We start from the raw sequence: 53,754 nt of genomic DNA, 5'->3' as shown, positions 1-53,754 counted from the left end.
GGGGCAGTTGCCAGTCGGGGTCGATGGCGGTGAGGTCGGCGGCGCGGGTGGGGTCGAGACGGTCGCGGGCGGCGAGGGAGCGATGTTCGGCGAGCCAGCTACCGAGGGGGGGTGGTAGCGGGTGCTGCGAGGTGGCCGTGCACTTGGTGGTAGTCGGCAGCCTGAGTGAGGCGGGCGCGCCAGGCAGCGTCGTGCTTGTCCCAGATCATGCCCAGGGCATCGAGCTCAGCGATCCAGTCCGGTTCGAGTCGGCCGGTGGTACGGGCGTCGCGCATGGCGGTGATGAAGCGGCCTAGTTCGAAGCCGGCCGGGTCGGTGTGGTCGGTGGGCACATCGAGGTGACCGTAGGTGTCGTGGAACGCCTGGGCGGAGGCGAGACCTTCGCGGCGAGTGCGGTTAAGGGCGCCGCGGGGGGTGAACGCGATGAGGTCCATGGCGCGGGCGATGCGTTCGGGGTGGATGGTGTAGTCAAAGTGCCAGCGGTGCTGGATAAGACGGCTGGTCTCGGTGGTGAGTCGGTTGGTCTTGTTGGGGAGGCGTTCGAGGATGCGGTGGTCGTGGCTGGCGAGGGCGGTGGTGATAGCCCAGACGGGTTCGTAGGGGGTGCCGAGGATGTTCTCGGGGTCGTCGCTGGGCGGGATGTAGACGGGGACGATGAGGCTGGCGGTCTTGCCGGAGACGTCCAGGCGCAGGGCGCGGCCGAGGCCTTGGACGCAGCGGGTGACGCTGCTGGTGGGGTCGGCGAAGACGACGGCGTCGACGCTGGGGATGTCGATGCCTTCGGCGATCACTTTGGCATTGGTGAGGATCGCACGGGGTGAGGCGGCGAAGCGGGCGAAGATCTCTGCGCGTTCGTCGGCGGTGTGGTCGCCGTGGACGAAGGAGACGTCTGGGTCGAGTCCGGGAAAGCAGTCGGGGTCGGCTTTGCGGAGGCGGCCCAGGGTGTGGGGCAGTTCGCGGGTGAAGCGGATGGAGTCTTCGACGAGGTGGAAGAAGACCAGGACCCGGCGCATGGAGTGCTTGGCCATGGCGCCCAGGACGGCGAGGTGCAGTGCGGTGGTGCGCAGCGCTTCCTCGGGTTTCGAGTCCGGGCCCGTGGGTGTGCCGGGGGCGGGTAGGTTGAGGCGGGCACGGAGCTCGGTCTCGGTGACGGCGGGGATCACGATGCGGTAGTCCGCGGCGACGCCGTCGGCGATGGCCTGTGCCAGGGGGTACTCGAACACCTTTTTTCCGTAGACGGCCTCGTTGTCCATGCTGTTTGCCGCCGTATCCACGGCGGACTCGGTCACGGGGCGGGGCCGGCGGCGGGTGGTCGAGGCGGAGTCGGTGAGGTCGGGGGCGGCGAAGCTGCGTGGGGTGGCGGTCATGTAGAGGCGGCGGTCGGCGTGGATCCGTGCCGCGTCGTTGATCACAGCCCACTTCTTGTCCGCCCGGCCGGCGATGCGGTGTGCCTCGTCCATGATGGCGAGATCGAAGGGGGGCACGGTGTAGCGGGTGTGCTGTGTCGCCTCGATCTTGTCGAGCGAGTCGTAGGTGGAGATCACCGTCAGGGCGGGGAGCTGATCGTCCCTCTCCCCCACGACCGACATGAGCGCGGCCAGCGCCTGCGGGCTGCTGGTGGAACCGACTCGGCGTGCGGCGAGTGCGTCGTGTGCGGCGGTATCCATCGACGACACGATCACCATGTGTTCCAGGTGGCCGTCGCGGCGCCATGCGAGGGCGGTCTGCGCGGCCAGGTCCAATGTGGGCACGACGACCAGGACCAGGCGTGCGCCAAGCTGGTCTGCGGCCCGGATCGACACCAGTGTCTTGCCCGTCCCCGTCGCCGCCACGTACAAGGCCCGGGTATGCGGGCGGCGCAGATGCCGGACTGCAGCCGCGAGGCCTTGTTCCTGGTCCGGACGCAGCGTGGGACGCTCGAGGGGGCTCGGGGCGTTCGGCTCGACCGGTGTGACCATGCCCGCCATCATCCCGTATCGACTCGGGGCGGACCTGTGGGTGATCCGGAAGTCCCCCGCCCGGCGGACGGCCTGGGGCCCAAAGTCGTGCGCGGTCTGCCGTCGGCTGGATCATCAGCTCGGCGGTCCGAAGGCCGCAATCATGGCGGTGCAGCACGGATGCCTGGTGCACGACGGCACAGACTCCTCAGGCGCTCACAAAGGCAAGCTCGCTGTACCGGATCCGTGTGTAGCCTGTCGGTCTCTTCGAGAGGGGGCGGGGGCGGATGGTGTCTCGCGGACCGTGGACGGGCGATGCCCGTTGGCACAACGACGAGGTTCACGAGCGTTGGCTGCGGCTGCTGAACAGGCCGACCGGAGCTCTCGATTATCGGGACGAGTGGTACGACGCGCAGTGCGGTGGGTGCCGGTTCTGGATCGCGCTGAGCGGCGAGCTGGGGCGGGACTGGGGAGCCTGCACCCGTGCCACGTCGATGTTCGACGGGCAGATGCGCTTCGAGCACGACGGCTGCCCCTCCTTCATGGTCCGTGCGGACCGCTCGTTTGGCTGACGGCAGCTGAAAGGAAGCAGCTGAGCGGCCACCACCGGGGCAGGCGCTGGCGGGAAGACAGCGGCCTCCAGGCGGGGAGGGAGCCGTGCCGCTCGGGGGTTGGCACGGCTCCCTGGCATAGGACGTTCAGCCGTCCGTTCCTGTCAGTGGATGAGGCTGCCTTTCGTGTCTACGGCCGAGATGCGGCCTGCGCGACTGAGGAGGGGCGAGTCGGTGAGCTGACTCCCCCGTACGGGGGCTTCCCGCTGCGCCGGCGAACCGGACGCTCGCGGGGCACGTCACTGGGGGCATGGAGATCGATGAGCACGTCGCAGAACCGGGGCTGGTGGTCCTGGACATCACTGCCGCAGACGAAGAAACCGCCGCCACTGTGATGGATGCCCTCCAGCAGCAGTGGGCTACATCTGGGATCACCCCGGTGTGGCGCACCCCTGGCGAGGCAGGGGTCAAGGCGCGGGTGTATGCGGACCTACGCCGCCCCGACCCCGCCGGCTAGCGGCGCTGGAGCAGCCGTCTGCGGGGCCGGTACTGCTGTCGCCGCGGCGGGTCCGCGGTCAGCGCCATTTGGGCGGGAGATCGGGTGTGACTTCGCCGGCCGTGGTCTTGAGCGTGAGGGTGGTCTCACCACGGCCGATGGCGCGGTCGATCTTCTTGATCTCTGCCCATGTGAAGCCGAGGCGGCGGTACTTGTTGCGCTGCTTCGGCCGCATGTGCGTGATGTCCTCCTTCGAAGCCGTGGTCATCCCGGGATGCCACGCGCGGGCCGGACCGCTAGTCATTTTCGGCACAGCGGTCCTCCTTCACCCACACCGGCGGCGCGTTGTCCGCGTACTGCTCCCGGTCCCTCGGGCGTAGCGGGGCGTTCGACGGGGGGATGAGTGCCTTGGCTCGCGGCTCGGGTGCGTGCACGATCGTGTGCTGCGGCTGGAGCAGCCACGGCCCGGTTGGTTCGGGGGCCGGCCGTTTCAGGTAGTCGGGGATCTCGCCGGCGGTGATGCGGGCGGCCCGTGCGCGTGCTGCGGCTTTTGCCGCAGCCTTCCGTGTCCGCTTGGCCTCCTGGGATTCCTTCGGCATCCATTCAGAGTAGGACGCCTCGGTGTCGTGCGGGTCGGCGTTCCCCTGTGTGCTGACCCGAAGTGGTCTTGTGCGCTGCGCTGCTGGTGTCCCACCGTTGGCTACGACAGCTGATGGGCGATGGCGCCTGGGCTCGAACAGGGGGAGCGCTTTTGTCGAACGGTCGGGTACGGCTCAGCGGCGGTTCGGCGTGGCAGACGGACTTCCGGCGCCGGACCACCGGCCGGCCGGTGCTGTCTCCCATGGAAATCGCCACGGTCCGCCGCACGCTGAACGGTACCCTCACCGAACTGCAGCGGGCGGTCGATGCCCACTCGGTGGCGAAGGCCGCCGACCTGTACGAGGTCGCCTGGCACCAGGCGTCGCAGGCACCACCCAGCGAGACACGGGAGCAGCGCGCCCGGTTGAAGGTCTTCAAGGAGGTTCTGGCCTCGCGGAGCTGGCGCGAGGAGGAACGGCGCCAGGCCGCGCAGGGCGGATCTGCGCGGGCCGTGACACACCCGTCGCGACATGTGGTTCCGGCGGTGCGGCCGGCTGCTGAGCCGCTGCCTGATCGTCGGGAGGAGGTCTGGTCATCGGACGCCGCCACGAGCGGGCCGACCGTCCGGCCGTCGAAGGCTGCGCCCTGCGTGCCGGGCACGCAGGCGGTGGGCCGGGCCGAGTCGCCGGAGCTGTTGCCGGCCGGGCGGCTGTGGGAAATCGCAACCGATGTACGTCCGGTGCTCGAGCAGACCGCCCGCGCCCGTAGCACCATCAGCTGGCCCGCCATGCGTAAACGCCTGCCTGTGTTTCCTCGTCTGCACCGCGATGACGAGAGCGTCGTCCTCTGGCTCGTCGATGAGGACCGGCAGAAGGGCGAGCCGCTGCTTTCGGTGCTGGTCACGGTCGGAGACCGGCAGATGCACCCTCGTTTCCCGCAGATCGCCGAACAGCTCGGACTCTCCGTAGGCCGTACCCCGGACGAGCAGCGCAGCGCGTGGAGCTACGAGGTGCTGAAGGTGTACCAGCACTGGCGCCACCGGCACTGATGAGGGCCTGGGTGGGCAGTGTGTAGCGCGTGGGGATGGCGTCTCCCGGCCGGTGGGCATCCGGATGCGCGGCTTCCCGGGTTCACTGGACGCTGCCGACGAGCCCGGCCAGCGCGGCGGCGGACTCGGAGGTGAGTCGGTAGAAGCCCTGGAGGCTGACGGAGCGCTCCAGGCGGCCGTCCACTACGTACTTCAGGTTGCGGGTCTTGCCTCGGACGTTGCGCCAGGTGAGGGTCGGCAGCAGGTCGCCGGGTATCGGCGTGTCGAAGCATATGGGGGTCGCGTCCACGTGGACCGCACTGGCGCCACAGCCGCCGGCTCCGAGCATCCACCAATCGTCGTGCCCAGGGAATGGCGGATCCTGCCACGTCGCCTGAGCGAGGCCGCAGCAGTTGCCGCGTTCCATGTCTATGACTCGCATGCGGGACACCACGAATACCTCGCATCGGTTGACGTGCAGCGCGTACACCTCGTCACCGGCACGGACGCCTGACCAGGTGGGCAGGGACTGGTGGACGCCGGAGTAGGCGACCGGCGGCCGCTCGCCCACGCGGCCTGCCGTGCGCAGGGCACGGCACGTGTTGTGGGTCCACAGGACGGTGAAGGCATCAGGCATGTGGTGATCGTATGAACGAGGACTGACAGTGCTTGCCGGTGGCGTGGAGCGGGTTCGAAGGAGCGTGGGGTTCGAAATCCAGCCCGGAGGGCTGATAGCAGGCGGAGCGCGCGTAGGTGACATTGTCGGTGGTTGCTGGCTGAACTTCCTCTATCCGTGGTGTAGAGACGGGTGGTAGGAACGTCGGGGGTCGGGTTCCGTTTGATGTACGACCGGGGGGTCGATGAGCACGTCGGAGCGGTTTTCAGCGTTCCATGCTGAGCCTCTGTTTTCTGAGTTGCCCAAGCCTTCGCAGACGCCAGTGACAGTGGTCGCCCCCATGATGGCCATGCCGCCCACGCTGACGCCCAAGCAGATCCTGGTACACCACTCGGCCGACCAGTGGGAGGAGTTCATCTACGAGTGGGTGAGCGCGCTCAAGGAGGCCGAGTACGTGGACGTGGTACGCATGGGGGGAGCCAATGACCGTGGTGCGGACATCGCCGCATTTCTGACCAAGGGCAAGACCGATGGTCCTTGGCATTGCTTCCAGTGCAAGCACTATGGCAAGGCCATCGGCGCCGCTACCGCGTACCCGGAGATCCTCAAGATCCACTCTGGGGTGGCCGAGCAGAAGTACAAGGTGCTGCCTGAGCGGTACCTCTTCGTTGCCCCGAAGATCGGCGGGTCGTTCGTCCAGCTTCTTACGAAGCCCTCGGCTCTTCGGGCTGGGTTCTTCGAGTGGGTGGCGAAGAATGCGGAGAAGCTCGGCGAGGAGTACGGCGAGGATCCCCTGCGGCGCGCGCTGGACCTGGCAAGCCGGTCGGACTTCTCGCGATTCGAGGCCGGCAACCTCGACAAGATCCTCGAGGTGCATTCCAGGACGCCGCAGCATGTCAGGCGGTTCGGCACGCGCTTGCCCGACCGGCCCGCCATCCCCGCGGCGCCGCCCGCGCACGCACCGAAGGAAACCCGGTACATCCAGCAGCTACTGAACGTCTACCACGAGAAGTGGGGATGCTCGCCGAGCTCCCCGGACGAGGCACACGCCCATCACAGAGCGGGGCCGAACCTTCGGCGGCAGCGGGAGGCGTTCTACTGCGCCGAGCAGCTGCGCATGTTCGCCCGTGACAGTGTGCCGGAGGGGACGTTCGAGTCCCTGCAGAGCGACATGTACAGCGGTGTCTCGGAGGTGGAGGAGGATGACTTCCCCACCGGATACGCGCGGATGAAGGCCGTGCTCGCCGCCGCGCGGGACATGCAGCTCGGCTCCAACGTGCTGATCCACTATGTGAAGCCTGAGGACCGTAAGGGGATTTGCCACCAGCTCGCCAACGAGGACCGTCTCACGTGGGTCCAGGAGGAGCTGTGAATCCTCTGAACAGTCCGCTCGAAGTCGGCATGCGTGCCCTGGTCCTGCTCACGGCCAGATTCCCCGAGCCGCTGGACCTGGCCGAGCTGGTGTACCTGGATCACGTCATGCTGCACAGCGGTGAGCTGAACGGTCCGCCCAGTCTCCATCCCACGCTGCCGGCGGGCCCGGGCGAGCTGGCGATGCGCCGGCATCTGATCGAGCAGGGCCTGCGTGTGCTGATGCGGGCCGGGCTGGCTGACGTGGAGGCCGGTGAGGAAGGACTGCTGTACCGGGCGAGCGAGGAGGGGCCTGGTTTCGTCGACCTCCTCGAAGCTCCTTACGTCGCCGCTCTGAGGGACCGGGCCGCGTGGGTGATCGCCGCCCAGTCGTCCTCCGAACTGGATGTGCGTGCCGCGACGAGGGCCATCACCCACCGGTGGGTCCGAGATTTCGATTCACAACTGCCGCCTTCGGGAAGTGACCATGCCTAGCATCCGGCTCCTGCACCTGACGTTCGCCGGCTCCGGCCGGGAGAGGGCACAGGTCGTCTTCGGCGAGAAACTGACCGTCATCTACGGCGCCTCGGACACCGGCAAGTCGTTCGTCACCGAGGCGATCGACTACATGCTGGGCGCGCGCAAGCTCGACCTCATCCCCGAGGCCGAGGGATACTCGCAGATCCTCCTCGGCCTTGCACTGCCCGACGGCAGTGTCATCACGCTCATGCGCGGCCCTCAGGCAAGCCGGATCCATGTCTTCGATGAAGATGTTCGGGACCTGGTCTACCGGGCGCCGGACCTCGAGCTGAGTGTGAGCGCCAGGGGCTCGAAGAACATCTCCCGTTATCTGCTGGAGAAGCTCGGTCTCGAGGGCACGCTGATCGCGACGAACGACACCGGCGGCACCAAGCTGGTGGGATTCCGTGACTTGCTGCACCTGTGCTTGGTCAGCGAGACGCGGATGGTGTCGAAGGTGCCGCCGGTCCTGCGTTCCACGGGCACCAGCGGGCAGACCGCCCTCAAGTCGGTTCTGAAGCTGCTGCTGATCGGCCAGGGAGAGCCGGTGACCGACGCCAGGCCGAACGCGGCACAGCGGCGGCTGCAGAAGGGCAAGATCGGGCTGTTGGACGAACTGATCCTGGACCTGCAGCGCCAGCTCGATCCGCACGGCGGGAACGAGGGCGAGCTGGCGGCGCAGCTGCACCGGCTGCTCGCCCACCAGGACACCGTCGCGAATTCCCTGCGCGAGATCACCCTGCGGCACACGGCCGCCGCAGGGCGCCGGGCGGACGTTGCCATCACGCTCGGCCAGTACGACCAGCGTCTGGCGGAGATCGACGACCTTCTCGGACGGTTCGGGCTTCTGCGCAGCCAGTACGAGTCCGACCTCGCCCGCCTGGCCATGGTCGGTGAGGCAGGCAACCTCCTGGGGTACTTCCGCACCGGGACGTGCGTATTCTGCGGTGCCGATCCACAGCACCAGACGGCAGAGCACGATCAGGAGACGACCGCCCTGCACGCCGCGGTCGCAGCCGAGAACGACAAGACCCGTCACCTGCTGTCCGACCTGCGCCTGACCATCGACGATCTCCAGGTCCAGCGCGAGGACGTCGCCGGGCAGCGCTCGCACAGCGCGGCCCAGGCCGAACAAGCGGATCTCGAGATCGCCCGCATCACAGAAGAACTGCTCCCCGTCGAGCACCTGGCGTCGGAAGCGATGGCCGCTCGTTCCCGCGTCGAGAAGGAGCTCGGACTCCACCAGCGCATCCAAGAGCTTCAGGAAGTCCGCGACCAGCTGGTCGCCGACGGTGCCGTCCCTGGCGGGCGCCCTACAGGCAGCATCCCCGCCGGCATCGTCGCGGCGTTCGACCGCGCCATCGAGCGGTCCCTTCAGGCCTGGCACGTCCAGCTCCACAGCGTGTCCTACGACCAGTACACCGCGGAACTGTTCGTGGGCGACCGTGGCCGCGCCGGCCACGGCAAGGGCATGCGGGCGGTTCTTCACGCCGCATTCGCCGTCGGTCTGGCCGACTACTGCCTCGGCGAGGCACCCATCCATCCCGGGTTCATCATCCTCGACTCTCCTCTGGTCACCTACCGGCAGCCTGTCGCTGCGCGGCGCACCGACAACGAGAACTTGCCCGACAGCGTCAGCGACTACTTCTACCGCGACCTGTTCCACCGGTTCACCGGCCAGGCGATCGTTGTGGAGAACACCGACCCGCCCGCCGACATCGCCCAGGAAGCACAGGTGTACATGTTCAGCCGCGACCCCGATGACCATCACTTCGGGTTCTTCCCTGTCGGGGCGGCTCGGGGCGGCAACGCGAACGAGAGCTGAGTCTGCTCGCCCCGTCGGGGCGCCTGAGCCTGTGCGGCGGAAGCTCTCTGCGGGCGGTTGGGTCGGTTCCTTGGCGAGGCGGATGAATGTGAACGATGTCTGGCAGTGAGGTGGGGAGAGCAGCGCGCTCAATCTGCGCTGCTTTGGGAGGGGGCGGGTATGTACATATCCGAGGTGTTGATCGAGAGGTTCCGGTCGTGTGAGGAGGTACGGATACCTCTGCGTCCGGAGGTGACGGTTCTCGTGGGCGAGAACAACGCGGGCAAGACCACGGTGGTCGATGCGGTGCGTCTGCTGACCGATCCGCTGGACGGACGCCGGTCGCGGTATTTTGAGGAGTCGGACGTCTTGAAGGCTGCTGCCTCCTTGGGCGGTCCGGCGCTTCAGCTTGAAGTGTCCGAGATCGGCCCGGAGCAGAGTGGCGCCTATCTGGAAGCGATGGTGCACACCGACGGCTCTGACGGTCGGACAGCGCGATGGCAGGTGTCCTACGCCTCCCCTCAGGGAAACGGGCGTCGCGGCAGCACGGCCTGGGCGCAGGGCCCGGGGCATCCAGTGACGGGAGAGCCGCCTGCTCGCGGTGGGGTGCGGCATGTGTATCTGCCGGCTCTGCGGGATGCGGAGCGGGAGCTGGCATCGGCGGGCGGCGACCGGGTGCGGCTGATCCTGCGTGGCCTTCTGGGTGACGAGGAGCAGGTCGAGGCGTTCGTGGAACGCATCGGAGCGGAGCTAAAGAAGGTCGCTGCCGATGAGCACGTCACAGCGGTGAGTAAGCAGATCAACGGTCCCTTGAAAGATCTGACGGCGGGAACGCATCCGCAGCACAGTGAACTGGCGCTCGCTGAGCCGACGTTCGCGTCGATCGCACGGTCGCTGCGTGTGCTTCTTGGCGATCTCGAGTCCACTCCGTTCCCGCTGTCCGCCTCCGGTCTGGGCTACACCAACACGCTGTTCATCGCCACTGTAATGGCGGAACTGGACGCTGCCGCGGAGTCTGATCTGACCGTGCTGCTCGTGGAGGAACCTGAGGCGCACCTGCACCCGCAGCTGCAGACGCTGCTGCTGCGCTATTTGCAACGCCGTGCCCGCGAGTCCCGTCGAAGGGTGCCGAAGGACCCGATGGAACCGGCGGGGCACTTGCAGGTACTGGTGACCACCCACTCCCCTATCCTGTCGGCCGCGGCCAGTGTCGAGGACGTGGTCATCATGGCCCGCTGCCCGGCCGAGGCCTCTGGTGGCTGGCAGACACGGCCCCTTCCCGTGCCGCAACTGGGGCTTACCCGGCGCCAGATACAGCATCTTGACCGTTACCTGGATGCCACCAAGAGCGCGCTGCTCTTCTCCTCCCGGGCCATCCTGGTGGAAGGCATATCCGAACTCCTACTGCTCCCCGCGCTCGCGGAGCGCGTACTCGCCCCAGCCCCTGACGCAGACGCCCCCGCGAAGCGGTCCGCCTTCGAAGCACTCGAGCGGTTCTTCGGAACGACCCGGGTGATCGTGGACGGCGTCGGGTTCGAGGTGTACCTGCGGGTTCTGATGAACCCTGTCGACCAGATGTGCCTTGGACGTCGAGTCGCGCTGATCACCGACACCGACGTCGCCCCCGACGATCCGGAACCCGACAGGATCACGAAGCTACGCGCTCTGCACACCACCTGGTCGTCGCCTGGGCAGCTGCATGTGGCCGCCGCGCCTCGCACCTTGGAGCCTGCCCTGTGGTCTCTCGGCAACGAGCAGGCGCTGCGAGCGGCGTTTCTACGATGCGCACCGCAGTCCAAGGACCGCTGGGAACAGGTTCTGAAGGCAACTGATCCCGCAGTTGCTTTCGGGGAACTGTTCGTCACGAAGGACTCCCGGACTGTCTGCGGTCTCGACGGCGAGGCGATTTCCGGTACGAAGGTGTCCAAGGGGCTCTTCGCCCAGGAGCTGGCGGATGTGCTGGCTGATCGGGCAGTCCCGTTCACGGTGCCGGACTACCTGGCGCAAGCGGTGCAGTTCATCACCGTGCCGGACGGTGCGTCGTGACGCCGGACGAGACCGCGGAGGGTCTGCGGTTCACAGCGAGGACGCAACAGCAGCTCGCCGTGCAGGCGCTGGCGCCCGCCTACGTGCCGGCCTGTCCGGGGGCGGGGAAGACGCATGTGATCACGTTGCGGCATCTGCAGTCACCTTCGAGGCTGCTGCGGCAAGGACGGGCACTGATTTCGTTCACACGGGTCGCGCGTGACCAGATGGCACAGCGCTGCCGCCAGGCAGGGCGCAGCGATCTGCTGCATGCTCCTCACTTCGTCGGCACTCTCGATTCGTTCCTGTGGGAGTTCCTGGTCAAGCCCCTGCGTCCGAAGCAGCCGATTCCCCGGCTGCTGGAGTCCTGGGCGAACGTCAAGGCACCCGTGCAGGGGATGGACAGAGAGATCTCTCTGCACCGCTTTCCGATGGTCCTGGATCCCTCGTCCACGTCTGCTGGGGAAGCTGTTGCCTGGGACAACGTCGACCGAGATGCCAAGCGTCTGCTCGACGCCAGCGAATACAGTCGCAAGCAGTGGCAAGACGCGGCGCTTGCAACCCGCACCTCATGGTGCGAGCGGGGTTACTACACCGGACACGAGGCGCGTGTCCTTGCCCTTTGGGCTCTGCGCAGTCCCAAGTGGGCTTCGCGTCTGCTGCCGCCGCTGCTCTCCCGGTTCTCGGAGGTGATTGTGGATGAGGCACAGGACTGTTCCGCCGCTGACCTGGCGATCCTTGAGCTGCTGCACGTCGCGGGACTTCCGCTGGTTCTGGTCGGAGACCCCGACCAGGCCATCTACGCCTGGCGCGGAGCTCAACCCGCCGCGCTCCAGCGGTTCGCCGCCAAACTGACATCCGCGCCGGTGCCGTTGACTGGAAACTGGCGTAGCTCTCCTGTCATCTGCCGACTGGCCAGCACCCTGCGTGCGGGTAAGCGGCCACCAGACACAGCCGTGGTCCGAGGCGATGACGTCCCCGTCGTCGTCCTGCCGACCCGGTTCGCGGGCTCTGGCAGCAACCATCGACACGCTTCGACCGGTAGCGGCATCGTCGAGGTGTTCCGTAACGTCGCTCAGGGGTACGGCATCACAGCCGAGGCTTGCCTGGTGACGGCCTACAGATACGCCACACTTCCTGGGATCGCACGAGAGAAGTCGAACACCAACCAAATCACCAGCCTTGCCTGGGCGCGCACCGTAGCTCACACGGAGGGCGCCACGAGCGCCGAATTGACCCGGGCCTGCGCCATCGCCGTACGTGTACTGCTCGGGTACTGGTTTCCCGATGGGGCCGACAGCCCGGAGCGACTCTGTGCGAGTCACCGGGTGCCGCTGCAGCAAATCAATCGCACGGCCTTCGCGTTTCTCCACAGCCTTCCCCCGCCCCACAAGGAGTGGGCCGCCGACGTCCGCCAGGCGATGAAGGCATGGCCTGCACCGGCTGATGCTGCCCCTCACCCCAAGAAGGGGCACCTGGCCGGGAAGCCTGTCGTCGGCCGAAAGGTCAAAGCCACCGGCGTGCGGACCAATATCGTCCATCAGCTCAAGGGGGACGAAGCGGACGCCGTGATGCTGATGCTGCCGGACAACGGCAACGTACAGCGCTGGGCCCAAGGCGATCCGGCGGCCGACGAACTGCTTCGCGTCTGGTACGTCGCCGTCACCCGCGCCCGCCGCCTTGCCGCGCTCGCCGTCCCTAAGGAGGAAGCCGAAGACATGGTCCGACTGCTGCGGCAATATGAGGTGCCCGTCAGAGTCGTGTAGTTGGCGGGAGAAGCCGCCTCAGTCATCCGGTGCGGTGGGCCAGCCCCGTGTACGCGGGAAGGGACACAGGACAGGCCCGTGCGGCGTCCCGTCCTGTACGTCACAGACGGTACAGAACCGCAGGCCGTGCCGCCGGTCGAGCGCGCCCAGGCTGATGTCGCATCTTGCTGGGATCGGGGAGTCGGCGGCGTGAGGCGAGGGCGGCGGTATGCGGCCCCGCGCTGAACGGACCGATGGCGCCGGATTGACTCACTGATCAGGCACGGGCTATCCCTCGGCACCGAGTCCGCAGCCTCGCCGTGCAAATGGCCCGGCTGGCGAGGCCGGCCCTACAGCAGAGAGTCGTTGACACGCTGCTGACAGCGCCGCTCGCCGGGGCTCACTCGAAGCAGTGACGAGGCCTTCCTCAGAGAACCGGGACACGGGTTCCCGCGTTCGGAAAGGCATGGAATTCATCGACGAGGTGCACGTGTCCGAGCCGGGCTTGATTGTCTTGGACGTCACCGCACACGAAGGCGCGCGGGTTCTAGCAATCCCGGATGGCGGGAGCCTGGAACCTGCATGCGAATCCCCGGATACTACGCCTTCGCGTGCGGGTTGCTGACTGAGGGGCAGACGTCACCAGGGGAGTCCGGACGGATAGAGCACGGCCCGAAGCCTGTGCTGTTCGGCGCCGGGTGTCGGTGCCGTGGAGGAACGAGGAAGTTCGTCCCTCAGAGGGCTCTCTGTCAGTACGGTGAGTTCTTTGATTCCAGGGTCGATGGAAGCAACTGGGGGGGGAGTCACTGTGACGGATGATCACGAACAGCAGCCGGAGTCTGGCGGGCGGGACGAGAGTGATGCCCTGCCCCCTCCGCCTCGCCCCTCCAAGCCGCCCACGGTGCCACCGCCACCGTCTCGGCCGCCCCACCCACCGCAGCCGCCTGCGGTGCCTCCGCTACCGACCCGGCCGCCCACGGCACGTGCGCCAGTGGGCTCCCCACGCACGGTTGCCCGGTGGTTGCGGCAGACGCGTGCCCGGTCCCTCACGGCCGCGGGCGTGGCACTGGCCGTGCTGGCGACCCTGCTGTTCGTACTGTGGCCTGGCGCGTCTAAGGGGTCGGACGCTTCCGAGGACGCCAAGCCCCGCGTGCCGTCGGCGCAGCAGGGTGCCTCGGCGGCCAAGGCGTTACGCGCCCTGCCCGCGGTGAACCTGTCGATGGTGTACGCCCCGACTCAGCGCCGGCCCATGACCCGGGCGAACCTGACAGTCGACAGCACAGGGAAGGCGTCGGGAACCCTCAGCGAGCCGGTAGTCGGGAAGTCCACACTCGCATGGTCCGGTGACCAGCTCTACCTGAAGGGTGATGCGTCCTTCTGGGCGCAGCAGGATCCGCAGTTCGGCCACGATCTGACCAGTGCCGGTCACTGGATCAAATCGGAGAAGCGCGACGGCTACTACATGCTCGACAGCTTCGCGGTGAACGTCGGCTCGCTGACGCCAGCCTCGCTCGCCACGCTGGTCCGGCAGGTTACCTCCGATCCCGAGGCGGTGCGCGAGGACGGAGCAACCTTCCAAGGCCGCAAGGCGGTTTCGTATAACTCTGGAGGCTGGACGGTCGTCCTCGCCGCCGAGTCGCCCTACCCGGTCCTCGCTATCGGCGGCGACCCCAGCCACGACGACCCCGTCAAACCCGCCGTCTGGCACCCAGCCGGGCGCACCGGACCGGCAATGAAGCCGGCGGGTCACCGCGCGAACACCGTGTCGGCCGACGGCCTTGATCTCAGCAGCTACCTCACGCTGGTGCCGAAGCCGGCCACCACCGAACAGATGAACTCTGTCCGTACCACCACCGCCACAGCCGTAGCGACCGCCGTCCCACCCGCCACGTCCGCCGAGGCGGTTTCTAAGACTATGGGGCCCGCGTTCACCACTACCAGCAACAGTGGGTCCTTGTGCACGACGAACCCGTGCTCGTACTCCTTTACTGTCACCAACAGCGGCGACCAGGCCGGCGAAGCCACGCTCTACCTGACCATGCCGCAAGTGCCCACCGCCCCCCGCCCGCTGGGCATCCTGAAACCCAAGCAGTCCAAGACTGTCAGCGGCACCCGCCCCAACATTGCGTGGGGCACCGGACGGACCGTGCACCACACCGACTACGCCTGGGTGTATTCCACCGCCGAGTACGGCCCCGACCCCAAGATCGGCAGCCGCCTCCACGCCCGCAACCTGCGACCGGGCGACCTCTCGTACAGCACCCCTTTGCAGCCCACCGTGGCAGGGCTGCTCGACGCGATGACCAAGGACCGGCCGACGAGCGACACCGAGGCGGGCGACGAGGCGAGCGACGCAATCTCTGAGGCCAACAGCCAGGGTGCACTGCCGGACCTGGGCGAGATCGTCGGCTCCGGCCGTCTAAACAACCCCGAAGACCTGCGCAGGATCCTCCCCACCACCGACAAGGTCGACAACCGGCGCGTGCTCCAGCAGATCGCACTGCTCCTCCAAGCCGACCCCCACGCGCACGTAACCTGGACCGCCCCGCCCACCGCCGGAGATGCGACACCTCCGGCGGACTACCTCTACACCACCACCGAACAAGGCCAGCAGGTCAAACGTGCCGTCAAGGCCGAAACAGTGCGAAGCCCTGCAGAACTGGGTTCGAAGGCACGCCTCGGCACCGCGCAACTCAACGGCGAACAACCGGACACCGGAACCACCGGCGGCCAGAAGGTGCCATCCGGATACGAACGAGTGCTCCGGCTTGACCTCGAACCGTCCGTAGGCCCGCTCCTGGACCTGGCCGCCACCCAGGACCTAGAACACTCCCTGTCCACGGACTCCCAGTTCCAGCCCCTTCGGGACAGCCTGTGCCAGCCGAACGGCGGCGGCTCCCGCGTCAACCGCCTCGTCATCGTCAACGCCTCCGGCACCCACCAGTGGACTGACCCGAGCCAGCTCGGCGCGAGCTGCGGTTCCGGCGGGGCCTCGGCGTCGCCGGACCCGTCGAGCAGCAGCAGGCCGGACAACAAGCCGACCTGTCTGACGCAGAGTCCGCCGGTCGGCGTCGTCGAGACCAGCGGGGCGGGCTGGATCTACTACGCGCCCACCGGGTCGCACAAGCGGGCTACCGCGGCCACCGCGTGCCTGAAGAAGCCACTGGGCAACGGCACCGCCTCCAATTCCAACAGCCCCGGCATGGACACTGCCCGCAATCGCGCGAAGGCACTGCTCCCGGGTGTGCCGGGAACCCTCGTCAACAGCTGTCACCTGATACCCAAGGAGTTCGGCGGCCGCGGCATACAACGGAACCTCACGCCATGCTGGGCCACACCCGTGAACGTTGGTGAGATGACGGACATCCAAACGGCAGTCCGCAGCTTCCTCAACAAGGGAGGAATCGTGCGGATGACGGTGACGGCCAAGTACAAGGACACTGCGGCCGAGATCCCGTACGCGTTCACCTTCCAGGTCACCGCCTGGGACTCCCGCGGGAATCCGTATCCGCTCGTGATTCCCGGCGGTGGTACGGTCCAGAATGTGAAGAGCGGGAAGAACCTCAGCCCCTGACAGGTGGTGATCCAGTGGCGCGGGACGACATTGCCGAGTTCGCGCGGATCACCGGGGTTGTCCCCGGGACGGCGGGGCCGGCGCTACCATGGGGCGACACCCGGGCCGCGTATGGCCTCGACCTGCCCGCCGACTACCGGGCGTTCGTCGACGCCTATGGGCCCGGAACGGTGGGCAGCCGACTTACGCCGCTGATCCCGCTGCCCCCGTACGGCGTCGGCACCGGGGTCGCCGCCCTTGGACCCGTGCTGGACGTGGCTGCCGAGATCGGTGCCCTGCTGCGCGGTCTTCGGGAGAAGTACCCGGAGGCGTTCCCGTACTTCTTCCATCCCGAAGCCGGCGGTCTGCTCGCGTGGGGCGGCGGCGTCGGAGGGGAACAGTGCTTCTGGCTGACTGAGGACGTGGATCCGGACGCCTGGCCGGTCGTGGTGTGGGACAGAGCGGACTGGCGCCGTTACGACATGGGCATGGTCGCCCTGCTGAACCGCGCCCTCGGCCGGCAGGACGCGTTCCTCGACGAGCTGGTCGGGCCCAGGCACGGAGAGCCGCTATGGAACCCAGAACGCTGAGCCACTCACCGTGTCCCCATGCCTGTACTGTCGGGCATGGGCGCTTGATGGGCCAGCGCCTCCTGGCATGCCCTGCGCGGCCAACAGGAAGCACCCGAAGGCAGCCTCCTCCTGAATCAGGACTACACCAGGACCTGCTGCGAGGACTTCACCGCCCTCGCCGCTGAGCTCGCACCGACGACTGGTACGTCGGGGTCTCCGGTCAGCTGCCTGAGTAGCCGCTCGTGCAGTCGTGTCCAGGAGCGGGCCATACCCGGCACGGCGGACTGCTCATCTTCGGGGTACGGGACAAGACCTGCCACCTCACCGGCATCGACCCCGGCCAGGCCAACCCCCAGCAGTACCACCAGTGGATCCGCAACCACGTCCAGCCCTACCTGCCCGACATCACCTTCACCACCCTGACCTCACCCGACGGCACAACGAGCGTCCTGGTCTGTGACATCCCCGCCAGCCCGAAGGGTAAAGGCCGCCACCGACAGCGCCGGGTGCTCGGCTCTGCTGCCCTGCGTCCCGCGCCCTGAGGGTGGGGAGTCGGGGGGGCGTGAGGGTTCAAGGGAGGGCGGCATGCGAGGCGACGCGCGCGGGCTCGAACGGCAGGATGAGCGGCGACAAGGCGCTGTCGTTGGTGCGGCGCCTGCTGAACTACTCCGGCAAGACCGGCGAGGCAGAGGCGGACGAGATCCTCGACGCCTTGGAACGCGGCCTCGGCTGCCTGCACATGAGCGACTACACCTACTGGCCGCTCCAGGACTCCGACCCCACTCCGGAAGATTTCTTCGACCGGGCACTGGCGTATCGGCCGATAGCGCTTGGACCTGGATGAGGGCCTTGCTTGATCGCGGCAGCCACGGCGGGTACCGGTGGCTCGGCCGGTTCTGGCTCTGCCCGCTTCGCTAGGGTCCATTCCGTGGACGACGACAGGGTGATCATGGCGCGGGCCCGGATGCATCTGGTGCCTGCGGTGCTGGCGTTGGCGAACCCGCCCTGGCAGCGGGGCGTGTGGCTGGATCCGGAGGTGTTCGAGGACCTGGAGTACGTCATCCACACGCTTTTCGACGATTTCTGCGATGCCGAGCATCCGGAGCGCTATCTCGGGATCGGTCTGCGCAGTGAGGAAGAGGTAGCGCTCCTGCGGGAGTTGGACCGCGCGCTGACCGTCGCCGGTGCTCAGGCTCCGGGTGGTTTCGACGCGGAGATGCTGCGCGTCGAGGGGTGGCCGGAAGTAGTGGCCGTCGCGGGGCGGTTGGCGCAGGTCATGGTCGGCAATGACCTGGGGGAGATCCTTGCGCTCCATGAGGCTCGGGGTGCCGCTGAGGCGTAGGGCGGGCGGTTCGGCGTGCCCGGCGGACATGGGTGTGCCCGGCGGCCACCGTGTGGCTCCCGGGCACCGGTGCGCGCGTCGTGCCGAGCGTCAGCCCTTGATCTCGGTCTCGCCGTTCGCCGCGGAAGCGGGCGCGTCCGGGGGCGTGGCCGGGGCCGGGACCGTCGTCGTGCGGTTCTTCAGGTTCTCCAGGAGGGACGCGAGGTCCACGCCCGTCGTCGAGCCGAGCAGTTCCATGCCCTCATCCAGGCCGGTCCGGCGCTGGGTGTATGCGTGCGAAGGTGCTGCGTCCGGTGCGGGGTTCGAGTACGGCGACCCGCAGTGGGGCCCTGGCGGCGGCCCGGATGCGGGCGAGCCAGGTGTGGTCGGGGACGAGGATGTCGAGGTTCTCCGGCCACCGGGTGAGCGCGTGCGGGTCGGGGCAGACGACGGCGGCGAGGGTGTATCCGCCGTCTGTCTCCCGGGTCCGGGCGTGGACCAGGAGGCCGTTGCCGAAGCGGGGGCTCTGCTCCCCGTAGACGATGGTCTTGCCGGAGGCGGAGCGGACCAGCCGGGTGAAGGTGTCCCAGGCCGTTGGGTCGAACCCGGTGTGCTGGAAGAACCCTGTCAGCCGCTGGATCTCGGCCTGTCGTTCCTCAAGATCGGTCTGGCGGTCCAGGGCCCGCTGCTCGGCGGCGAGGCGGCGCCGGTCGGCGGCCGCGGTCTGTTCGCGGCGGCGCTTCGCGGCGGCTTCCTGGTCGGCGGCTTCGGCTTCCGCTTCCATCCGGGAACGCTCCAGTGCCTGCTGCTCGTAGGCGGGCGCGGTCCACCACACCGTCCCGTTCACCGCCGTGTGGACGCGCACCGCGCCCTGGAGGATCCATGCGAGGGCGTTGCCGAGCGGGCAGGTGATGTGCTCCCATGTGGCCTTCGCCTTCAGGGTGCGGGGTGCGGGGTGCGGGGTGCCCAGGTGTAGCGGGCCAAGCCGTGCCGCACCGTCCAGGGCTTGTCTCCCCCGGCCCCGGCGGGGACGGTGACCCTGAGGGTGGGTACGACGCGTCCAGGGGCGGTCCTGCAGGGCGGCCCAGCACACCGCCACCCCGTCGCGCGCGTAGCGGTCGGTGCGCATCCGTGCCTCGGCCGGTGTCATCGGCGACAGCTGCGCCTCCAGGGCCATGAAGGGCCTGCCCTGGTCGTCGAAGACCAGGACGTCGGCCCGCCAGTTGCCCGCTTCGCTGCTGACTTCCAGTTCGGCCCGCCACCCGGCCGCCCGGGCCGCCATGGCCAGCTCCAGCTTCAGGAAGTGATGCTCCGGCGACTCGTTCGCCAGCTCGCAGTCCGGCGGCCGCACCTGGTGGTAGAAGTGGCGCACCCCGTGCCGGGAGGCACGGGCGAAGACTCTTCCGCCGCATTCCGGACACGCTAGCCGCAGTCCCTTGACGCGGTGGACCTCTCCCCAGGTGCGCCAGCACCCCAGATCGTTCAGCGACACGTCCAGCCGGCCCCAGACCGGATGCACAGCGGTGTACCCCATCAGCCACCCTGCCCTGACACCCCTCCGTATGCCCAGTGTCGCCGCGACCGGGGCGGGCACGGGCCCCCTCCCGGGAATGGAAGAAAAAGAACAAGCTGAGGGCCCGTCATGAAACCGGAGTACGGACCTCCAATGAGCACCAGAAGCCGGATTGTGTCGTTCCGCCGCGGGTTTCCTAGGCTGTCTGCCTCTGCTGTCATCAGTTCGCCGGGAAGAGGGTGCGAGCGTGGAGATCGTTATACGGCTTGACGAGCCTAAGTGGGCAGAAGAGGAGCTGCGATCCCTGCACACCTGGCTTCTCTCCGATCCCGAGTTCCGGCGTCACGCCCGGCTGTCACTGGCCAGCTCACGTGCTCCTGAGCCCGGCGCTCAGGGCGACATGATTGATGTACTGTCCCTGGTCCTCGGGACGGGCCTCAACACCGGAGCCCTTGCGCTGTCCATCGCAACATGGCGCAGCACGCGTCCACGTCAGATCACGGTGACGCTGGAACGCTCGGATGGCAGTTCGGTCACCGTGACCGCCACCTCGCCCCAGGAAGTTCAGCGGGCGGTAGAAACCCTAATCGGCAACGACCCTGGTGACGCTTCCGGTGCGACTTCCTGATCCGGCAGCATCGCGGGCGGTTCTCATCGGAGCCAGCCGCTTCGAAACACTGACAGACCTCCTGCCCGTAAAGGCCAGCGTCGAAGAACTGGCGAAACTGCTGTCACAACAACGCGTCTGGGGACTGCCTCCGGAGCACTGCCACATCGTCTCCGATCCACGCACTCCCCGTGAGCTGTCCGCGCCGGTTGCACAGGCAGCCAACGAGGCCACCGATACTCTGCTGGTCTACTACGGGGGCCACGGACTGCTGGAGACCAGAACCGGCCTGCTCCACCTCGCGGTGAGCGACAGCCTGGGCCACTCGGTCCACGACACCGCCGCCCCCTACGACTGGATACGCCGGGCCGTCGAGCAAAGCCCAGCCCGACGGCGCGTCGTCATCATCGACTGCTGTTACAGCGCCCGAGCCTTCGGCGTCCAGTCCGCTGAGGCCGACCTGCAGGTCGAGGGAACCTATCTCCTCGCGGCGACCGCCGAAAATGCTGTCGCTCTCGCCCCTCCCACCGAAGGCTTTACCTCCTTCACGGGCGAACTGATCGCCCTCATCGAGAACGGAGTCCAGGACGGAGGGGAATTTCTGGACCTTGACACGATCTATCATGGCCTCCAGATCACGCTCCGACTGAAAGGACGGCCCGAGCCCCACCGGCTCTGCCGTGACGGACTGGGCGGCGCTCCCTTTCTTCGGAACATTGCTCACACCGATCGCCCATCTCCCTCCTCGCTGACGAACTGGACCTCGGTAGAGGACATTTCAGAGGCATCCGATGATCCAACTGTCACGGCAGAACTCACCAACCGGCTCGAATCCTTGCGTCATGTGACTGATCTGCTCGCAGAGCTCAGCACCGCGCGCAGTCTCGCGGACACGCTGCAGACCGCCGCCGAGGGCATCGTGGCAGGCCTCGGCTACGAACTGGCCTGTGTCAATCTCGTACGGCCCGATGGTGACCTCGTCGTCGCCGCTTTCGCGGGCAACACTGAAGCGGAGGCCCTACTCACCGGCCGCGTCGGCTCCCGCGCCTCCTGGGACCGCCGGCTGACCATGGGCGAGGCCTGGGACCAGCTGCGGTTCATACCCCACACCGAGGGCGGGGTCCTACTCGACGACGACGTACCACAGTGGCACACCGAGGGCCCCGAGACCCGGTTCGAGGACGAGTGGCACCCGCTGGACCGGCTCTACGCCCCGATGTATGCCTCCGGGGGCGGACGGGACCTCCTCGGGGTCATATCCGTCGACCGGCCGCGCAACGGCCGCCGCCCCGGGCCCTGGAGACAGCAGTCCCTTCAGCTGTACGCCTCCCAGGCCGCCATCGCCATCAGCAACGCCCGCCTGCGAGCCAACATGCAGCGCGCACTGGTCCGGCTGGAGCGCGAACAGCAGGCGCTGCGGGCCAGCGAGGATTCCTTCCGCCAGGCCTTCGAGTACGCGCCCAGCGGCATGGCCATCGCCGAAACGGGCGGCGACCAGCACGGCCAGCTGCTCCGCACCAACGACGCTCTCTGCCGACTACTCGGCCGCCCCGCCTCCGCACTGCGCCGCTACTCCTTCGCCGACCTGGTCCACCCCGAAGACATCGGCACCCTGCTGCGCACCTCCGCCGAAGGCGGCCGGGCCAAGCTGCGGCTCGCACGGCGGGACGGGACCTACCTCTGGGTCTCCCTGCGCAACTCGGTGGTCGCCGACACCGCCGACGGGCCGCGCTTCCTCCTCACCCACGTCGAACAACTCGACGATGATGAAGTACCCCGCCTACGGCGCGCACGAGCAACGGCGCAACAGCACAAAGCACTTACTCAAACCAAGCCCTGAGAACATCCAGTGTGAACGGGCATCTCCGGGCCAGCCCGCATACTTCAGCGCTGGCGCCTACGGCAGCAGCTTGGTCACCTCGTGACACCATGAGCACGACGGCCAAGCAGCGTGAGCAGGGACAGGCGTGGCCATCACTGCTGACGCCCATCTGACGCCACCACCGCGTGGAAGAGCTCACGCTCCTGCGCCGCAGCGGCCGCTTCCGCAACATCCCCCACGACGAGGACCTACCGGCGGCCTGCCGCTCCGTCACGTCCCGCCTGTGAGCAGCCCCCGGCGGGAAACGATGACGGCGCCCTCCGCCTGCCGACCGGGCCTACGACCCCGGCATCGGAGCCGAGCACCGCGTCCGCCGGATGGGTGAAGGGGCAGACGGGCGCGAACCGTGCTCATCGGCTGGGCGTCAGGGACGGCATGAAGGAGATCGGCGAGCAGCACATCAGCGAGCCCGGCCTGGTGGTGCTGGACATCACCGCGGCGGACGAGGACACGCTCCGGCTGGTGGTGGCCCAGTTGGAGGAGCGCTGGGCGACCTCGGGCCCAGCCCTGGTACGGCGGGTACCGGGCCGGGCCGGTGTGACGAGCCGGGTGTACGCGGACATCCGCCGCACCGGGGAGCAGGATGGGTGAAAGGCTTCGTGCTACCCCGGCGGCCAGCGCCCGGTGATGTCCTGCCACTGGCTGCGTGTGGCCGTCAGGTTGGCGAGGGCCTTCTGGCGGCGGGGGTCGGTGCGGTTGTGGTCCCTCACGTCCGTGTGACTCTGCTCGGCGGCCGTCAGTCGGGTGGTGTCCTTGCGTGCTCCGGCCAGCTCTTCCTGCTTCCTGGCGAGTTGTTCCGCCAGGCCGGCCCGAAACGCCTTCTCTTGCGCTGCGGCCTCGTTGATCTTCATCTCGAAGTCGCGGACCTCTTCCTCGTCGAAGAGCCGGACGCTGTCCTGCGGGCTCGTTGCGGGATCCGGGCGGTGCGGGAACTTCGCCCGGTCACCGCCGCCGTCGGGCTTAGTCAGGTAAAGGGAGTGCACCCGGTCGCCGCGGTCGAACCGGGCGCGGAGTCCGTGGAGCGGGAGCAGCCGGCCTTCCGGCGAGGCCGCGACCGCGTGCTCGTACAGGACAAGTCCGCCCAGGCGTGCCAGCTCTGTGCCCTGGCCGGGGTTCTGCAGGAGCGCGACCTCCCGCTCCAGCCTGCCGATGCGCTGCTCGTGCTTCTCATGCTCCGTCTTGACCTGTCCGGCTGCCTCCTTCTCCGCCCGGCGATGGGCCTTGTCCACCGCACGCAAGTGTCTGCGCGCCTGGGTGAGCAGGGCGCGTTCTTCGGCGTATGCCATGTGGAAGGTGTGGGCCCATGCGCCGGGGAAGAGGCTGCGCCGCCAGGCCGCCCAGATCCCTGCCCCCACCATCAACAGCAGCAGCACCCTTACGGCTTCCACCATGTCCTGCCCCCCTGTCCTGTTCTCACGTGCTGGTTCTACCGTCAGCGGCCCGTCGGTGTGGCGGATCAGGTCAAAGAGAGGCCCGGTGTACGGGGATACGGCGACCGCGGTGAGGGAGAGAGCTTCCTCTGGGGCGCCTGATGCACGTGGTCAGTAGCGGGTGGCCGAGCCGGTCTGCCCCAGGGCTTGCTCCTTGGCTTCGACAGGTGATGCTTCCCGGTCCGGGCGGAGGAAACGTTGGTGCGGCGTCGGTCCGGAGAGTGGGTGTCGAGGAGGCGGCGGGGCCCGGGGGCGGCGGTAAGCAGGGGGCGGACGAAGGGGTGACTGCTCTGCAGCTATTGCTACGCCACAACGCTCAGGATCCCCAACACTCACTTACGGTTCTCCGGGCGTGGCTCCGCCCGGTCGGTGTGGCGTCAGTTTTTCCTGCGGCTCGGCCATCCGTAGCGGTACCGCACCCACCAGAGCGCTACGGGAGGGAGAGCGGCGTTGGCTGCCAGCGTGATCCAGAGGTCCCGGTCCCAGGCGTACCAGATGGACAGGAAGGGGATGCTGGCCGCCGTCGCAGCTATCCCCAGGAAGAGGGCTGTCTCACAGGCAGCGCGCGCACGGGCCCAACGAGTTCGCTTGATGAACATCAGCCGCAGCGCGAAGCCGACTGTCACCACTGCGAGGACCCCCGCTGCTGTCGTCGTTCCAAGGGCGAGCTGGGCGTCCTCCAGGTGGTTCCACTGCGGTGTCATGTGCCAAGGCTGCCCCCGCCTCTGGTCGCGAACATCCGCAGAGGTACTCAACGTTCCTGAACGGATAGGCGTGGCCCGGCCGGTCGACGTGCGAGGGCGTCCGGCCGGGCTCCGCCCGTCATGATCCGGTATCTGCCCCGGGGTGTGTGGGCGGCGCAGCGGGGTCCGGGTCCGAACGAGTGGGACGCTGCAGGGTGGCGGAGCGGCTTGGGGTGAGGGCGGCCGCGGTGCGCGGGTGCGGGTTCAGGGGGCGGGTTCGTACTCGACGACGGTGTCGGGGCACTGGCCGGCGAGGTCGAGCAGGGCGGTGCGTTCGGCGTTGTCCGCGTTGAGCTGCCAGCGGAGCTTGGTCGCGGTCCAGTCGGCTGCGTAGGTGCAGTGGGCGTTGGTGGCCGGGGGGAGCCAGTCGGCGGGGTCTTTGTCACCTTTGGAGCGGTTGGTCTTGGCGGTGACCGCGATCAGGGAGCGGGGGGCGGTGAGGTCGTTGGCGTATGCCTGGCGGCGCTCGTCGCTCCAGGCGTGGGCGCCGCTGTCCCATGCTTCGGCGAGGGGGACCATGTGGTCGATGTCCAGGCGCTTGGCGTCCGTGACCTCGACGTTGTCGTAGGAGGAGGTCCACGCTCCGCCGGTGAGGGTGCAGCGCTCGCCCTGTTCGGGTTTCGTGGTGGCTTCTTCGATGAGGACTTCGGCGCGGGTGGGGCACCCGTCCTGGTCTTCGTCGGTCCAGTGCTTGAAGCTGTCGCGTTCGTATCCGTCGCGCCTCTCGTCGCCCGTCGGGATCTTCGCGATGGCGGCGGTGAGGCTGAGGGCGCCTTCCGGGGGTCCACCCGCGGCTCCGGACGAGCCGGTGGACGTCGTGGGTGCGGCGCCGGGCTGCTTGGCATCGTCGTCCGGGGTCTGCGGGTTGCAGGCGGCCAGCGACAGGGCGAGCAGGGCGGCAGCCAGCGGAAGAAGGGGGCGGTGGGTCACTCGGGCTCCCGGGGTGAGGCGGTGGGGTTGCCTCATGTTCCCAGGAGTACAGCGCCTGGTGACAGGCGGTCATATGTGCTGGTGGTCCGCCGGGGATCGGATGCCGGCGCGGGGGTGCCCGCGCGGGGGTGGGGTGGGCGTCGGGGAGGGGCAGGTCATGCCGGGGCGGCCGGGGCGGGGTCGGGGGCGCACCAGTCTCCGTCGAAGAGAAGGGCGATGAGGGCTACGTGGTCGGCGGGGAGTCGGCCTTCGCGGTGCTTGGTGCGGGTCTTGGCGAACCAGGGGCCGATCTGGACGGTGTCGCCGTCGACGCGGAGGGTTTCGCGGGCGGTGGGGGCGCGGCCGTGGCGGTGGAGGAAGAGTTCCAGGAGCTGCACGGTCTGGGCGAAGGTGCGGCGGGTGCGGCGGGCGGGTGTCAGGGGGTTGGTGGGGGGGGGGAGGTCGAGTGCGGTGAGCAGGTCGCGCTGGCCGGGGTGCAGGGTGGCCCAGCGGGTGAGCTGGCGGGTGAGCCAGGAGGTGATGTTGACCCCGGCGATCCGGGTGTCGGGCGTGAGGGCGGCGGGGTCGTTGCCCGCTTGGAGGTGGGTGCGCAGGAGGTGGTACTTGCGGTGCCAGTCGGCACCGTAAGGGAGGCGCCAGATCGGGTCGATCTCGTTCAGCGCGTGGGCGCGGGCGGGGGCGAGCTGACCGGCTGCATCGAGGTGTCGTTGTTCGGCGAGCCAGGCTCCGAGCGGGGTGGTGGCGGGGACGGCAAGGTGGCCGTGGGTGCGGTGGTGGTCGGCTGCCGCGGTGAGATGGGAGCGCCAGGCGGCGTCGTGCTTGTCCCAGATCATGTCCAGGGCGTCGAGTTCGGCGACCCAGTCCGCCTCCAGGCGGCCGGCTTTGCGGGCGTCGCGCATGGTGGTGATGAAGGTGCCCAGGGTGTGGCCGGTGGGGTCGGTGTAGTCGGTGGGGACGTCGAGGTGGCCGTGCTGGTCGTGGTAGGCCTGGGCGGCGGCGAGCCCGAGGCGGCGGGAGCGGGATGTGGCCGGGTCTCGGGGGTCGAAGGAGACGAGGTCCATGGCCTGGGCGATGCGTTCGGGGTGGACGGTGAAGTCGAAGTGCCAGCGGCGTTCGATGACGTCGCTGGTCTCCTTGGGCAGGCGGTTGGCCTTGTCGGGTAGGCGTTCCAGGATGCGGTGGTCGTGGCTGGCCAGGGCGGAGGCGATCGCCCACACCGGCTCGTAGGCGGTGCCGAGGATGTCCTCGGGGGTCGCGTCGGGCGGGAGGCAGACGGGGACGATGAGGGAGGCGGTCTTGCCGGAGACGTCCAGGCGCAGGGCGCGGCCCAGGGCCTGGACGCAGCGGATGACGCTGCGGGTGGGGTCGGCAAAGACGACGGCATCCACGCTGGGGATGTCGACGCCCTCGGCGACCAGGCGTGCGTTGGCCAGGATCGCCAAGGGGGCTTGCGCGAAGCGGGTGAAGGTCTCCTCGCGCCGTTGGGGGGTGTCCTCGCCGTGGACGAACAGCGTCTCCAGCCGGGTGGCGGGGACGAGGTGGGGGTCCGTGGCCGCGAGCTGGCGCAGGGTGTGGGGCAGTTCGCGGGCGAAGAGGCGGGCATCGGAGGTCAGGTTGAAGTAGACCAGCACCTTCTTCAGGCCGTGGTCGGCCATGGCGCGCAGCACGGCCAGGTGCAGAGCGGTGGTGCGCAGCGCCTGGTCCGGCCCTTCGCCCTCGCCGTCGGGGTCGGGTGCGGGAAGGTTGATGCGGCGGCGCAGGTCGTCGTCGGTGAGGGTGGGCACCACGATGCGGTAGTCCGGTGCCCGGCCGTCCTCGATCGCCTGGGCCAGCGGATACTCGAAGATCTTTTTCCCGTAGACCTGTTCGTTGTCCATGGAGTTGGCGAACAGGTCGGCCGCCGGGCCCGGGAAGTCGGGGGTGCGGCGGGGGCGGGTGGTGTCGGCGGACTCGGCCAGGTCCGGGGCGGCGAAGATGCGGGGGGTGGCGGTCATGTAGAGGCGGCGCTCTGCCCGGATGCGCTGGTTGTCGTGGACGGCGGCCCACTTCTTGTCCGAGCGACCGGCAACGCGGTGCGCCTCGTCCATGATCGCCAGGTCGAACGGCGGCACCGCATATGCGGTGTTACGGGTCTCCTGGATCTTGTCGAGTGAGTCGTAGGTACAGATCAGCGTCAGGGCCGGGATCTGGCCCTCCCTCTCCCCCACCACCGACATCAGGGCGGCCAGGGTGACGTGGTCGCTGCTGGACATGACGCGAGCGGCGACCAGGGCGTCGCGGCCGGCGGCGTCCATGGAGGAGACGATGACCATGTGCTCGGTGTGGCCGTCGCGCCGCCAGGCCAGTGCGGTCTGGGCGGCCAGGTCGAGGGTGGGCACGACGAACAGGACCAGACGCGCCTGGAGTTCGTCGGTAACGCGGATCGAGACCAGGGTCTTGCCCGTCCCGGTCGCCGCGACGTACAGCCCCCGTGTCCCGGGACGCCGCAAATGCCGCGCCACCCGGGAGACGGCTTCCGCCTGGTCGGGGAACAGCGCCCGCTTCTCCGGCAGGCCGGGGGTGGCGGCAACCACGGTCATACAGCACTCCTGAGGGTGGCGCGGGTAGCGGGTGGGGGCCTGCGGGCGGTGTCACGGCAGGCCTCTGCGAACACGCGGCGATCCATCTGGGCCAGGGCTGTGTGTCGTGCCGCCGTCATGGTGTCTCCAGGCTCAGGGCATCGAGCGCAGTTGGTCCAGTTCGTCGCTGATCGCATCGCGCAGCACGTCATGCTGCGGACCGAGCTTGAACTGCTCGTCACTCCAGCGTTCCTGCGGATAGAGCCACACTGGCCTGCTCATCACGTTGGATGGTTCCCACTCGAACCGCGGCCAGACGTGCGCGTGCAGGAAGGGATCGGTGTTGCCCAGGATCTCCAGGTTGACCCGTCGGAACGCTGGATCCATCCGTCGGCAGACACGCTCGACCGCCTCGCCGAGGTGGTCCATGTCGGACAGGAAGGAGAGTCGTTTCGGCCTCGGCAGGTCAGACAGTCGCTGCACATCCGGGTCGTCGACAAGGAGGACCGAGTAGCCGGGCAGAAACTGGACGTCACCGATCGCCGCAAAGCCCGCCGCCATCGTCGAAGCACGGTCGGGTTCTCGCCCTTCAGCGCAGCGCCGATCCGGTCCGATCGCCAGTCACCCGTCATGGCCAGAACTTACATGCCGACGTTGGTACGCGTAAAGTACGCTATTCGAACGGCAGTTGCACTGCATATGCGCGTTTCGCGGATATAGTGGATGGCGGAGGTTCACCATGTCCGAGTTGTTCGATGCTGTTGACGCGCTCGTCGCGTCCCGGTCGCCGCTGCCCCCGCCCGCCGAGCGCAAGCGCCTGCGACAGGCCCATGGGCTCACCCTCGAAGAGGTAGCCGCCACCCTGGACGTGCGGCGGGCGACCGTCGGCGCGTGGGAGTCGGGCAAGACCGAACCCCGCCCGCCCCAGCGGGAGCCCTACGCCCACCTGCTGAAGCAGCTCGCCCGCCTCTACCCCTCCCCCACGGCCACCGAGGGCGGCACCCCGCCCGCCACCCCGGCTGCCACGGCACCCCACGCCGTCGTCGAGGTAGCGCCTTCCGCGCCTGTGGTGGCGGTGGCCGCCCCCGTACCGGCCTCTCCCGTACCGGCTCCTGCGTCCACACCGCCGTCACCGACTGCCGCCCCGCGCCCGGCACGCGGCTCACGCCGCCCCGGCGCACCCCGGGCCACCGCCGCCAGCTCCCCCGCGCCCGCAGGATCCGGCGTATACGCCCACGGTCCGCTGCTCGTCCTGGACGCCGACGACGAGCGGCAGGTGACCGGCTACGGCACCGGCGGCCTGCTCCTGGACGTGCCCGCGGGGTCCCTGCCTTCCCTGGTGGAATGGGCGCTGGCCGAGGCGCGGGTGGGGGCGGAGAAGCTGCACGCGTCGGGCAAGGACGCCGACCCACTGCTGGTCCTGACCGCAGCAGCGTGCGAGCGCTACGGCCTGCCCGCTGCCCTGTCGGGCGAAGAGCGGTCGGCCGGGCGGCTCCCGGAGGGCCACAAGGTCATCAAGCTGCTGGAGCGGGCGGGGTGGAAGCTGACCCGGCGCGGGCTGGGCCCGTGGGCGCGGATCTACCGCCCTGTCAGCGGTGGGCGGCGCCAGTGTGTCCAGCTGTGCATCCCCTCCTGGAACGCCCTGGACGACCGCGCCTGGGGCCACGCCGCCAAGCTGGAGCCGGCGGAGCTGGCCCGGGTGCTGGGGGTGTACGCGCACCGGGTGATGACACCGGTCGGGTCCACGGCGGTGAGCGGGCTGGAGCTGATGACCGCGCTCAACCCGCCCACCCGCGCCAGCGAGCCGGACCAGGACGGCAAACGGCACTCCGAGCACCGGCCCGGCTCCCTGGGCAAGGAGCCGGTCGATCCCGCGCCGTGCGAGGCGATCGACGGGCACCCCGTCCTGGCCCACCTGCCCCGCTTCCACATCCGCGGGCCCCAGGAGCGGCTGTTCGAGGAGGCCTACGACTGGGCTAGGGACCTCACCGACGCGGAGTGCATGCAGCCCCATCTGGTGGGCATCGACGTGAACCTGGCGTTCGGCGCGGCCGCCAACGGCGCGGTCGTCGGCCTGGACTCACCGCCCGAGCACGTCACCAGCCCGGTCTTCGACCCAGCGGTGCCCGGCTCGTGGCTGGTGGACCTCTCTCACGTCGACCTCAGCCGGGTGAAGGTCGCCAAGCAGTGGCGCGACCTTGAAGGGGGCCTGCTGCCCAGCCCGTTCACCCCGACCGGGGAGCGGCCCGAGGGGCCGGCCTGGTACGCGACGCCGACCGTGGCGTACGCGGTCGAGCTCGGCTACGACGTCACCCCTGTTGAGGCGTGGGTGCGGCCTCGGAGCGGGCGGTTCCTGGACGGCTGGTACAAGCGGCTGCGCGACGCCTACGTCGCCACGATGGCCGACCTCGGTGTGGCGGAGAAGCTGCCCCCGGGCGGCTTCTTGGAGGCGATGGACGGATACAAGGGGCGGGATCCTGAGCTGGGGATCGTGGTGGACGCGGTGAAGATGACTGTCAAGGGCGGTATCGGCAAGCTGCAGGAGAAGGCCCGCGGCGGCGGGTGGGTGCCGGGGCAGGCGTGGCCCGCGCTGGCCCGGCCGACGTGGCGACCCGACATCCGGGCCGCCGTCATCTCCCGGGCCCGGATCAACATGCACCGCAAGATGGTCGCCCTCGCCGCCGCCACCGGCCGCTACCCCGTCGCGGTCCTCTCCGACTGCGCCGTCTACACCGCCGACGGCCCCAGCCCCCTGGACGTCCTGCCCTACGACCAGGACGGCAAGACCGTGCCCGGCAGCTTCCGCCTCGGGGTCTCCCCCGGCATGGTCAAGCACGAAGGCACCCAAGACGTCCTGTGGGGCGTCGGGGTGCTGGAGGACCTCGGTGCGGAAGGCAAGATCGCCAACCTCGCCCGGTACATCAAGACCGGCGAGGTCACCGCCCGGGACACCGGGGAATAGGGAGCGTGGCGGTAGATGGTCACCGTTGAGGAAGAACTCGGCCGGGCCGTGCAGCAGGCGTTCACACGCCCGGTGCCCAAGTCCGCCGGGGCCCAGATGCGTTACCTGGTGCGCCAGCACCAGGGCAGCACCCAGCAGGTCGCCGAGCTGCTCGGCATCAGCCGGCGCACGGTGGAACGGTATGTGAAGAGCCGGATCAAGCATCCCCGACCGCAGCTGGCCACCCGGCTGGAGAACGAGGTTCGCACGCGGTGGCAGCCGCAGGTCAGAGCCCGGGCCCGGCAGAAAGCAGCCAGCACCGACGGCATCATGATCGACGTCCAGGCCCGCTTCGGCTACACCGCCGCCGCCGGGTCCACCGACCAGTCCCGCATCCGCCACCTCACCCTCGCCCTCCCACCCCACCACGCCGCCCGCCTCCTCAACGCCCAGGCCGCAGGAGTCGACGAGGACCAGCTGCTCCAGCTCACCGCCGAAGCCCTCGGCGAGGTGTACTTCCGCGACAAGGGACGCCGCGCGCACGGCCTGGAAGTCGAACTCACCGACGTCCTCGACCTCCAGTTCCGGCTGTAGGCGAGGTGGGTGCCCCGGCGGGGTGCGGGTGCGTCCACGCGCCTGATTGACGGCAGCACGGCCAGGCGCTTCCATGGCGTCTGGGCCCGTGAACACCCGGCCGCGCGACGGACGACGCCCCCGCTGCATCCATCACCAGAGGACCGGCCAGAAGTCTCACCGCACGACCTGCCGCACCGTCACTTCCTTTCACAGCGCGTACCGCCCGGGGGCCGGTTCCGCGCGGAAGAAGACTCGTGCACCCTGCGGCCGCTCTCCATCTCACCGCCGACCGGCGGCGAAGTACCGGTGAATACCACCAGGCTCTGTACCCGTTGCTGACCGGTCGGGTCAGGGGCTGTCGATCCCGGCTGCGCGTGATGCGGGGCAGGCCCGGCTGGAAGCCGAGGTCCTGCGGCGGGTCTGCGCGATGGGCGGCCTGAGCAGTCATCCGCTGGGCATCGTCCGCATGCGGCCGCAGGAGGAAGTGCTCACCCTGCAGTTGGTCGACGAGCCGGTGGTCCTGGGGCACTGGGTCGAGTTCCTGTATCCCCGGGTCAATGACGTCAAGGACGCTGGCCAGGACCCGCGTGCCCGGGCTGCGCAGTGCCCGTGTGCCCGGCGGGGTCCGGCTGTACCGGCCGGGCCTGGGGGCGGCGATCCTCCTGCGCGGATTCAGCCCGGGCAGGAGGGAGCGGATCGCCGCAAAGCACGAGGGCCTATACGGGTCTCTGCTGCGGCAACCGGGCAGGACACCCGTCGAGAAGGCGGCCTACGACGCCCCGGCGATCGAGCCGTTCGGCGCCCTGCCCGCGACCTCATCCGGCTCCTGACACAGGAGCCCTGCGGACTGGGGTGGGAGGTCACCGACAAGATGTGCACCTTCGTGTTCGGTTCGGTCGCGGTGAAGTCCCGGCCGATCAGGTCCGGGGCCTTCGCCGCGGCCCGGTCTGGGACCGTGGTGCGGTGCCTGCGGCGCAGCCGCACTCCTGCCAGATTGATGTTCCGCATCACGCGCGCGATCCGCTTGTGGTTGACGCGCTCGCCTTCCTCCCTGAGCTCGGCGGTGATCCTGGGGACGCCGTAGGTGCCGTCCGATTCGAGGTGCACGGCCCGTATCCGGGCGGCGAGGTTGGCGTCGGCCGCCGCCTGCCGGGCTGCCCGGTCCACGGCTGTCCGGCGCCAGTAGCAGAAGCTGGAGCTCGCGTTCCTCCTCCAGCTCGCGGACCTTCTTGCGCAGGGCGGCGCTCTCCGCCTCCAGCGGCGTGGGCAGCTCGCTCGCTACCCCCGCCCGGCGTCCCCGGGGCCGGCTCACGCTAGCCGCCCGGACCCAGGTCCGCAGCGTCTCCGGGTTGACCCCCAGATCAACAGCCACCGACCTGATCGTCGCTCCCGGCCGCGACTCGTGCAACGCGACCGCGTCCGCCTTGAACTCCGGCGGATAGTGCTTCATCACCACGAGACATCCGTTCTCCTGGACTCAAGATCCAAGTGTCTCGGGTGTCCACGATCCAGGGTCAAGACCCGATCCCCTCGGTCACCGAGTACACCACCCACCTCAGCAGCGGCTACTCAAACTGACAGAGGCATCAACTGTGGCCGGCGCATCCCCACCGTGCGACGCAGCCTGGTTGGCGGTCTATGGCCGCAGGAGGGCTTCTGCCCAGCCGTCACCTGGCGGGGGGACGAAGAAGTAGCCACCACCAGTGGTGAGGACGTACTTCGCCAGGCTCTCGCCCTCCAGGCGTCGTTGGACCGCTTCGAAGCCCTGGACGAGATCTCGCTGGAAGCAGGAGAAGATCAGTCCGCTGTCACCATCGCCCCTGTCGTAGCTGTAGCTACGGCGCACCATGGGCGGCGGGTTACGCCGGTCAGGGGCGGCGAGCCGTACGTGGGAGTCCAGGGGAGTGGCTTTGCCGTGGGGGTCAGCTGCGAAGTTCGGCTGCTCTTCCCCTGGCGTGCCATCGAGCCATCGCCCCTCCCGTCGGCGCCCGATGATACGTTCCTGTTCGTCGACCGAGTCCCTGTCCCAGAGGTCCGTCGCGAAACGCACGACGCGTATCACCTGGTAGCTCCCGCCTTCGGCCCAGACCGGCTCGCCCTGCCCCTGGACAACGACAGCACGGTCGTCGATTTCCCGCTCGTTATCCGGATTACCGAACCCCTCCGTGAAATGAAATGGGTTACGCGCCAGCCACTTACCACCCTGGGTTCGGTTCTCTTTTCTGAAACCGCCGATCCTCCAGCGCTGCCTCCACGACGGCATCAAAGAAAGAAGCCTCCTTGCGGCGTGTTCCAGATCAGCCGCACTGTCACTTTCCAAATACACCAGTGCGTCACCGTGAGTCTGCGCCTCGTCCAAGAGGTCGCCGGAGAAACTGGGCATGGGCTTCAGGTGACGCGGACGCAAAGCATGGACCTCAGAAAAGAAGGAGCTTCCTAGACCCACAGTGACGCTTACACGCCGCGCCGCTCTCGCCTGAACAATACCCTTCATTAGCTGCCCAGGGGCGGCCTGAAAACGAGATGCCGCCGACGGAATTACGTCAATCGCTATACATCGAACATACTTCGCAGGCTTCTGCACCCAAACCCGCCCAGGGATATCAGAAGCAGTGTGACCCTTGCAGCAGGTATTGAATCTAGGAGAATCCGCCCCAACGGATAATGCTGCAGCAACACTTCCCGTTACGGCCAGCAATGAGCGTCGACTCGCCAACTCGCCTGAACCCTTTCCGTCGATGCACAGGCGGAGTTCGACCTGACATCATGATGTAATTTCTATTGCCGCTACACCTATGACACAAAAGAGGAGATCGCGTTAAATCAAGGGTGGAGAAAGCGGGATAACATCACCCCCTCGTGACAACGCCCCCGGGACGACGACGGCTCCCAGGAAGGTTTTATAGGCCCAGTCATCTTCGCCCCCCGCAGAGGCTCCGGCCCCACTGACCACGGCTCGCAACATCCAGCCGGGGCCATCGCTCCCGAGAACCCTGATGTCTCTGGTCCCGATTACCCCGGGCTCCGTAACCACCGAGACAGTAGCCCTGATCTCGACCCCTGCCCTATCAACCCACGTTTCTGCGGAGTTGCCCTGGGCGCGCATCTTGGAAATCATGTCAGCACGTACAGCATTCCATACGGTTACCGGATTCGCCTTGAAGGCTTGAAGTTGAAGGGCAGTGTCACCTTGAACCAGCGTTGCTGCAATCATTTCGCCGTCTACCTCGATCGGGAGGCATGACATCCCTGGCGCGGACGGCACCATGATCCCTCCCATGTCGACAAGATCGATACCTGCTATATCGATTTCGCTGATGTCCCACGGGCCAAGTTCAACTCCCCGTCGGAGAATATCTCCACCACGCAAAGATTCCTCACACACATCGACCGCCGAGGAAAGAATAAATTCTTCTTCTTCTTCGGAAATGGACTCTTCGACGAAGAGGGCAATGAGAATGTGCATCACATTGGGCAGTGAGAGCTTTTTCGCGATCTGCTCATCAGATACGACAACACCTTCCGCCCCCAGAAGCATCTTGGTGATTTCCAGTAGATCACCCCTAGGGATAGACGAAACATCCCTGGGAGCCACCCGCTCCACTGTCGACAGACCACTTTCCCAGCGGAGCCTGAGGATGATTTGGACTGTCGCAATTATGACTCTTTTAGGAGTGACTCGGTCCCATGAGGCTGCTTCGGAACCCGCCACGATGGATGGGTCTACGACCCCGTCCTCAGCGAATTTTCTCAGCAGCTCACGGACCTGCTGCACCACGCCGTTCTCGCCACCAGAGTTTGACACGCTGTGCTCCTCTCGCTGTCACGATCGCTACGGCGACGACTGCTTCCGCAGGGCCATGAGCCCCCGGGGCCTGTGGGCCGTCCACGACCTTCTGAACAGTTGAGGGGGCCCTGGAGACAGTCGTCTTGCGCTCTTCAGCCTGCTCGATGGCTTCTTCAGTCGCTTTCTGCGACTTGCCGGCATCATCAACCGATGAGCCCCCAGGTTTCGGTGGCTTGAGGTTTCTGCCCAGTGCAGGGTCGAAAATGCCGTCCAGATCGGATGGGCCGAACGATCCGCAGGGACCCTTCCCCCCTGTGTTGTGGACGAGCGCCGTAGCCTCGCCTGATGAGACATGGTAAGTGTGTAGGTCGTCAACGGTGAGGTTGTAGACCGTTGTCGTCTCGTCGTAGGAGCGGACAGCAGAGATCTGTACCCAGGTACCAGCGCTGGTCTGGAGCCATTGGCCTGTTCTGAGCTGACCTGCGTCGACCCATTCCTGGCTGTCTGCGACCCAGAACGGGTGCCCTTCGGTCGCGCTGACGAAGCTGTCGGTCGAGCCGCCCTGGTTAGCGATCGAGATGTCGACCAGTTGTTTGTGTCCGCTGCTCTCGATGAGAGCCGTGACCTTGCGTGGGCCCCTTTCACCGGTTTCGGGGTCAGTAGCGAGCACTTGGTCGCCGACCTCGATGTCTTTGATCGCCTTGCGGCTGCCGTCCGCCATGACGACCGCGGTCTCGCCAGTAAAGCTGTTGGGGGTTAGGCAGCGGCCGCCGCCTCTCATGCTGGGCATGGCGAGTTTGGCCGCGGCTGCTGTCCCCAGCATGCCCGTTAGGCATCCTGTCGCGGCTGACGTCCCAACTTGCCCCCAATTGACCTTGCGTCCGGAGAGACGTTGGCCGAGCCAGTCCAGGCCTCCGTCGACCAGTCCACCGGCTATGCAGGCGGCAGCCATGGGAGTGTTACCGGTGGGGTCGGTGTACGTGGTCGGCGAGGAGAGTGCGTACTGGTAGAGGTTGATGCCGCCTGCTTGGCCGATGGGGTCCTGAGAGATGAAGCGTCCGGTCTGCGGGTCGTAGTAGCGGGCCCGGTAGTAGAGCAGGCCAGTGCCGTCATCCTCCCGTCCGGTGAACGTGTAGGGGTTGGAGGAGGCGGCGCCTGAGGCGGTGGGCTGCCCGTTGGGGTCGTAGGTGTACTTGGTGGCGATGGTGCCGTCCGGGTCGGCCAGGCCGAGGACGGTGCCCAGCGCGTCGGTGAGGTAGACCTGCGTCTTGGTGCCTTCGGTGCGGGTCAGGAACTCATCCAGGCCCGACATGGCCACCGTTGCCTCGGGAGATCCCGAACTGTTCTGCTCGACGGCCGGGTTGGACCCATCGGTCAGGAACTTTGTCTGGGCTCCGGTGACGGTCTTGGAGTTCCGGGTGCCGAGGGGCTCGTAGCCGAAGGTGCTGCTCTGGCCACTTCGGTTGAGGCCTGTGAGCTGTCCGCGGGCGTTCCAGGTGTAGGTGCGCAGGCCGTCGTTCTTGAGCTGGCCGTCGGCATCGTAGGTGAAGGATCGTCCGCTGTAGGTGGTGATGCGGTTGTCCTTGCCGAAGACCGTCCCGGTTTCGGCGGCCGGCAGCGCGACGTTCGCCAGGGAGCCGGTCAGGCCTGTTTGCAGGCCGCGCTCGTCGCGGGTGTAGGAGAGCTGGCCGATGTTCCTGGTGCCCTGGGTGTAGGCGATCGACCGTACGACACCGGTTTTGTCGGTGCTGGTGGTGCGGGTGAAGCCGCCTGGGATGTCTGCGCTCTTCTCCCTGCCTGTCTCGTCGAGGTGGAAGGTGACTTTGCGGCCTTGGGAGGTGAGCGAGGTCAGGATGCTGGAGCGGTCGTAGCCGTAGGTGGTGGTGGCTCCGCCTGCGGTCATCGTCTCGCGGCGGTCCGCGGCATCATAGGTGTAGTTGACCGTTCCGGTCGGGCCTGTGACCGTCTCGGTGCGCTCGTAGGCGTCGTAGGCGAAGCTCTGTGCGCCGGCCTGGGTGTCGGTGACCTTCTTGAGCAGGTCGAGAGTGTCGTACTCGTAGGTGGCGGTGGACTCCGCCACCCCCAGGGTGTTCACGCCGTACTTGACGTTCTTCGTGCGGCCGAGGAGGTCGTGCTCGCTGGTGGCGACCAGGCCGGAGCGGCTGGTCGCCTTGCTCAGGAAGCCGGCTGCGTCGTACTCGAAGCTGGCTTGCGCACCGAGCGGGTCCGTTGCGGACTTCGGTCGGTCAGCGTTGTCGTAGGCCCAGGTGGTGGCGTTGTTACGGGCGTCGGTCAGTGTGGTCAGGTTGCCGTTGTCGTCGTATCCGAAGCTGGTGGCGTGTCCCAGGGGGCCGATGACTTTGGACGGCTGGTTCAGCTTGTCATAGGTGATCTTGGTGAGTGACCTGGAAGGGTCGGTGATCGCGGAAACCCGGCCGGCGGCGTCCGTGAACTGGCGTGAGGTTCTCCCCACTGCGTCCTTGATCGTGGCTAGGTTGCCGTTGTCGTAGGTGTACTCCGTGATCGCGCCGGCGTTGTCCGTAACAGATTTGATCTGGCCGTCGGGCATGTACGTGAAGGTGGTTGTGCGGCCTTCGGGGTCGGTGGCTGTCTGCAGGTTGCCGTCGGAGTCGTAGGTGAACCTGGTGGTGTTGCCCAGTCGGTCGCTGGTGGCCGTCGGCTGGTCGAAAGGTCCGTCGAAGGACGTGGTGCCTGAGGTCCGGACCTGTGCGGTGCCGACGAGTTCCGTTGCCCGGGTGACGTATCCGTTGGTGTCGTAGGTCAGTTCGGTGCGCCGGCCGTAGGGGTCGGTGATGGCGTCGATGCGGTGGCGGGGGCCGCGCTCGTACGTCACGGGGCGGGCCAGGCCGGATCCGTAGGCCTGGGTGTCTTTGACGCCGTAGCCGTCTGCGTTGAACTCGACCCGCCGGACGGACCCGCCGGGTTGCGTGACCGTCGCGGAGGTGACCTTGCCTGCCCCGGTCTGGGTGTACTCGAAGGAGTACTTCTGCCCCTCGGTGAGGACCTGCTCCTTGATCTTCCCGTCCGGGTGGAACGTGTTGGTCATGTAGGTGATGTCACGGGCGTCTTTCGCTGTCTTGATGCGGTTCGACGTGCCGTCGTAGGTGAAGGAGCTGACCTTGCCGACAGGGTCGGTGACTGTGCTCAGCCGCCCTGCGGTGTCGTAGGTGTAGGAGGTGGTGCGGCCGGTGTTGTCCCGGGCTTCGCGCACCCGGTGGGCCGCGTCGTAGGCGAGCGATATCCAGTTGCCGTCGGAACTGGTGATGCGGGTGATCTCACCCCGTCCGGCGAGGCGGGTCAGCTTCAGGGTGTTTCCGTGGCGGTCCCGGATCTCTTTGAGGGCCGAGTACTCCGGGAAGAACCATGTGGTGCCGTCCCGGAACTTGAGTTTCCACCCGCCATCCCAGACGACTCGGGATCCTTGGAAATCTCCGGAGGATCCGGTGGCGGCGAACACTCCGTCGGTGACCCCGTTGCCCGGGCTGGTGCGGACGTAGTGGATCTTTTTCCCGCCGGGCAGGTAAAGGTCCACTTCCTGGTAGGGGACCTTGGAGTTGAAGAAGGCGTTGTAGGTAAGGTCGCGTCCGATACCGAAGGCCCGTGATTGGGTGTCGCCCTGCCAGTAGGTGCGTGTGACGTCGGCTGCCAGGTTGCCGCCGGTGACCGCGAGGTCGGTGCGTGAGTCGGTGAGCAGCCCGGTGTTGAGGTCGACGGGGTCGCCGGACAGCCATGCGATGGCGTCGTCGAGCATCGGCAGGTCCCACGGCACCAGGTCGTTGAAGTTGAACATGGCCCCGTGGAAGGCCCAGATCTTGGTCTTGGCGTCGGGGACGACCTGCTTGCCGTCACGGGAGACCTGCCCGTGACCGTAGACGTACCAGCCCTTTCCGGCGGGGTCGTAGTCCATGAATTCCACACGGGTGCCCGGCGCGGCACGTGTGTAGTTCGGGTAGATGACCTGGGCGCCTTCGGGGAACACATAGGAGCCGCCGGGCTGCACGGTGAAGTAGATAGGTACCACGCTGTGTTGCGGCAGGGGGAACGGGGGGCGGTCGATCGGGATCGCCGTGATACCCAGCTCGGTGACGGCGTTGCCCTGCTCGTCGCGGACCACCGATCCCTTGGGGATGCGGATCTCGAGTCCGGGGATCTGCGGGGTCTTGAGGACCACGTCCGATGTGGCGGGGGCGGAGAAGCGAACGGTGTGCTTCGTGTCCAGCGGTGTCATCCAGACGGGGAAGCCGATGTCCACCGTTGTGTCCGCCTTGGGGCGGACGTGGATGTCGAAGCGGCCGTACTGCCTTTGCCGCGTGTTGGCACTCGAGCCGTCGACGACGAGTGTCGTTTCGTGAACGTCGATACCGGCCAGCAGGAAGCGGCCCTTGGAGTCCGTGCGGCTGCTCTTCTTCCCCACCTTGACGGTGACCTTGGAGAGAGGTTTCCCGTCCAGTTTGAGTACGCGTCCGGTGAGTGCTGCGACTCCGGGCGGTGCCTTCAACGCGGGGACGGTACGGGGAGTGGGGGCTTTACTGGTGACCCAGTCGTGGCCGGCGAGGTTCGTCTTGCCCGGCTGCCAGGCGTCGGGGCCGGTCGGTAGGACTCTGGCAGTTGGCTGTGTCGTCTTCTGTCGGGGTGTGTCCTCCTGTGCACTCGCCCGTGATGTGTTCTTGGCCGCCGGTGCCGCCGCGGTCAAGGCAAGAGACCATGTGCCGGTAGCGAGCGCCGAGGGGTCGACAACGATGGCGTACGTGCCGTCAGCCGGAAGGGCGGGCAGCGCGAACGATGAAGATGTGGCAGAGGTGTAGCGCTTGTTGACGAGCCACTTTCCCTCGGGGGTGAAGACGCTCATGTCCCATGCCGCTGGAGACGAAGCGATCGTCAGAGTAGGTTTCTGCCCCTTTGTTCCGGAAAACGCGTAGCGGGCGTTCTGCCCGGCGACCGCGATGGCCGCCGGAGCTGCGGGGCCGTTCAGTGACAGGCTGCCGGCCTCGACGTCAGGTACCAGGGCGGCCGTGACGGCCCCTGTAGCCGGTTTCGCGGGCTGCACGAGGATCCGGTAGGTGCCGTTGCTCAGGGGAGCCCGGAGGTCCACTTCGCCCGTGGCCTTGGACCCCAGCATCATGGGAAGTTCCGTGGCACCGCCGGGTGTTACGACCACGAGGTTGGATGCCTGTGTGAGCGTGTTGGCGCTGAACACAACAGCGGCACCCTCCCCGCTCGAAGCGGGAACCTTGAACTCCATCGGCTGACCGGGCCGGGTGGCCTCGGCACGCGCCGTGGGCGCTGCCGAGGAAAGTGTGCCTGCCTGGCTCGGACGTGAGAGCCACAGGACCATGCTGCCCGTCGCGCCTTGCGCAGGGGTCACCTCGACGGTATACGTCGCGCCCACCTGAAGACGGGAGAAGTAGCGTGCGAATACACCGGCTTTCCCCACGGTGCCCACGAGTTGTCCCGTGCCGCCGTTGCTGTCGTACAGGCGGACGTTCGCCGCGGCAGAGATAGTGTTGTCCGTGAGGGCGAAACCCATGGCCGTGTCGGAAGCCGTGAACTCCGCGTGTACCTGCTGGCCGAGGCGGGAGACCTCTGTCGACGTTGGTGGCCCATCTGCCTCGAGCGGCACCCGCACGTTCGTAGACAGGGTCAGCGTCAGTGACCCGGCCAGACCCTGGTACGGGTCGAGCGTGATCAAGTACACCCCCGCCTCGGTGAGGACGGGCATAGAGATCGTGGCCCCTTTGGTGCCTGCAGGCACGATGGAGCTGCTGACCACCTTCTTTCCCGACGGAGCGAACACGTTCACTGTGACGTGGCCGGAGAATGTGCTGTCGCTGGCCCCCAGGGAAAAGTCCGCGCCCGAGACACCCTCGAACTCGGCCTCGATGTTCTGCCCAAACCGGTCGCTTGCCGCGGAGACTGAACCGCCCGTGGGGGACAAGCGCCCCGCCGACACAGGCAGAGAGGCCGTCAGCTGTAACGCCCCGACCGTCAGGCCCGACGGCTTGAAGACGACCGTGTACGTGCCCGGTACAGTAAGCGTCGGGCTGTCCCACTGCGTGTTCGCCCCTCCCCCTACGCTGGTGTTCGCGATCGACTTCCCTTCGGGGTCACGAACCTGAAATGAGACCCTTTTACCGTCGAAGCCGGTCGCGACGATGCCCAGCGACGGACGCTGTCCCGTGGCAGCGGAGAAACGTGCCACCCCGATCTGCCCGGAACGCTCGATCGCCAAGTCGGTCGGTGCGCCTTCCGGATTCACCACGCCCGCGTCCGCGTACGTCGAACCGGTGACCGTAAGGCTTCCCGTCCCGGCATCGGTCGTGTCGGCAACGAGCAGATATGTCCCGCTCAGCGGAAGGGAATCAACGCTCAGCAGAGCATCGGACGCCGCGCTCGCATACTTGGTCGCCACCGATTTGCCGTCAGGTCCATACAGAGTCACCGACGTGGCCTTGGGCATCTCACGCGTGTCCAGCCCCAGACTGAGCGAAGTACCCAGCGCGGCGGAGAAGCTCCATAGCGCGTCCTGTCCTGGACGGGTGGTCTCCAGCGTGGCAGATGCCCCACCGATCACCAGGTCGTGCCGCACCGCACGTGACGCCGTCACCGTCACCGCGCCGATGTTCGACGGCCCCGGGTCGATGATCAGTGAATACTGACCGGTCAGGGGTAAGTTCCTGACGTCCCAGTCCCCTCCGTTCCTGCTGAAGGAACCTCTGGTGCCGACCTCCCTGCCGACAGGGTCAAGGAGCCGGAGCCCTACCGCAGAGTTGAACGTGGTGTTCGAGAAGGCGAAGCTGACGGCGTCGCCTTCCAGGGCGACAAACAGGATCTTCGCCTGGTTTCCCGGGTTGATGACCTGGACGGTCGGCGGGGAGTCGTCGGTCAGCGACGTGTTCTCCACGGACTCGAAGCGCGGCTCGTCGACCGGGTAGAAGACATTGAAGTCCCGGGAAGTCTGAGCGCTGCCGTTCGGGGTGGACACCTGAACCCGGCCGAGATCAGCGTCCGGCGGCACTGTTACGGTCAGCTGGGTTTCCGAGGCAGCCACAATCTGCGCGATCGCCCCTTTGAACCGCACCACGTTGTCCGCGGCGTCAGGTGCGAATCCCGTACCTGAGACCACTACGTCGGTGCCGGGCCGCGCACCGTTGGGCGTGACCTCACTGACCGTCGGGGCACCTTGCGCCAGGGCAAAGGTCTCGCTCGACTCAGCTGAGGCGCTGCCGACCACGACCTTCACCTTGCCAGCGGCTGCTCCCGCCGGCACCTTCACCACGAGGCGGTGTGCTGATGCTGAGACGACCTGTCCTACCGCGCTCCCGAAACGTACCGAGTTGGCCGCTGGGGTAGCTGAGAAGCCGGATCCGGAAAGAGTCACTTCCGAGCCGACAGCGGCTTTGACCGGAACCAACGACAAGACGGAGAGCGAGCTGGAAGGAAACCGGTCAATGCCCAGCCGGTTACCTGCCTGGTCGTATCGGTACCGGGCTGTCTCGCCTGCAGGATCGCTCACACCCACCAACCGGTGTGCCGCGTCGTAGGCGTAGACGGCGTTGCCGGTGGTTGGTTCTGCCTCCGGCCCAGCTGCAGCATGCCGCGGGGCAGTCGTGGGTGGCACCGCGGTCGGAGCCCCGCCCGTAGGCAGAGGGGACGGCGTCCCTGCAGCCGGGGACGTCGCAGCAGGGGCCGGAGCGGAAGAGCGAGAGGGGCCCGGAACCGCCTCCGCGGAAACAGTGCCCCCCGCCAGCGCCAGCACCAGGGCACCGACGGTCAATAGCTGCCAGCACCGAGAGCGTAAGGCCCCGGACTTCTCGCCGAACACACGCACTGCGCCCTCCCCAGGACAAGCACCCGAACACAACAAGCCCAAGATGCCTGCACCTCCCTGGCACAAGCCTTCACAACATACACACCGAGCGCCATGCACACGACAGAGATCACGAAAGGGCCGATCGCACCGAATCAATCGCGTCTACCAAGAGCAGCTTCGAGCCATAGTCGGTGTCACCCAGATGACCATCGAGATGCAATAACCAGAGCGGCACCGCCTGTTCCGCATAGGATCGAGCAACCTTACGGAGGGCCGAATTCCGGTATCACTCCCCCGCGAGCCACCCAAGCACCGGCCCCTTTGGGGCATCGCCATGGCGATGCCCCAAAGGCTGCCACTTCGACCCTCACGGCAAGGAAGGAGGTGGTGGGCCCTGCGGGGCCCACCACCTCAGCATTCAGTTATAGGTAGCGTTCCGTTGCAGCCGCCTTCCGTTGAATTTGGAGTACCGGTATTGATCTGAAACGCTTTGGGTCCAGGCTCGTCGAGCTGGGTGTGAGCGATCTGGCGGGGGACGCGCGGCATCTGTCGCCGTCGGCGCAGGAGGCCTGCGGCTGCGGGCGGTGGCCGCGTTGGTGGCGGGGCGGGGGCCGTGAGGACGTGGCGGCGGTTTTCGGGGTGTCGCTGAAGGCGGTCGACATCTGGTGGGCGAAGTGGCAGGTCGGCGGCCGGGAGGCACTGGCCGCGCGGCAAGCCGGTCGGCGTGCACCAGGTACTCGGGGAGACCGAGCAGGGTGCGGTGCGCCAGGCCGTCCTTGATCACCGGCCCTGTGACGTGGGCCTGAGCGGGCAGCTGTGGACGCGGCGGCTGATCGGTGACCTGATCGCGCAGCTGTACCGAGTGCGGCTGACCGAGGTAGGGGTGGGCAAGTACCTGAAGCGGTGGGGATCTCGTTCCAGCGGCCGGACAAGCGGGCCGTCGAACAGGACCCACAGGCCGTGGCGCGCTGGCACCAGGAGACCCGGCCGAAGATCCGCGCGAAGGCGAAGGCCGAGGGCGGCGAGGTCATGTTCGCCGGCCAGGTCGGTATCCGTTCCGACTATTTCCCGCAAAGCGATACTGCCGGGTTCGACGCGCGTTCCGCTAGCTTCCTGAGCTTCGTGGGCCTTCCGCACTCCGAGGTGTTCACCTCCAGGGAGGACGTCGAGGCCCCCTACCCGGCTGGCCTTGATGCGATCTCGCTCGCCCGCCGCTTCGACCACTACGGCATCCCGTGCCCGGCGGAGAGCAGGTCCTGGTGGATGCTCGGCTACCTCTCCACCTCGCTCATCGCCCTTGACCCGGCCTCAGGGAAGGTCTACGCGTTCCCCGAGGGATTGGACAGCTACATCCCGCTCCACCGCGACGTCGAGTCTCTGGTGTACGCGCTCGTCGAGTTCCGGAAGCTTGAGGTCGACCACGACAACGACGTGGACCCGGAAGAGCTCTCGGCCCGCTTGAAGGAGACCGTCGGCGCTTTCGACTCCACGCCCTTCGCCGAGGAGGACGCCCAGTGGAACCTCTCTCTGGAAGAGCTGGAACACGGCATCTGGTACCACCGAAGCCAAGGGAAGGGCTATGCCGGAGTCGTTCCATCAGGATGGTCGTTGATCCATGACAGGCCGCCCAGGTCGAGTCTGTGGCGGGCGCGAGTGACAGCGACGTAGGCAAGGCGCGCTTCCGCTTCGTCGACAGGACCGGGGACAGGGTGCCCGTGGACGTCTTTCCTGTCGGTGTCGCGGGGTGGGGTGAAGTCGTCGGCGATTTTGACGCTTGCCCATTCCCGCCCTTTGGACTTGTGGGCAGTCGAGACGGTGACGTCCGCGGCGCTCTCAGGGCCGAGACGGTGAACAGCGTTGAGGATGGCATCGGTTCCATGAGTGTCGACGAGGTCGACGAGCGGCTGGAGATCCCGCCCCGCAGGGTCGTTCGAGGCGTAGTCCTGCAGGTCACCCCAGGTGGGGAAGAGCAGCAGTTCCGGATGGTAGGTGCGGCGGCCGGCCTTGAGGTCGTCGGCAGCCCGGGCGAGTGCTCGCAGGGATTCTCCTCCCCCGGTCAGGGCTACACGGTGGCCTGTGTCGAGGAGTTGCATGACTTCGCGCATGGCTCCGACGTTGGTGCGGCACAGGATGGCGTCAGGCTGGTCGACGGGTCCGATGTTGGTGGGGATCGTGTCTGTGCCTGCGAGGCGAAGGGGCGCGGTGGCGATGGAGAGCCAGCGGTTGGCCTCGGCGGCGAGGTCGGGGCCGAAGCGGAAGGACCGGGACAGGGTGAGTTCGGTTCCGTGAAAGGCTCTCATGATGTCGCGGGCGCCGCGCCATTGGTAGATGGCTTGGGCTGAGTCTCCGACCATGACGAGCTGGGCGTGATTGCGCTGGGCGTTGAAGACCTGTTCGACGACGGGGTTGGTGTCCTGGGCTTCGTCGAGGAGGAGGAATTCTGCGGGGATTCTCGGTTCGGTCAGTGCCCAGATCTTGAGGTAGTGGTCATGGTCGAAGCGGACGGCGCCGGCATCGGGGTTTTGCAGGTCGGCCCATGCTTTGTGGGCGAAGGGCATGACCAGGGCGGTGAGTTCGCGGTGGTGGCCAGCGTCTTCGAGGTTGCGCAGTCTGGGGACGTGGTGGTCAGTGAGGGCGGGGTCCGCGGAGTGGCAGAAGCGGGTGATGGTGCGCAGGGTCGCGTAGGAGAGGGTGCGGGGTGAGAGGTCTCGGTCGCCGATGCGAAGGGTCTTGGTGATGCCGAGGTGGTGGCCGGTTTTCCAGCTGGGTTGGCGGGGGCTGTTGAGGCGGGCGCGGTAGCGGTGGCCGACGGCGGCGTAGGCCAGGGCGTGTGCCGTTTTGCAGGTAACGGTGGAGGGGAAGCGGGTGGCGGCTTCCTGGGCGATGGCTTTGTTGTAGGCGATGTAGCGGCCGCGGCGTCTGGTGCCGCGGGCAAGGAGCGCGAGGGTGCTGGTCTTGCCGGTGCCTGCTCCTGCTTGGAGGGCGAGGTGGTCGCCGGCGTGGAAGCGGTCGGCGGCGGCAGTTTGTTCGGCGGTGGGTGCAGGCACCGGGAGTCTCCGTGGGGTGGATCGAGTGGCATCGGGAGCTGGGGTGGGTCGGCGGCGTTGCCGGGACGTGTAGCGGGCTGGGGTTACGTCGTGTGGTGCCGCTTGCGTGCGCTGTGAGGCAGGCGTGAGTGGATGTGCTGGTAGTGGAGCTGCGGGTCGAACGGTTCCCATTCGGTGAGGGCGAGGTCGGCGGCTGAGGAGGTCGCATGATCGGGGCAGTGCTGGTGGCGCCATCGCAGCTGCTCGGTGTAAGGCAGGTGGGTCAGGTTGTAGATGGCCATCCTGTCCACGGAGGGTGAAGTGGGTCGGTGGCTGGGGAGGGTGGTGGGGAGAAGGGCCCAGGTGCCGTGGGGGGCCTGGTCGTCGAGGACAGGGCGGGCGCAACGGTGCCGCTGCCGGGTCTGGGCTACGCACTGGATGGCGTCGATGGGGTGGCCGGCGATGTAGAGGACGCTGAGAAGGTGGGCGACGGGCTGGGCGGGCCTGCAGGATTCGGTTCGCTCGGGTGATGGTGGGGCGGCCGGTGTGGTGAGGGCGCCGTTGTTGATCAGGCGGCAGGTGTGCAGGGCGAGGTGGCGGCGCAGCGCGGCCAGTTGTGGGGTGAGGGCTGCGGGAGCGCTGCGTGCGGGGCACAGGGCTGTGTGCGGGATGCGGCACCACGCAGTGCCGTCGTGGGCGGGGTGAGCGATGCCGGAGCTGACGTGCCAGCGGCTGGCAGCAGGGACAGCAGCGGCGGGGAGTTCTTGAGGGTGGAGTCCCACAGCTCGGTCGTCGCCGTCCGTGCGTGGGTGCCAGTCGACGCGGTTGCCGCAGTCAGGGCAGCGGCCGGGCTGCGCACTGCGGACGAGACGGGTGGGGCTGTCGGCGTCGACGCGAAGGGACCGTGAGCGTGGGGAGCGGGCGGAGGTGCCGTCCCACCGGCGAGGGGTTGGGGCGTTGGCGGAGCACATGGCGGTGAAGGTGGCAGGTGACACGCCGGTACTGCGGGGGACGTGCCGGAGTGTCCTGCGGACGGCTCAACAGCAGGGAACCCGCGTGCGGTCTCTCGCGCAGGAGTGCCTTTTGATGACTGGATCGGGTGATCTCCCAGACCGTGACCCGGAGTGGTCAGGAGGCAGGTTCGGCCGGGGGTTCGTGGCCTTCGCAGAGGCGGGCGAAGAGGTGGTCGACGGGGACGTCGAGGGCGTGGGCGATGGCGTGCCAGGTCTTGAGTGAGCCGATGGTTCGGCCTTGCTCGATTTCGATGAGAGTGCGCCTGGCCAGGCCGGTTCGGTGGGCGAGCTCGTCGTAGGTCCAGCCGCGTTCGCTCCTCAGTCGCGCCAGCTCCAGGCGGAGGGCGGTGAGGTTCGGGTCGGGCGGGAAGATCGTCACTCCACCATCCGAAGGCGCAGACACCTGCCCTGTCAGTGCAGACCCCTGCCCTATTTACGCAGGTCGCCGCACCTCTACGCAGGGCAGAGGTCTGCACTACGGTGTGCTGCCGCCCCACTCCCCCACCCCACTGCACCAGCAGATCAAGCTCGCCGAGGACCAGGAGAAAGACCAATCAGATGAGGCTCTGCACGACGCACCCGGTGGTGCGACGCATCTGGACCGTGGAGCTGCGCCCTGAACACGGAGGGACCATGCTGAACTGCCTGCAGTGCTCGCCCTCCGCCCCGTCCATGCGGACCGCGCCGTCCCAGGCACTGACCCACCTGGCCGCTCACGCGCGCCATGACTTCCTTCCTAGGCACCTTCGGACCTGCCAGTGCCACTCACACGGCTGCCGGTGGCACCCACGCCACCGCGGCTGCTCCGGACCCGTCCTGCTCGTCCTCACCCGCGAGCGCGGTGGCCGGCTCTGGCGGCTCGCCGACACCTGCGCCGCCTGCGCGGCAGCCACTGCCCATGCCGCGGTCGTGCCCGACACAGTCCTCGCCACGGCCTCTCCGGCAGAGTCGGTGAAACGGATCCGGCAACGGCAGCGCAGGAGAACATCGCACGGTCCCTCGGAGCAGGTGCGCGTGCGGGAGATGCTCAGCTATCTGGCCGCTGCTCTTCCCGCCCGGACCAGTGCGGCTGCTCGCCTGCTGGCCCTGCAGTGCGCCCTGCGTTCCACCACCGCCGGGAAGGTGAACATCCCCGCCGGCTTGATTCGCGGTATGCGGATTGCTTCGGAGCCGTCTGCGTTCACCGAGCTGGAGGCTGCCGGCTGGCTGCGCTCCCCCACCGGACCGACACACGCGGGCATCTCAGTGGAACTCTTGGACACTGCTGTACGGATGCAGACGCCGGCTCGCGCAGACCGTGCCCGGGCGGCCAACTGGATTCTGCGCACCTGCCAGATGGGCGAAATTCGCCAACTCGGCGCATCTCCGCGTCTGCTGGCACTGGCGCTGGCCGCGCACCTCCCGGACCAGACAGGCGCGCCAGCAGCTGAGCAGGAAGTCCTCGCGCGCATGTGCGGCCTCCCGCTTCAAGAGCTCACCATCTTGCTCGACATGCTCGTCGCCACCCACTTCCTGCGCTCCTGGGCGCACGGTGCTGCCCCTGAAGACCTGCACTGGGAGCTCACCCGGCGCAACCACCTCACCGGTAACTACTCAGGCCTTGAGTCTGACCGTGTGACCTGACGTACCGGCCAGGCTGAAGATCCTGGTGCAGAGTGATCCCCATAACCTGCCGCTCGGCCAACAGACGGACGGGCTTGGCTCGGCTCCTTCCAGCGCCGGTTACCTTCACGGCCTGACCACGGACTCTGGTCCGTGGACTCCTTCCGGCCTGGGTACAGCCAGACGCTGGCCCGCACGGGCTGAAAATTCTCAGCCCGGGATGTCACAGTCCGGCCTGCCGACAGCACTAGTTAGCGTGGTGCCCGTACGGGTGCCACCCATGCCCGAAGAGGCGGGAGCGCAAGGGTGGATCCGGTGTTGATCACGAGCGTAGCGATCGTGTTTCTAGGGGCTGTGAGCAGCACCCTGCGGTTCGCCCGAAAGCGGCTGAAGCATGAAGTAGGGCTTCATGTGTCCAAGCTGCTCGCCGAGCACGCTCACAACAGCCTGCGCTCACCCTCGGCGGGCTGTGGTTCCGGCTGCCTGGCGGAGGTCGGGGTGAGCCGTCGTGGAGGACGCGGCCGAGGCTGAACTTCGGGTGAGTGATCCGCTTGACCGGTTCTCCCCGGTGGACCTGCAGGGGAGAGATCTTACTGAGGACCTTCACCATGCCGAGTTCCCGGGCCTTGTTCGCTTCCTGCTGCTGCACGGGGCGTCCTGGAGCGAGGCACAGGACGCCGCACAGGATGCCTTCACGCAGATGTGCCGGCCAGGGACGAGCATTCGCTACCCCAAGGCGTGGCTGCGCACAGTGGCTTGGCGCTCCTGGTTACGTCAGCAGGTGCTGGAAGAACCTTGCGAGGAGGTTCCGGACCGGCCGACTGCTCATTGGGATTCGCCCGCGCATGCCGTGGAACTCGGCGTCGAAGAACGGCGTGTGATCGAGATGCTGCTGTCGTTGCCGTCCAAACAACGTGCGGCGCTGGCCTGGACCCTTGACGGATTCACCACACAGGAAAGTGCCGCTGCGATGGGCATCTCGCCCGAGGCCGCCCGGCAGAGCCTCTCCCGGGCGCGGGCGACGCTCAAGACCCGGCTGGGACTCGAAGGATCGGGCTACGAGGCTGCAGAGGAGGATCGATGAACTGCGACCGAGCATCCGAACAGCTTGAGGTTTTGCTGGCACGAGCACACAAGCAGCTGGGGATCGCCGTCTACGACGGTCTGATGAGCAGCGGCGGGCCGCCGGAACTACGGGATCCGGATCAGACGCTGGGTCGTCTGCTCGCGGCGGCACATCGCCAGACGGGGGATGCGGTTGTGGGGCGTCTGGCCCGTGCGGGACGCAAAGTGCCTCGCGAGCGTGCCGTGGCCGACCGGGAAGGGTCTTCCGAGGGTCTCTTGATGCGGCGCCCTGCGTTCGTGCGGCTCAAGTACCGCGAGCAGGCCTTGGAGTGTGCGCGACGGTACTGGCCCCTGGATGCCGTTCGGGTCATCCGGGATGCGGTGGACACTGTGCAGCAACTCATCGGCGATCTGGAGGAGGAAATACTTCCGGATACCGCCCGTGACCAGCTCCTGCGCGTAAGCAGCGGCATGGGCCGGGTGCTTGCCCTTCCGCAGCCGGACCAGGTAGCGCAGCCTGCTCTGGGTGGATTCGACTACATGGAAGAGGTGGAGGACTTCCTGGCCACGTGCACGTTGCGGCTCGTGGCAGAGACCCGCCGCTCCAAGCAGTTGCTCGACAACGAGCTCCTTCTTCATTTCCGCTGGACGGACATGTCCTGGCTCGGCGCGCTCGAGGTGTCGCAGGACCTGGCCGACGACCTCGACCTGGCCTACCGGGAGGCGTTGGCACTGTCCACGGCAGTGACGGCCGTAGAAGAAGCCAGCACCGACTTCCGGGGGGCCGACCTTAAATCGGTGGAACTGGATGGAGTCGATCTCGAGGGCATCCGGTGGGACGCAACGACCAACTGGCCGCCGGAGTGGAAGGAACGTATCTGGAGGGCATCACTGGCCGCCGGCACGGGACACGGGGAGCTGATCGTCGGCGCGGAACCCCGCGACAGCACCGTCCCGGTGGACATCTGAAAAGGCGCAGCCGGCGGCTGAACGAAGCAGGGCTGGTGAATGCCCAGCATCCCTAGGCCGCAGACAGTGCTGCGGGGAGAAGAGGACCGACGTGTCGCTCGCGTGCGAAGACGTGCGCGCGCCACTTCTCGAGGTGTGGCTGGTACGCCGTCAAGTTGTGGGCGGATAGCGCTCAGCTCCTGGCCCTCTAACGAGGGGGCAGGGAGAAAGCCCGCTCGAAGGGGTACCGGTACAGCACCAGCGGAACGGGAGCGCCGGAGAAGGCTCGCCTCCTCGAACGCTCCCGTCAGCGGATAGGTCAGGCGGCCGGGGTGTAGCGGACGATGGTGTCCTCGCACGAGCCTTCGGCGGAGACCTTCAGCGCTTCGAGTTCGCGGTCGTCCGCGGTGAGCTGCCAGCGGAGCTTGGTCGCCACCCACTCCCCCACACGTACCGGCACTGAGCCTCCGGGGACGGCGGCAACCAGTCCGCCGGATCCTGATCCGACTTCTGCCGGTTACTGCGCGCCGTCACCGCAACCAGGGAGACCTCCACCCCCTGGTCGTTCGCGTAGGCCTCCCGCCGTGCCGCCGTCCAGGCGGAGGCCCCAGCTGGCGGGGAGCGTCATTCGAATCGTGCGGTACTCCCGGCTCCGGAGCAACTGGCAGGTGCAGGCGGGGGCGTTCAGCGGCCGTCGCGGAGCCTTTGGTGACGCCACGCCGCGTCGAGGTAGCCCTCCTCTTCCAGAGAACCGCGCTGCGGCGGGCCGAGAAGGCGTGCTGCTTCCACGCACCGTTCGTCGTCGTGGAGGGCAAGCCCGTAGACGGCAGCCAACTGGACCAGACGGTCCGTATCGTCCAGCACAGCTGCCATGGCGTCCGCGAACACGGGATCGTGGTCCCTGCCCTCAGCAACCACGCGGCAGGCGGTCTTCCGTACCATCGCATCCGGATCGGCCATCAGCCCCAGCAACGCGGCGCGAGCATCGCCGGAAAAGGCCGGCGGCGAGGACAAGGCACTGAGCCCTTGCGCCACCGCACGCCGTACCCGGGCATCGGAATGGCCGGCGTGGGGCAGAAGGGCCGCCTCCGCGCGGGGGTCGCTGTGTTCTCCAAGGGCGACCAGCACCTCGGTGAGGACGGCGACGTCCGTCTCGGCGGCCGCCCAGCCGGTGAACAGGTCCAGAGCGGGGCCAGCGAACGCGTCCTTGTCGCTGTCGTCGAACAGATGAATAAGGCGGAGCACCTCGGCACCGAACAATCGGCGGGATGGGTCCGGGCTCGTACGTAGTACCGCCGCAGCGGCCCAGGTCACCTCCTCTCGCCGTCCACTCAACTGGAGGCTGGCACGGCTCCACGTTGCATGGTCCTGCTGATCGACCTGGGCCAACGCGCGGTCCATCAGCTCCTCGAACGAGGTTCGTACCCCGAGCAGTTCCTCGACGTACGTGAGGATCGCCCCATGGCCGTCCCGCACAGTCATGCCACCAAGGGTGAACTCGACGACGCTGTCGTACTCGCCGTCTTGAACCCGCTTACGGCTGACAGCGTCCCGGGATCCGGTACGGCGTCGCAGCTCGGCCTCGACCCCCGTCTCGTGCCAGCGGCGCGCGAGGTCCCGGGCCTCCAGGAGTTCGATCTCGGGATACCTGCCGCGGATCTCGTGGTCCAGGAGCGCCTCGAACAGAGCGGGCGACCCCGAGTCGACCGCCTCACTCAGGGGAATGAGGTCATCGGGGCGGCTCTGGCCCGAATCCGCACCGTACTGGAGCAGCAGTTGGGCGATGCGCCCGGCGTGCATCCGGACAGCCAGGCAGAACGCGGCGTCCAGATAGTCGGAGCCGTTGTGCTCGTGGAGGAGGATCCTCACCAGGTCCGTGTCTCCAGCCTGGACCGCGGAGATCAGGGAGGACTGGCCGTCCACCGCATTGCTGGTACCGGTACCCACGCCCATGATCCTGTTCCCCCGTAGCGTTCTCGCAGCTCAGTGTAGATCTGCCGAAATCGGCCAGACGGGGCGGATAACAGGCTGGCGCGACCTGGTTGCATCAGATGCAACATCGTGGCGTTGAACGCCCTTCCGCAGGTCAGAAGGCACCCACCGTCACCTCTCCGCGTGACAACCCCATCCCCGACCAACCCCGCGCCGTCAGCATGCGGGAGCAGAATGATGCATCGAGCCCGACTCCGCCCACTTGCTGCCCCACGCCTCGGCGAGCGGCACCATGTGCTCGATGTCCAGGGCCCCGGCGCTGGCGACCTCCTGGCCGTCGTAGTAACTGACCCAGGTACCGCCGGTCAGTTTGCACCCGGCTTCCACCGTCGGCGCGACGACGGCCTCGGCGATGAGGACCTCGGCGCGGGTGCTACACCCGTCGCCTGCGTCGTCGCCCGACGTTCCAGTGCTTGAACTTGCTGCGGGTGCAGCCGCTGCGGTCCTCCTCGGTCGCCTTCACCAGGCCGACCGCGTCGGCCAGCGTCGTCACTTCGGGTGCGGGGGTGGCCTGCGCGGCGGGGGCCGAGAGGAAGGGGAACTAGAGGGTGTCTTCAAAAGATCTTGCCAAGGTGGCCCCATGGCTGCGCACGATGCCTTGGTGGAACATCTTTCTGTCGACGTGCGCGCTTCGCTCCGGCTCTTCGCCTTCTACTTGGCGAACGGCACCCTCGATCTGGACCTGCTCGATAGGTTCGACTATCGCTCGACCGTCCTCCACTCCGGCTCCTCTCTGGAACAGGTCTTCGCGATCTATAGCAATGTGCTGCAAGTCGACGCCGACGGCATGGTACTGAACGACGGAGAAGCGCAGTACCGGGTCGCGCAGTGGGTTCGGGTGTGCTGCGACCCGAGCTATCGGGTCGAGCCGCCGTTCGAGGACTGGGAGATGGAGCTTCATCTCTGATGGCCCGCCGCTCACCGCCGGAGCATCATGCCCCCATCAGAAGCGACGCAAGAGTGACGGCTGCCTGGAAGGATTCGGCGGTCTTGTCGTAGCGAGTCGGTGCGCCACGAGGCGCCATGGAATCGAGTGAGGTGAGAGACCTTCACCGCCGGGTTGTCGTAGCAATCCGGTTGAAGCTGGGGGCAGTTGGGTTCGGGGGATGTCGAGCTGAGCGGCAAGCAGCCCCGACAACGCCGGGACGGGTTGGTACTGCCAGACGACCCGGGTCCGGCTAGCGAGACAGGAAGGTGCACGCGAGAAATCAGTGC

41 protein-coding genes and 8 pseudogenes are annotated in these 53,754 nt (G+C 67.6%); 27 read left to right on the top strand and 22 right to left on the bottom strand.

All coding sequences use genetic code 11. From position 1 onward, the window contains the following. Positions 1-98 precede the first annotated feature (98 nt). The gene (locus CIB93_RS26585) at positions 99-1,958 is read right to left on the bottom strand and encodes a DEAD/DEAH box helicase (protein ID WP_257002386.1); all 1,860 of its coding nucleotides are present in this window, start codon (positions 1,956-1,958) and stop codon (positions 99-101) included. Positions 1,959-2,224: 266 nt separating this feature from the next. Between CIB93_RS26585 and CIB93_RS26580 the strand changes: the two genes are divergently transcribed. Together CIB93_RS26580 and CIB93_RS26575 are read left to right on the top strand one after the other, a co-directional pair. Then, positions 2,225-2,509, top strand: a complete 285-nt coding sequence (locus CIB93_RS26580; protein ID WP_107470980.1) for a DUF3027 domain-containing protein — start codon at positions 2,225-2,227, stop codon at positions 2,507-2,509. A 289-nt stretch (positions 2,510-2,798) separates the two neighbouring features. Beyond that, positions 2,799-3,005, top strand: a complete 207-nt coding sequence (locus CIB93_RS26575; RefSeq protein WP_096630459.1) for a DUF6207 family protein — start codon at positions 2,799-2,801, stop codon at positions 3,003-3,005. A 58-nt stretch (positions 3,006-3,063) separates the two neighbouring features. Here CIB93_RS26575 and CIB93_RS26570 read toward each other — a convergent pair whose 3' ends face one another. Both CIB93_RS26570 and CIB93_RS26565 read right to left on the bottom strand, forming a co-directional pair. Further along, on the bottom strand, positions 3,064-3,252 hold the full coding sequence (locus CIB93_RS26570) for a hypothetical protein (protein WP_096630458.1): 189 nt from the start codon (positions 3,250-3,252) through the stop codon (positions 3,064-3,066). Between the two features lie 28 nt (positions 3,253-3,280). Continuing rightward, the gene (locus CIB93_RS26565; protein WP_096630456.1) at positions 3,281-3,583 is read right to left on the bottom strand and encodes a hypothetical protein; all 303 of its coding nucleotides are present in this window, start codon (positions 3,581-3,583) and stop codon (positions 3,281-3,283) included. Between the two features lie 242 nt (positions 3,584-3,825). Between CIB93_RS26565 and CIB93_RS26560 the strand changes: the two genes are divergently transcribed. Continuing rightward, positions 3,826-4,611, top strand: coding sequence for a hypothetical protein (locus CIB93_RS26560; RefSeq protein ID WP_143660090.1), 786 nt, complete (start codon positions 3,826-3,828; stop codon positions 4,609-4,611). Positions 4,612-4,693: 82 nt separating this feature from the next. Here the strand turns inward: CIB93_RS26560 and CIB93_RS26555 are convergent, their stop codons facing one another. Further along, entirely contained in the window at positions 4,694-5,227 is a 534-nt protein-coding gene (locus CIB93_RS26555) for a hypothetical protein (RefSeq protein WP_096630453.1), read from the bottom strand. A 328-nt stretch (positions 5,228-5,555) separates the two neighbouring features. On the opposite strand from CIB93_RS26555, the gene CIB93_RS26550 reads away from it, so the two are divergent. The 11 genes from CIB93_RS26550 (at position 5,556) to CIB93_RS26505 (ending at position 18,116) form a co-directional block, all read left to right on the top strand. Beyond that, complete coding sequence (locus CIB93_RS26550) at positions 5,556-6,578, top strand: ABC-three component system protein (protein ID WP_257002384.1); 1,023 nt, start codon at positions 5,556-5,558, stop codon at positions 6,576-6,578. Beyond that, on the top strand, positions 6,575-7,051 hold the full coding sequence (locus CIB93_RS26545) for an ABC-three component system middle component 2 (RefSeq protein ID WP_096630450.1): 477 nt from the start codon (positions 6,575-6,577) through the stop codon (positions 7,049-7,051). Before CIB93_RS26550 ends, CIB93_RS26545 begins: the two co-directional genes overlap by 4 nt. After that, the gene (locus CIB93_RS26540) at positions 6,969-8,900 is read left to right on the top strand and encodes a hypothetical protein (protein ID WP_257002382.1); all 1,932 of its coding nucleotides are present in this window, start codon (positions 6,969-6,971) and stop codon (positions 8,898-8,900) included. The genes CIB93_RS26545 and CIB93_RS26540 overlap by 83 nt, the downstream gene beginning before the upstream one ends. 159 nt (positions 8,901-9,059) lie before the next feature. Beyond that, the gene (locus CIB93_RS26535; RefSeq protein WP_096630446.1) at positions 9,060-10,925 is read left to right on the top strand and encodes an ATP-dependent endonuclease; all 1,866 of its coding nucleotides are present in this window, start codon (positions 9,060-9,062) and stop codon (positions 10,923-10,925) included. Further along, positions 10,922-12,670: a UvrD-helicase domain-containing protein gene (locus tag CIB93_RS26530; RefSeq protein WP_096630445.1), complete on the top strand. Its 1,749-nt coding sequence runs from the start codon at positions 10,922-10,924 to the stop codon at positions 12,668-12,670. Before CIB93_RS26535 ends, CIB93_RS26530 begins: the two co-directional genes overlap by 4 nt. A gap of 445 nt (positions 12,671-13,115) precedes the next feature. Continuing rightward, on the top strand, positions 13,116-13,274 hold the full coding sequence (locus CIB93_RS39685) for a DUF6207 family protein (protein WP_373558810.1): 159 nt from the start codon (positions 13,116-13,118) through the stop codon (positions 13,272-13,274). Positions 13,275-13,709: 435 nt separating this feature from the next. Further along, positions 13,710-16,223, top strand: a complete 2,514-nt coding sequence (locus tag CIB93_RS26525; RefSeq protein ID WP_179500258.1) for a DNA/RNA non-specific endonuclease — start codon at positions 13,710-13,712, stop codon at positions 16,221-16,223. A 14-nt stretch (positions 16,224-16,237) separates the two neighbouring features. Further along, on the top strand, positions 16,238-16,792 hold the full coding sequence (locus CIB93_RS26520; RefSeq protein WP_096630441.1) for a hypothetical protein: 555 nt from the start codon (positions 16,238-16,240) through the stop codon (positions 16,790-16,792). 224 nt (positions 16,793-17,016) lie between these two features. Further along, complete coding sequence (locus tag CIB93_RS26515) at positions 17,017-17,316, top strand: helix-turn-helix domain-containing protein (RefSeq protein WP_096630440.1); 300 nt, start codon at positions 17,017-17,019, stop codon at positions 17,314-17,316. 77 nt (positions 17,317-17,393) lie between these two features. Continuing rightward, the gene (locus CIB93_RS26510) at positions 17,394-17,618 is read left to right on the top strand and encodes a hypothetical protein (RefSeq protein WP_096630438.1); all 225 of its coding nucleotides are present in this window, start codon (positions 17,394-17,396) and stop codon (positions 17,616-17,618) included. Positions 17,619-17,702: 84 nt separating this feature from the next. Then, positions 17,703-18,116 (top strand): hypothetical protein, encoded by a 414-nt coding sequence (locus CIB93_RS26505; protein ID WP_096630436.1) that lies wholly within the window; start codon positions 17,703-17,705, stop codon positions 18,114-18,116. Positions 18,117-18,206: 90 nt separating this feature from the next. Here CIB93_RS26505 and CIB93_RS26500 read toward each other — a convergent pair whose 3' ends face one another. Both CIB93_RS26500 and CIB93_RS26495 read right to left on the bottom strand, forming a co-directional pair. Next, the gene (locus CIB93_RS26500; protein ID WP_257002381.1) at positions 18,207-18,353 is read right to left on the bottom strand and encodes a hypothetical protein; all 147 of its coding nucleotides are present in this window, start codon (positions 18,351-18,353) and stop codon (positions 18,207-18,209) included. Between the two features lie 4 nt (positions 18,354-18,357). Then, positions 18,358-19,629 carry a competence protein CoiA gene (locus CIB93_RS26495; RefSeq protein WP_257002380.1) on the bottom strand — a complete coding sequence of 424 codons (1,272 nt, stop codon included), beginning with the start codon at positions 19,627-19,629 and terminating at the stop codon, positions 18,358-18,360. Between the two features lie 226 nt (positions 19,630-19,855). Between CIB93_RS26495 and CIB93_RS37520 the strand changes: the two genes are divergently transcribed. The 4 genes and pseudogenes from CIB93_RS37520 to CIB93_RS26485 all read left to right on the top strand — a co-directional run bounded on the left by CIB93_RS37520 (position 19,856) and on the right by CIB93_RS26485 (position 22,688). Next, complete coding sequence (locus tag CIB93_RS37520) at positions 19,856-20,236, top strand: hypothetical protein (RefSeq protein WP_143660089.1); 381 nt, start codon at positions 19,856-19,858, stop codon at positions 20,234-20,236. Further along, positions 20,211-20,735, top strand: a pseudogene (locus tag CIB93_RS39680) (caspase family protein); the annotation flags it as partial. The gene CIB93_RS37520 and the pseudogene CIB93_RS39680, both read left to right, overlap by 26 nt. A gap of 255 nt (positions 20,736-20,990) precedes the next feature. Continuing rightward, positions 20,991-21,972 (top strand): annotated as a pseudogene (gene cdgB / locus CIB93_RS39155) (diguanylate cyclase CdgB); the annotation flags it as partial. A gap of 500 nt (positions 21,973-22,472) precedes the next feature. Next, positions 22,473-22,688, top strand: coding sequence for a DUF6207 family protein (locus CIB93_RS26485; protein ID WP_096630435.1), 216 nt, complete (start codon positions 22,473-22,475; stop codon positions 22,686-22,688). Between the two features lie 11 nt (positions 22,689-22,699). On the opposite strand, the gene CIB93_RS26480 is transcribed toward CIB93_RS26485, so the two are convergent. From CIB93_RS26480 to CIB93_RS26460, 5 genes and pseudogenes are all read right to left on the bottom strand, one after another. Next, positions 22,700-23,488, bottom strand: coding sequence for a hypothetical protein (locus CIB93_RS26480; protein WP_096630433.1), 789 nt, complete (start codon positions 23,486-23,488; stop codon positions 22,700-22,702). A gap of 416 nt (positions 23,489-23,904) precedes the next feature. Continuing rightward, complete coding sequence (locus tag CIB93_RS26475; protein ID WP_096630431.1) at positions 23,905-24,231, bottom strand: hypothetical protein; 327 nt, start codon at positions 24,229-24,231, stop codon at positions 23,905-23,907. A gap of 243 nt (positions 24,232-24,474) precedes the next feature. Continuing rightward, positions 24,475-25,200, bottom strand: coding sequence for an HNH endonuclease family protein (locus CIB93_RS26470; RefSeq protein WP_096630429.1), 726 nt, complete (start codon positions 25,198-25,200; stop codon positions 24,475-24,477). Between the two features lie 155 nt (positions 25,201-25,355). Further along, the gene (locus CIB93_RS39475) at positions 25,356-27,779 is read right to left on the bottom strand and encodes a DEAD/DEAH box helicase (RefSeq protein ID WP_096630428.1); all 2,424 of its coding nucleotides are present in this window, start codon (positions 27,777-27,779) and stop codon (positions 25,356-25,358) included. A 132-nt stretch (positions 27,780-27,911) separates the two neighbouring features. Beyond that, positions 27,912-28,390: pseudogene (locus CIB93_RS26460) on the bottom strand (diadenosine tetraphosphate hydrolase). A 107-nt stretch (positions 28,391-28,497) separates the two neighbouring features. On the opposite strand from CIB93_RS26460, the gene CIB93_RS26455 reads away from it, so the two are divergent. The 3 genes from CIB93_RS26455 (at position 28,498) to CIB93_RS39135 (ending at position 32,105) form a co-directional block, all read left to right on the top strand. Then, positions 28,498-30,720 carry a helix-turn-helix transcriptional regulator gene (locus tag CIB93_RS26455; RefSeq protein ID WP_096630426.1) on the top strand — a complete coding sequence of 741 codons (2,223 nt, stop codon included), beginning with the start codon at positions 28,498-28,500 and terminating at the stop codon, positions 30,718-30,720. Between the two features lie 15 nt (positions 30,721-30,735). Further along, positions 30,736-31,293 (top strand): helix-turn-helix domain-containing protein, encoded by a 558-nt coding sequence (locus CIB93_RS26450; protein WP_096630424.1) that lies wholly within the window; start codon positions 30,736-30,738, stop codon positions 31,291-31,293. A gap of 539 nt (positions 31,294-31,832) precedes the next feature. Beyond that, entirely contained in the window at positions 31,833-32,105 is a 273-nt protein-coding gene (locus CIB93_RS39135; protein ID WP_257002379.1) for a hypothetical protein, read from the top strand. A gap of 148 nt (positions 32,106-32,253) precedes the next feature. Here CIB93_RS39135 and CIB93_RS39675 read toward each other — a convergent pair. From CIB93_RS39675 to CIB93_RS38470, 5 genes and pseudogenes are all read right to left on the bottom strand, one after another. Then, positions 32,254-32,442, bottom strand: a pseudogene (locus tag CIB93_RS39675) (IS3 family transposase); the annotation flags it as partial. A gap of 67 nt (positions 32,443-32,509) precedes the next feature. Next, a pseudogene (locus CIB93_RS39670) lies at positions 32,510-32,725 on the bottom strand (transposase); the annotation flags it as partial. Between the two features lie 186 nt (positions 32,726-32,911). After that, complete coding sequence (locus CIB93_RS26435) at positions 32,912-33,769, bottom strand: Dyp-type peroxidase (protein WP_096630421.1); 858 nt, start codon at positions 33,767-33,769, stop codon at positions 32,912-32,914. A gap of 324 nt (positions 33,770-34,093) precedes the next feature. After that, the gene (locus tag CIB93_RS26430; protein WP_143660088.1) at positions 34,094-35,080 is read right to left on the bottom strand and encodes a DUF3710 domain-containing protein; all 987 of its coding nucleotides are present in this window, start codon (positions 35,078-35,080) and stop codon (positions 34,094-34,096) included. Next, positions 35,034-42,701 (bottom strand): RHS repeat-associated core domain-containing protein, encoded by a 7,668-nt coding sequence (locus CIB93_RS38470; RefSeq protein ID WP_373558809.1) that lies wholly within the window; start codon positions 42,699-42,701, stop codon positions 35,034-35,036. The genes CIB93_RS26430 and CIB93_RS38470 overlap by 47 nt, the downstream gene beginning before the upstream one ends. A 916-nt stretch (positions 42,702-43,617) precedes the next feature. Between CIB93_RS38470 and CIB93_RS39470 the strand changes: the two are divergent. Together CIB93_RS39470 and CIB93_RS26420 are read left to right on the top strand one after the other, a co-directional pair. Then, positions 43,618-43,817, top strand: a pseudogene (locus tag CIB93_RS39470) (winged helix-turn-helix domain-containing protein); the annotation flags it as partial. A gap of 36 nt (positions 43,818-43,853) precedes the next feature. Further along, positions 43,854-44,561: an SUKH-4 family immunity protein gene (locus CIB93_RS26420; RefSeq protein ID WP_373558811.1), complete on the top strand. Its 708-nt coding sequence runs from the start codon at positions 43,854-43,856 to the stop codon at positions 44,559-44,561. Here the strand turns inward: CIB93_RS26420 and CIB93_RS26415 are convergent. The 3 genes from CIB93_RS26415 to CIB93_RS26405 form a co-directional block, all read right to left on the bottom strand. Further along, positions 44,471-45,940: a UvrD-helicase domain-containing protein gene (locus CIB93_RS26415; protein ID WP_096630416.1), complete on the bottom strand. Its 1,470-nt coding sequence runs from the start codon at positions 45,938-45,940 to the stop codon at positions 44,471-44,473. The genes CIB93_RS26420 and CIB93_RS26415 overlap by 91 nt on opposite strands. Before the next feature lie 83 nt (positions 45,941-46,023). Beyond that, positions 46,024-46,890, bottom strand: a complete 867-nt coding sequence (locus CIB93_RS26410) for a DUF6083 domain-containing protein (RefSeq protein WP_096630461.1) — start codon at positions 46,888-46,890, stop codon at positions 46,024-46,026. A 157-nt stretch (positions 46,891-47,047) separates the two neighbouring features. Further along, a complete protein-coding gene (locus CIB93_RS26405) occupies positions 47,048-47,311 on the bottom strand; it encodes a helix-turn-helix transcriptional regulator (protein ID WP_096630415.1) in 264 nt (87 codons plus the stop codon). A gap of 530 nt (positions 47,312-47,841) precedes the next feature. Here CIB93_RS26405 and CIB93_RS26400 point away from each other — a divergent pair. The 3 genes from CIB93_RS26400 to CIB93_RS26390 all read left to right on the top strand — a co-directional run bounded on the left by CIB93_RS26400 (position 47,842) and on the right by CIB93_RS26390 (position 50,568). Beyond that, a complete protein-coding gene (locus CIB93_RS26400) occupies positions 47,842-48,555 on the top strand; it encodes a hypothetical protein (protein WP_257002376.1) in 714 nt (237 codons plus the stop codon). Positions 48,556-49,042: 487 nt separating this feature from the next. Beyond that, entirely contained in the window at positions 49,043-49,618 is a 576-nt protein-coding gene (locus CIB93_RS26395) for an RNA polymerase sigma factor (RefSeq protein ID WP_096630412.1), read from the top strand. Continuing rightward, positions 49,615-50,568, top strand: a complete 954-nt coding sequence (locus CIB93_RS26390; protein WP_096630410.1) for a hypothetical protein — start codon at positions 49,615-49,617, stop codon at positions 50,566-50,568. Before CIB93_RS26395 ends, CIB93_RS26390 begins: the two co-directional genes overlap by 4 nt. Positions 50,569-50,866: 298 nt before the next feature. Here CIB93_RS26390 and CIB93_RS39125 read toward each other — a convergent pair. From CIB93_RS39125 to CIB93_RS26380, 3 genes and pseudogenes are all read right to left on the bottom strand, one after another. Then, positions 50,867-51,159 (bottom strand): annotated as a pseudogene (locus CIB93_RS39125) (HNH endonuclease); the annotation flags it as partial. 72 nt (positions 51,160-51,231) lie between these two features. Further along, a complete protein-coding gene (locus CIB93_RS26385; RefSeq protein WP_143660087.1) occupies positions 51,232-52,494 on the bottom strand; it encodes a HEAT repeat domain-containing protein in 1,263 nt (420 codons plus the stop codon). Between the two features lie 249 nt (positions 52,495-52,743). Further along, positions 52,744-53,077 (bottom strand): annotated as a pseudogene (locus CIB93_RS26380) (HNH endonuclease); the annotation flags it as partial. Between the two features lie 42 nt (positions 53,078-53,119). Here CIB93_RS26380 and CIB93_RS26375 point away from each other — a divergent pair. Then, complete coding sequence (locus CIB93_RS26375; RefSeq protein WP_096630407.1) at positions 53,120-53,446, top strand: hypothetical protein; 327 nt, start codon at positions 53,120-53,122, stop codon at positions 53,444-53,446. Positions 53,447-53,754: the final 308 nt, after the last annotated feature.

Origin of the sequence: Streptomyces sp. WZ.A104, assembly GCF_002382885.1 — a bacterium.
Taxonomy (GTDB): domain Bacteria; phylum Actinomycetota; class Actinomycetes; order Streptomycetales; family Streptomycetaceae; genus Streptomyces.
Note: the sequence above shows the minus strand (reverse complement) of the source record. Positions and strands in the feature narration are given on the sequence as shown.

What these genes read in the sequence shown, in the direction of transcription:
- CIB93_RS26585 (WP_257002386.1), bottom strand. Translation starts at nt 1,958, where the DNA reads ATGGTCACACCGGTCGAGCCGAACGCCCCGAGCCCCCTCGAGCGTCCC.
- CIB93_RS26580 (WP_107470980.1), top strand. Translation starts at nt 2,225, where the DNA reads ATGGTGTCTCGCGGACCGTGGACGGGCGATGCCCGTTGGCACAACGAC.
- CIB93_RS26575 (WP_096630459.1), top strand. Translation starts at nt 2,799, where the DNA reads ATGGAGATCGATGAGCACGTCGCAGAACCGGGGCTGGTGGTCCTGGAC.
- CIB93_RS26570 (WP_096630458.1), bottom strand. Translation starts at nt 3,252, where the DNA reads ATGACCACGGCTTCGAAGGAGGACATCACGCACATGCGGCCGAAGCAG.
- CIB93_RS26565 (WP_096630456.1), bottom strand. Translation starts at nt 3,583, where the DNA reads ATGCCGAAGGAATCCCAGGAGGCCAAGCGGACACGGAAGGCTGCGGCA.
- CIB93_RS26560 (WP_143660090.1), top strand. Translation starts at nt 3,826, where the DNA reads ATGGAAATCGCCACGGTCCGCCGCACGCTGAACGGTACCCTCACCGAA.
- CIB93_RS26555 (WP_096630453.1), bottom strand. Translation starts at nt 5,227, where the DNA reads ATGCCTGATGCCTTCACCGTCCTGTGGACCCACAACACGTGCCGTGCC.
- CIB93_RS26550 (WP_257002384.1), top strand. Translation starts at nt 5,556, where the DNA reads ATGCCGCCCACGCTGACGCCCAAGCAGATCCTGGTACACCACTCGGCC.
- CIB93_RS26535 (WP_096630446.1), top strand. Translation starts at nt 9,060, where the DNA reads ATGTACATATCCGAGGTGTTGATCGAGAGGTTCCGGTCGTGTGAGGAG.
- CIB93_RS39685 (WP_373558810.1), top strand. Translation starts at nt 13,116, where the DNA reads ATGGAATTCATCGACGAGGTGCACGTGTCCGAGCCGGGCTTGATTGTC.
- CIB93_RS26510 (WP_096630438.1), top strand. Translation starts at nt 17,394, where the DNA reads ATGAGCGGCGACAAGGCGCTGTCGTTGGTGCGGCGCCTGCTGAACTAC.
- CIB93_RS26500 (WP_257002381.1), bottom strand. Translation starts at nt 18,353, where the DNA reads ATGGAACTGCTCGGCTCGACGACGGGCGTGGACCTCGCGTCCCTCCTG.
- CIB93_RS26495 (WP_257002380.1), bottom strand. Translation starts at nt 19,629, where the DNA reads ATGGGGTACACCGCTGTGCATCCGGTCTGGGGCCGGCTGGACGTGTCG.
- CIB93_RS26485 (WP_096630435.1), top strand. Translation starts at nt 22,473, where the DNA reads ATGAAGGAGATCGGCGAGCAGCACATCAGCGAGCCCGGCCTGGTGGTG.
- CIB93_RS26480 (WP_096630433.1), bottom strand. Translation starts at nt 23,488, where the DNA reads ATGGTGGAAGCCGTAAGGGTGCTGCTGCTGTTGATGGTGGGGGCAGGG.
- CIB93_RS26475 (WP_096630431.1), bottom strand. Translation starts at nt 24,231, where the DNA reads ATGACACCGCAGTGGAACCACCTGGAGGACGCCCAGCTCGCCCTTGGA.
- CIB93_RS39475 (WP_096630428.1), bottom strand. Translation starts at nt 27,779, where the DNA reads ATGACCGTGGTTGCCGCCACCCCCGGCCTGCCGGAGAAGCGGGCGCTG.
- CIB93_RS26455 (WP_096630426.1), top strand. Translation starts at nt 28,498, where the DNA reads ATGTCCGAGTTGTTCGATGCTGTTGACGCGCTCGTCGCGTCCCGGTCG.
- CIB93_RS26450 (WP_096630424.1), top strand. Translation starts at nt 30,736, where the DNA reads ATGGTCACCGTTGAGGAAGAACTCGGCCGGGCCGTGCAGCAGGCGTTC.
- CIB93_RS39135 (WP_257002379.1), top strand. Translation starts at nt 31,833, where the DNA reads ATGACGTCAAGGACGCTGGCCAGGACCCGCGTGCCCGGGCTGCGCAGT.
- CIB93_RS26435 (WP_096630421.1), bottom strand. Translation starts at nt 33,769, where the DNA reads ATGAAGGGTATTGTTCAGGCGAGAGCGGCGCGGCGTGTAAGCGTCACT.
- CIB93_RS26410 (WP_096630461.1), bottom strand. Translation starts at nt 46,890, where the DNA reads ATGTGCTCCGCCAACGCCCCAACCCCTCGCCGGTGGGACGGCACCTCC.
- CIB93_RS26390 (WP_096630410.1), top strand. Translation starts at nt 49,615, where the DNA reads ATGAACTGCGACCGAGCATCCGAACAGCTTGAGGTTTTGCTGGCACGA.
- CIB93_RS26375 (WP_096630407.1), top strand. Translation starts at nt 53,120, where the DNA reads ATGGCTGCGCACGATGCCTTGGTGGAACATCTTTCTGTCGACGTGCGC.